The organism is Phocaeicola barnesiae DSM 18169 = JCM 13652 (genome assembly GCF_000374585.1).
Classification (GTDB): Bacteria; Bacteroidota; Bacteroidia; order Bacteroidales; family Bacteroidaceae; genus Phocaeicola; species Phocaeicola barnesiae.
Window position 1 is genome coordinate 173,014 of the sequence record NZ_KB894647.1, and the last position, 57,671, is coordinate 230,684.

The following is a 57,671-nucleotide window of genomic DNA, read 5'->3' on the forward strand; positions in this document are numbered from 1 at the left end:
AAAGTCGGTCATCCGACCATTATCAGTCACCATCAACAAGGTTTTCTTCCCAATTGCAGGAAAGTCGGTCAACGTATGTTCCGATACTGTTGCTTTCATAATCATCCGCCGTTTAAATATCAAAGAAACCTAATCCACAGATTGCATGAAGCATGCGTTCTATATAATCCCACGATGTAGCAGACCAGTTGAATCCTAACCGGAAAAGAACCTGAGTCGTATAACTGTTATCCCGGTTCACATCGCTTGTCTTCTGCCCGTGAGCCATATCCTGATAAGCCAGCAGACTGGAAAGGATCTTGGCCTTGGTCGGGTCGCTCTTGGCCTTTTCCATCACCTCTTCGAATTGTTCCATTTCCACGAAATCGATACCTCCGGTAACAGATTTCAAGACCTCCAACACATCACCCAGAAACTGGGTATGGATATTGAACGGATGGAATACACAACATTCCTTTGGAGTGGAAGCCAGCAACAGAATCGCCTTCGAGACTTCGTTGATAGGAGAAAATTCCACCCTGGAAGTCCGCATCTCGTGAGGACAGCATCCCAGCATGTTGTATACCTTGATACGTCCCATAAACGAGTTAGTCAGGAAGTTTATCTGGAATTCTCCGTCCGTAGAACGTGCTGCCAGATTACCCACACGCATAATCTTGGCAGAAAGCCCTTGGGTAGCTATCGCTTCGAGTATCAGCCTTTCGGCCATGAACTTGGAATAGATGTATTTATTGCCCAAGTATTGTCCCATGTACAGTTTCTGCTCCGTAAACACTTCCTGACTGTCAGGTATACCATTGACACTCAATCCACGGGTACTTGCCGTAGAGATATGGACAAGGCGTGCATTCTTCTTCAGACAGAAATCCACGCAATGCTGGGCACCTCCTATGTTCACATCTTCGATGAAGGTACCTTCTGAGAAATGTTTCACGACAGCGGCACAATTGAATACAGTATCGACAGGAAGCGTTTCGTCGATAGTCTGTGTCACATCTCCCAATACCAGATGGATCCGATTGCCGAACAAAGACGAAAATTCATCGTCATGATAATAGAACAGCAACGTCTTCAAACGACGTTCAGCGGCTTCCAGATTCTTGTCACGCACCAGACAATAAATATGGGCTATATCGGAACCGATGAGTTCTTTCAGGATATGGATACCGAGATAACCAGTTGCACCCGTCAGCAAGACATTGCCCAACGACAGTCTCTCTCCTTTTTTGAATGCTTCCAATGTATTGGATTTCAAGAGGCTGTTGATTATTCCATAATCATAATCGGCAACTTCGTCCTGTCCGTCTGTTTCCTTATCTCCGTTCACCAAACGGGCCAACTGCCGCGGAGTAGGATGAGCGAAGACATCTCCGTAAGTAATACGCAAACCCGCCTTATCCGCTTCAATGATTACCCGGGTAACGACAAGCGATGTACCTCCGGACTCAAAGAAATTATCGGTTGCTCCCACCTTGTCTATTTGCAGGACAGACGCAAAGATGTCGCAGAAAATATGTTCCGTCGGATTGGCCGGAGCTTCATAAGCAGAACTGACAGCCAGCACCGGTTCCGGCAATGCCTTGACATCAGTCTTCCCGCTAGGTGTCATCGGCATCTTATCAACTTGCAGATAGGCTGTCGGAACCATGTATTGGGTCAGACTCTTCGAGATTTCCGCCTTTAAAGCATCCGGAGCAATGGGACGGTCGGCTGTATAATAGGCACACAAGTGTTCCTTGTCGTTCAGTTTCCGGATAAGGATGACAACCTTTTCCAGACCTTCCACTTTCAGCATGACATTCTCAATCTCACCCAGTTCGATACGCAGTCCCCGCAGTTTGATCTGGTTATCTGTTCTTCCAAGAATGACAATATCTCCGTCAGCATTCCATTTGGCATAATCACCAGATTTGTATACACGCTCACCCTGATAGGCAATGAAACGTTCGCGGGTCATATCATCCAGATTATTATAACCCCGTGCTACCCCACGGCCCCCGATATACAATTCACCGACTACTCCTACCGGCAATTCGTTGCCATCCTGGTCTACCACAAACTCTTTGACATTCAGCTGAGGTTTACCTACAGTCACCGAAACGGCATGAGTCAGTTCCTTGTTATTGGAAGCGACCGTCGTCTCTGTCGGACCGTAACAATTGAAAATACGTGCCGAAGTTTTTGCCTTCAGCAGTTCAAGCAACTGACCGGAGAATTTTTCTCCACCTGCACGTGCTATCCGGATATACCGGATAGCCTCTGCGAAATCCCCACTGGTAAGCCAAGTCAGCCAACGTGACGGAGTTCCAGACACCATATCGATACGCTGACCGCTGATGAGCCGAGCCAGTTCTATCGGATTGTTGGCCTGTTCTTCGGTGGCCAGAACCAATGTCTTTCCGTTGAAGAAAGCAGTCCCGATGTCCTGCAGTGCCGCATCGAAAGAAATGGTCGTCACACTCAGAATCCGCTCCGTATCTGCCTGAACAGCATGAGCAAGAACATTGGTCGGATGCGCAGTAAGGTAATTACATATTCCTTCGTGACGAAGCATCACTCCCTTAGGCTTACCGGTAGAACCACTGGTATAGATGATGTAAGCCAAATCATCCGAAGTAATGGAAGGTGCCCACCTTTCTATCGGATGCTTTACCAATCCTTCCACATCGATTACCTTATCTTTTGGCAAACCCTTCGCATGATTGCCGTCGGTAATGATATAAGCGGAACCGGAATCCTCGAGGATATATTTTACACGGTCCGCCGGATATTCAGGATCGCAAGGGATGTAGGAGGCCTCAGCCTTCAAGACTCCGAAAAGAGACAGTATCAACCGGCTGCTTCGAGGCAACAGAAGAGCGACACGATCCCGAGGCAATACTCCTCTGGCCCGCAATCCCGATGCGATACGGTCCGTAAGCTCATCCATTTCTGCATAGGTAAATGTAGCGTCGCAAGCCACCAATGCTTCCCTGTCAGGTGCCACGACAGCATAATGATGAATACATTCGTGGAAAAGTCTGAACGGCGATTCACCGCTACCCGTTGTCCGAACTTTATCCAATGCTGTAGCCTGTTTCCGGCTGACGATGGAAAGCGACCGGATTCGTTCAGACGGCATCTGCATCATCCTCTCGACAACCGCAACAATGCTTTCAGCCAACGCCTCCCCTACGGAACGACTATATAACGCATCGTCATATTCAACCACTACTCCCTGAGACTGGATTTGAATATTGATTTTAAACTTAGGCACATCCAGTTCCAACACTTCCTGGCCGATAGATTGTCCCTTCAAGCTGTATGCCGAAAGCACACCCACCTGATAGGCATACGCAATGGCCGGCTGGAAACCATAATCGGATGCGATACGGGCAAACGGATAATTCTCGTTCTCCAACGTCTCCGTAAAAGTCCGGCTGGCTGTCTGCAGAAAGTCTTCCACGGTAACATCATCGACAGAAAGTCCCAATGCCAACGTATTGACAAACATACCGACAGTCTCACTCACTTTCAGGTTACTTCGTCCACCGCTGACCGTACACAAATAGACATCCCGATTATTGGTATACCTGGAAACGACATACGTCACTGCCGCATAGAACAGATGAGCCGGAGTAATATCATGGCTCCGGCAGAAACGGGCCACTTCCTCGTGATTGACCGGACAACAAGCCTCCCCTATCCTGCTTTCCTTATCGGTTTTCTGAAGGTCTGCAGGAACCTCACTGGCTCCTTCGCATGCCTGGAGCTTTTCGGCAAAGAACTTTTCAGCTTTCCGGAAAGATTCGGTCTGCTCTGCCTGCATCTGGTCGTGGACAAAATCCAGGAAAGTATAGGTCTCCTTACTGACAGTCTGCCCTTCCAATGCCTCACTGACCTGACGGATAAACAAATCCACCGAACCACCGTCGAATATCAGGTGATGGACATCCATCAGCAGATGAACAGCCGAAGGTGTCTCTATCACTTCAAAACGCCAGAGCGGTGCCTTCTGAAGATTAAACGGTCTGACAAACTCCTCCTTATAGAGTGTGAGCTCCTCTTCCGTCATGGCCTTTACCGGCACCTGTATGGCAAGATCTGCATCCAAGTATTGTCTGACTCCCTCGCCCTGTGTTTCAAAACGGATGTTCATGGCAGTATGAGCGTGAATCACCGTTTTGACGGCATCTGCCAGTTGACAGGCATCAGTCCCCGACGGGTAAGTCAGCAGACAGGGTATGTTATAGACCGTAGAGAACGGATTCTTCATACATTCAAAATAAACGCCGGTCTGTGCATACGACAAAGGAGCTGAAGTAACAATTTCCTTTTTTACGGCTTCTTCCTGTCGTCCATCCGCAGAAGCATCATGAAGCATCTTACGGAGGATTTCGTTTTCAATGGATTGCAAGGTTCCATTCTTCACCAGCGACTTGGCATCGACAACCACTCCATAACGCTTGTTTATCTGAACAGCCAATTTGATGGCTGTAATGGAAGTAAGCCCGGCATAACCCAACACGGTAGTAACTCCAAAATTCTCGTGGTTAACGATGGCGGCAATCAACTGATGCAGCTCAGTTTCCAATACATTCATCGGAACATTCCCTTCCGCTACCGATACCGGTTTCTTTTCCGGCTTCGGCAACACCCGTTTGTTCACCTTCTGATTCTGGTTCAACGGAATACTGTCTATCTGCATCGTGACAGCCGGTACCATATAAGGCGGCTTCTCTTCCAGAATAAACCGATTCAGGGCTTCAATATCTATCTATTCATCACTGACGATATAGGCGGCAATGAACTTACCTCCTCCTTCCTCATCAAATGCCTGGACAGTCGCATCCTTGATGCCAGGAAACTCACGGATAATACCTTCCACTTCTTTCAGTTCGATACGGAAACCACGGATTTTCACCTGGCCATCCCGACGCCCTACGAACTGAATATCGCCGGACGGCAAGTAGCGGACGACATCGCCCGAACGATAAATACGTGCATATTTCTCATTGTCCGTAAACGGGTTGGCGATATAGACTTCCTGCGTCTTTTCAGGACGGTTCAGATACCCACGGCTGACCTGGGGACCGGAAATCCATAACTCTCCGGCTGCTCCTACCGGCAACCGGTGTCCATGATTATCCACAATGTACAGTTTCATATTATCCAATGGCTTACCAATCGGAATTTCCTTCAGTTTCTGCGTAATCCGATAGGCTGTGACAAGGATAGTGGTCTCAGTAGGCCCATAGACATTATAGAAGTTATATTCCTGAGGAGGAGCGAGCGAAACCAGTTTCTCACCACCGGTAGACAAATGTCTGAGCGAACGATTCTCGATACTGGTAGCAAACTGGTAACCTACCTGGGTAGTCATGAACGAATGTGTAACCCCATTCTGCTCCAGGTATTCATTCAGCGCCATCAAGTCCAGACGGATTTCTTCAGGAATGATGCAGACCGTCGCTCCACATGTCAAAGCCGGATACATATCCATCATGCTGGCATCGAATCCGAAACTGGCGTATGCTGCCACCTTATCACCGGCATGCAAGCCATAATAGGACTGGTACCAATGACAGAAAGCCACCAGATTGCCGTGCTCCAATTGGCAACCTTTCGGTATTCCGGTAGAGCCACTGGTATAAAGCAGAATGAACAGGCTGGATGGTGACGGCGCAACAGGCTGGACTTCCGCCCGAGGCAAATCCATCAGTTCACCGGTAAACAATGTCTCCCCCTGGAACTCATCGGCCAACGGACGTAGGCCTTCATCTGCAATCAGTAGACTTACACCGGCATCTTTCATCATGAAATTCAGACGTTCCTTCGGATAAGTCGGGTCCAGCGGCTGATACGCACATCCCGCCTTCAGGACTCCCATCGGAATGATACCCATCCATTCGCAACGTGGAATCAGGATTGAAACCACATCTTCAGCTCCTAAACCCATCGACGCGATGCGGGCAGCAATCCGGTCGCTGATTTCATCTATCTGTGAATAAGTAAAGCGTTTATCCTTATAAATCAATGCCACGTTATCGGGAGTCGCTTCCGCCTGTCTGCGGAACAACGAGACGATGGTCTGGGTATCATCGTATTCACAGTCTGTCCGGTTGAAAGAATCCAATACAGTTGTCTGACTTTCAGTAACGATGCTGATGTCACGCAAAAACTCCTGCGACAGGAAACCGTTCACTACTGCCTCATAGCTTTCCATGAACTGACAGACAAGCTCTTGCGAATAGGCCTTGGCGTTGTATTCAGCAACAATCTGACACTTTCCGTTTTCAATGAAGGCCTTCAGGTACAACTGAATGTCCAGCGGACTATCCATCAGCCAAGTTCTTTTCATGGGTTTCCCCATCATCTGCTCATTGTCAAAAAGTTCCCCATGCCAGGCAAACATGTTGTCATATTGAGGGGCGATGTCCTGCATGAAATCTACAAACGAATAGGCTTCGTGTTTCCGACAGCCGCCCATCTGTTCCTGCCCGTTCCGAAGAAGTTCCATGACAGAGGTATCAGAAGTAAATTTCGTAAAGACCGGAACAGACTTGACAAACATACCTATCGTTCGTGCCAGACGCTTGTCCGAACGACCGTTATAGACCGTAGTAAAAAAGGATTCCTGTTCATTGTTGTATTTGGCCAGCAAGAAAGCATACGCCATGGTAAAGAAGTTGCTCTTAAAAATGCCGTGTTCTTTACAGAAAGCATCCACAGCCTCCAGATTAACCGCCAATGTACGTCTGAGTGTCCCTTCTTCCCGTCCCTCTTCTTCCAAATCGGGTGTAAGTCCGGTAAACGTATCGGCACAGTCAAAATTCCGGGCATACCATTGCTTCCCCTCCTCAAATTCAGCCGTAGCACGCAATCCGACTTCCTCTGTAGCCTGTTCGCACAGCGTGATACATTCAGGAGCAATCGGTTCCCCGTTATAAGCCGTTTCTATATCCTGGAGAAAGATGGCCTGCGAAGTCCCGTCATTGACAATGTGGTGAATATCTACAAATAAGTGGAAATATTCGGCATCCTTGAACAGACGTATCCGGAACAAGCGGTCTTTATGAAGGTCGAACGGCTGAATCAGGCCGGAAAGAGCCTGGTCAATGTCCTCAACCGGTTCAACATCCAACGACCACGTTTCTTCGGACAGGCCAACACTCTGCACCGGTTCGTTGTCATCGTTCAATGCAATTCTCGTGAACAAGGCCGGATGTGCCATTACTGTCGCTTCAACTGCCTTACACAGTTTCTGACCGTCCAGGCTACCATCCAAACGAAAAACAAATGCCGTATTATAATAAATTTCACCCACATGGTTCATGCACTCCACATAGATGCCATATTGTGATTTCGATAAAGGTGCTGTCTGTTTCATAATACAAGATTATTAGATAGGATTCATATTATTCCAATGTCAGAATCTGTGAAAAACCTGTCATATCAAAAACAGATTTCACCTCCGGATTCAGATGACGGAGTATAAATTTACCTTTTTTTGAAACAATGGATTTATGTAACATCAACAAGATACGGAGCCCCGCACTGCTGATATATTCCAACCCGGAACAGTCCAACACAAGATTTATCTGGGGAGTGCATGTATATGCCGACAGTGAATCCCCCAATTCTGTGGCAGAAAGTGTATCCAGACGTCCGTCAACCTTAGCGACGGTTTCTTCTCCATTCTGTATAATAGCTACATTCATAGTAATATATTCTTTAATGTCCAATAAAAAGCTGTTTAAATCTTCCTGAAGACCGATTTACCCGATGTCATGAACCTCTTTCAATCCAATGGCTTCTGTCGGACAAACCAAGGTACACAGGCCACAACCCACACACTTTGTCTCTTCTACCTGCGGACGATGGCCGTCCCAACGGATAGCCTGATGTCCTCCGTCCTGACATGACAGATAGCACCTTCCACACCCGATACAGGACTGACGGTCTATCTCACAGACAAGCCGACGATTCCGGTTCAGTTGTTCAGGCAAAACGATATGTGGCAATGCCTTCCCACGGAATTCCTCCACCCGGTTATATCCCTTCTCCTGCATATAGATGGAAAGGCCTTCTTTCAGATGATCGATAATCCGGTATCCATATTCCATGACAGAAGTACAGACCTGTACGGTATCACATCCCAGCAACAGAAAATCCATGGCATCACGCCAGGTTGTAATTCCTCCTATTCCGCACAAGGACACGCCGGCCAAGGGTGGATAAACTGCCAGATCGCGGATGAACCGCAGTGCAATCGGTTTTACAGCCCGTCCTGAATAACCACCTACGGCAGATTTTCCCTCAATATCCGGAAAAGAAGAATAGTTCTCCGGATGAATGCGGGTGATACTCTTGATGGTATTGATGGCAGCTACAGAATCAGCCCCGCTAGTTACGGCAGCCACAGCCAACGGCTCCATGTTCCCCGCATTAGGAGTCATCTTTGCTATAATAGGCAGACCACATCCTTTACGGGTAGCCTGTGTATAAAGTGAAATCAACTCCGGAGACTGTCCGATGTCACTGCCCAACCCTTGCTTGGCCATCTGCGGACAGGAGAAGTTACACTCCACCATATCAGCTCCTGCCTCTTCCGCCATACGCGCGAGAGTGGTCCATTCCTCAGTAGTCTGTCCCATGATGGAAGCAATGATTACCTTCTCAGGATATTTTTCTTTCAACCGACAGAGAATATCGAAATTTTCTTCGGCAGTATAAGGTGAAAGCTGTTCCAGATTCTTGAACCCTTGAAATGAGGATGAACTTCTGGGCGGCAAACAGTCGAAACGGGGGGAAACCTCCCGGGTCTGATAAAAACTGATGGTCTTATAAGCCACCCCAGCCCATCCCTGATCAAAAGCACGGCAACACATTTCATACGAGGAGGCTATAGGTGAGGATGCCAGCAGGAAAGGATTCTCACACCGCACTCCACAGAAATCCACCGACAAGTCAGCCTTTCCGTTCACCTGCTTTTTTGTCTGACCGGACACAGCCCGACAGATGTCCCGTATCTGTATAGCATGGTCTATACGCCCACGGGCACAAGCTTTTTCACATTTCGGATCATTACAGTTCAAGCAAGCAGTACCATCCCCCAACCGTAATCCAGCTCCTGATTCATTGTCTATATGACAGCTGCCGGACGTACGTCAGCCGGACATACCAAATCACAAACGGGACGGAAGCACATAAGACATCTGTCGGCATCCGCCATAACTGTTCTATCCTTTTTCATAAAAGTCTGTGTTTCATAGAAAGCTATGTCACTATCCGATGAATGGACAGCATGCAGCTTTACTGAGGTTATTATTCATTTGCATCTTTCAAATGTAATGATTAATCTTCAGCCTGTCAAAATAATCTAAAAAAAATTATGATTTTATCCATCTTCTGCCTTGCTACGACTGAAAGTCTTACAAATCAGACACAAACAAGGCTTATACATCAACGCATATCGGAAGTTCAACAAAAAAACGGTAAAGCCCTCCGGACAAGATAAGTTTTTCGACTATTTTATATAGCTTTGTACCATAATGAACCTATAAAAAGACCGATTGATATGAGAACACACTATCTGACACTGGCTCTCGCCGCCCCGATAGCTACCCTGCAAGCCGTTGCTGCAACCTCGAACGGGAACCAGCCGACTGCTTCTACAGACAAACCGAACGTCATCCTTATCTATGCCGACGATTTAGGCTACGGCGATTTGGAATGTTACGGAGCCAAGAACGTACAAACACCCCATATAAACCGTTTAGCTCAAGAAGGTATCCGGTTTACCGACGCACATGCTGTCGCAGCTACCAGTACTCCTTCCAGATATTCCCTATTGACCGGAGAATACGCCTGGAGAAAACCGGGAACCGATGTAGCCGCCGGAAATGCCGGAATGATTATCAGTCCGGGACAATTCACCCTGGCCGATATGTTCAAGAGTGTAGGATATGCCACAGGAGCTATCGGAAAATGGCATCTCGGACTGGGAGAAAAAACCGGAGAACAGGACTGGAATGCCCCTCTCTCATCTACACCCGCCGACTTAGGTTTCGACTATCATTACATCATGGCTGCTACCGCCGACCGCGTGCCCTGTGTCTTCATCGAAGATTCTCAAATAGCCAATTATGACCCTTCGGCCCCTATCGAAGTATCTTACAGACAGAATTTCCCGGGAGAACCTACCGGAAAGGACAATCCCGAACTGCTTTACAACCTGAAGCCGAGCCACGGGCACGACATGTCCATCGTAAACGGTATCAGTCGGATAGGCTATATGAAAGGAGGAGGAAAAGCATTATGGAAAGATGAAAATATCGCCGATTCCATCACCACACATGCCATACAGTTCATTGAAAGCCACAAAGACGAACCTTTCTTCCTCTATTTCGCCACGAACGATGTCCATGTCCCCCGTTTTCCGCACGACCGCTTCCGTGGGAAGAACCCCATGGGTCTGCGCGGAGATGCCATCGCACAGTTTGACTGGTCAGTAGGAGAACTGCTGAACACGCTTGACCGTTTAGGACTGACTGAAAACACGCTGGTGATATTATCCAGCGACAACGGTCCGGTAGTAGACGACGGTTATGCAGACGAAGCGGAAGAACGGTTGAACGGGCATCGTCCGTCCGGTCCGTGGCGTGGTAACAAGTACAGCGCTTTCGAAGGAGGAACTGCCGTACCAGCCATCGTTCGTTGGCCAGCCCGAATCCAACCAGGAAAAGAATCCGGAGCACTCATTTCGCAGATAGACTGGATGGCGTCGTTAGGAAAACTGATAGGCGCCCGACTTCCGAAAGAATCAGCTCCCGACAGTTGGAACCGCTTAAGCACCTTATTAGGAGATGATGAGACAAATCGTCCCTGGGTCATGGAATATTCTTCCAACCATGTCTTATCTGTCAGATCCGGAAAGTGGAAATACATCGACCCGAGTGATGGTCCTGCCATGATTCCGTGGGGACCTAAAATAGAAACCGGTAACCTGAGTACGCCTCAACTGTACTTATTGGATGAGAATGTATACGAACAGGAAAATGTAGCTGAAAAATATCCTGCCAAGGTATTCGAGCTGCAAAAGATAGCACGCAGGGTACGTACCAGTTCCATCTACCATGAAAACAAATAATAGATTCTTCTGTGCAGACAGCCCATCTAACAGGCAACAGTAATGATGTGCGTCTGCAAGTTATAGGTATATTTTCAGCCATCCATCAGCTTGGAATTGTTTATTGCTGTGTACCTAATCAGTTATAGAATTTCCTATCAGTGTATTACTATACAGTCTATTCAATACCACCTCATACATTGAAACAATACATACTGACAACGCATAGACATTCGATGTAACAGATATGGAGCATGAACAGTGAGAGTGTGTTGGAGGTAAAGGAATAACCACAATGATTTCAGCCAAATGTCTAGAAAAAAGAACTCACGATGTTTAATATTTGAAAACAGAGAACAGAAAACAGAATAACTTTTATCCCCGTGACAATACCAGCTCGGGTAACAAGACGGCAATTTCAGGTTCCTCCTTCGGAGCATTTTGGGGTTTCCAAGCCACAACAAAACATACAGAAGCAGACCTCACTTCGTACCCTTTCTTTCTCCATTCCGACATTGTTGCCTGCATGTTTGCCGATAATTTGGCTACCGGTTTGCCATCCGATGCATTGTAGAGTGTAAAATTCCTATACTTCAGGCAGTCTCCGCTTCTCAGTGCCAGTACTTCCCGTTTGAGGTCTTTGAAATATCCTAAAAAGACGTCCTTATGCGAGAGTTGCAGCATGATCTCTTCGGGCATATTATAATGTTGTGGGTCAATGAGGTACCGGTCGGCAGGCAGCTGACTAAAGCAATCGCCGTCGGTGTGGATAAACAATCTGTTCCGGGCACGGGTCATGCCAACGTAATACCGCCGCATTAACTGGTCGTCTTTCTGAAAATTATCAGCTATCAGCATATAGACATCGTCAAACTCACGTCCTTTTGCCTTATGAATAGTTGATACGACAACGTCTGTTCCCGACATATCACAAAAGTCTTCGACCGATGATTCAAACACAAATTCCTTGAAATCACTGACATATTTTGCTTGATTGGTCTGCTCAAACAGTTCCACGCACCGCTTCACGTATGTCAGGCTTTGGCTTCTTTCGTAAGTTGTAAAAGTGGCGCGCTTGGCTTCATTCCAAATCTCTTGGGAGATGAGGGGGGTCTTTACCTGTTTGTCGATGTACTTCAGGAAGTACCTTATTTCGGCCATGTTCCAGAAGCGGAAGCCATCCATTGTCTGTATCAGTTTGCTGCTGATACCCTGTTTCCGCAAGAGGGCTACCAGAATGACGGCTTCTTCGTTTGTTTGGGTCAGCACACATGAGGTACCGTTTCCGCGGTGACTGATCAGGTTTTCGACGAGTGGCTGATACATATAGGCCGAGTAGTGATGTGTCACTTCCACCCCTCCGTCTTCTTCTCGCATGGAGAGGATGGGGGTAGTTTTGATTCTTTTTCGGATGAATTTGGCAAATTCGTTGGCAAAACGAACCGGATGGCGTGCGCTTCGGTAGTTCTCGGTCATTTCGATAAACCGACTGCCGCTTTCCTTGGTCAGGCGATACATGTATTCCGAGTCTGAACAGCGGAATTCGTAGATGTTCTGGTCGTCGTCGCCCACTGCGATGACGCGCATTTCTTCGTTGTTGGTCATCAGGGCACGCACCAGTGCATATTCTTCGTCGCTCATGTCCTGTGCCTCATCTATCACCAGCACTGTTTTCCCGATTCGGTTGGGTTCCACTTCGCCCTGTTCTATCATTTCGGCAGCTTTGGCTACTACGTTTTTGGCTTCTTCCAGATTGCCTATCCGTCCCAACAGGTCGAAACAATAGGAATGGAAGGTCTTTATTTCGATAAAGTGGGCGGCATTGCCAATCAGTTCCGTCAGCCGTTGCTTGAATTCCGTTGCCGCTGCCCTTGAGAATGTCAGCATCAGCAGTTGTTCGTGCTTGACATATTCAAGCAACAGCAGCGAGGCCAGCTTGTGGACCAGTACCCGTGTTTTTCCGCTTCCGGGGCCTGCCGCCACTACGATACAGCGCGAATCTTTGTCGGAGATGATTTCCTTCTGTCGTTGAGACAACTGACCGAACAGTTGCAGGTATTTGCCGGGGGTCAGGTTTCGTTGTATCTCGCGGGCCCTGTCTCCTTTGAAGTATTTAGTGATGAACTTTTTGTAGTCCATCTGGAAATAGTCCTGCACATATTGCAGGGCAGCGTTGTAGTCTTTCACCATCAGATTGGCATATTCACCTACAATGTGCACTTGCTGTATCTTCTGTTTGTAGAATTCGTTCAGCATCCGATAGTCATCCTGCTTGTATCTTGACTTGTTGTCTTTGAGCCTTTTGATGTCCATGGCATTGTAGAGCACCAAAAAACTGCCTTCGAGCTTGAGCGCGCCGATTTTCGACAGGTAGAGCAAGGCTTCTTCCACGTCTTCCAGTTGTAGTTCGTCCAGTCCGCTGAAGAGGGGCTGCGGGTTGGCTTTGATGTTGTTCAGCAGTTCCACCACCGAGAACTGGATGGCCTGCTGTTCGTCCGAAGCCTCTTTTCCGGCTTCGGCAGCCAGGCGGTATAGCCATTCGATAGCGAACCGGCTGATTTCCAATCGCCTTTCGAAATACTTCATAAGAGTTTCCCTATCGACCCGCAGGCTGATTTCCAAGTTGTGTGTCACATCCTCCTTCTTACAGATATAACCTTTAATAGTGAGGAAATAGAGCAGAGTCCGGATATCTTTCTCTTTGGATGTGCCGATTCCAGCATTGATAGCATTTTCATTCAGCTGTTTGCACGATATCTGCCAGGTGGTATCGGGGATATTGTTCAGTATATACCTTTCTAACTTTGCAAAACGTTCGAGCAGCTGTCCTGATCTCCGTTCTGAACTGCCGGTGTCGATCAGATAAGCCGAAATATCTTTGCTGTCCGCCAGTATGCCTTCCTGTCGCATCCGTTCTACCACCGACAGCACTTCACCTTTGCTCAGTCCCAGTATGTCGGCCAGATAGTCAATGCGTGATTCTGCTTCCGAATCCTGTGCCTTGGCAATATGTTTCTGCGAAATCAGCGATTTGATAATTTTGACCGCTTTCTCTATTTCGTCGCTGCCGAACAGCACCGAAGCCGAGATGCGCTGCCTGGCTTCGTCCATATTGTTGACCGTAATGCCGGTGGCGTAAACATGGGGCACATTATTTCCTCTAACTAAGTATCCGCTTTGCTCCAAAGTTGCCAGAGCTGTCCGCACCCGGGTTTCGATGTCCGATACCGAATCGTCCCATCCCGCCTTGCGGGCAATCTCCAACGCCGAGCAGCACACCCTCATGCGCTGGCGGGTAAGGTCTTTCACAGCTTTCCATACCTGTTGTATTTCACTGATGCTCAGTTTGGTCTGATTCAGCAGAATGAAGTGCTTGTCCAGATCGTTGTCGCTATACAGCACGTAGCAGCGTGCGTTGAGGTGAGGGTCGCGACCGGCACGTCCTGCCTCCTGTACGTAATTTTCCAGCGAGTCCGAGATGTCGTAGTGCACCACCAGACCTACGTCTTTCTTATCCACTCCCATGCCGAAAGCCGAAGTCGCTACAATGATGCGTACCTGGTCATTCATGAAGGCATCCTGATTGGCCACTTTCTCGTCGGCATCCATCTTGCCGTTGAAAGGCAGGGCCTGATAGCCGTCGCGGGTCAGCCTGACTGCCAGTTCGCGGGTGCGCTTGGTGCGCGATACATAGACGATGGTCGGACACAGGTTCTCGGCCACCAGACTTCTCAGTTTGGAGTATTTGTCCTCGTTCGTGTCGGCATGTATCACGGAGTAGCGCAGGTTCTTTCTCGATGCCGTCGAGGCAAACAGTTGCAAGTCCAGATCCAGTGTCTGCTTGAAGTAGTCGCAGATGTCCTGCACTACCTTTTGATTGGCTGTAGCCGTGAAGCAGGACACGGGGATGGCCGTCTTGCAGCCTTTCTTTTCCTGATAGTTGCGGATGAACTTGCCGATATACAGATAGTCTACCCTGAAATCCTGTCCCCACGACGAGAAGCAGTGAGCTTCGTCTATCACGAACCTGACAACGTGGCGTGCCAACAGAATCTTCTCGATAGTTTTCGAACGCAACATTTCGGGAGCGATGTACAGCAGCGACACTTCGCCTTCCAGCACCCGCTGGATGCACAGTGACCTTGTGATGGGATCCAGCAGACCGTTAATGGTTACGGCTTCAGTAATACCCCGTTCATCGAGGTTGTCCACCTGGTCCTTCATCAGCGATTGAAGTGGCGAGATGACAACAGTCAACCCATGCACAGTACGGCCTTCCATCAAAGCAGGTAGCTGAAAAGTGAGTGACTTGCCTCCCCCGGTAGGAAAAATAGCCAGTAGCGATTTACCTCTGACTGCCGCATCGACAGCCTGCTCCTGTAACGATTCGCCCTCGTAAATACGGAACTGGTCGTATCCGAAGAAACTTTTCAGGTTGCGGAATATGTCCAACTGGCTGTTGCAGTACGTACAGCCCTCGTTACAGCGGGTATGCCGCAACAGGCGAATGACGTATTCCACCAGCGGATAATGGTAGAGCACCCACGGCGGAGTGATCGAGCGGTGGTCAGTGGTGTCGACCAGTGCCAGGGCGTATGCCAGTTCACATGGACATTTATCTATCAGGGTGTTCAGGTCGGCATGTCCGCAGATTTTTCCTTCGTACAAGTTTCGTATTGCTTCAGCCGTGTCCTTTTCCGTTGGTCGGGCCCCGACCATGTGCAGAAAACCCTCAAACTCCTTTTGGCCTTTCAGTAGCGATGCATAGATTTGTCACTTTTCTTCCAGCAACAGATTCCATTCCGCAATCTCGTCCTGTAGCAAGTTTTGTGCCTTCAGACAGTCGTTTACCGGATTATTCATCTGGTCGCTCACCAATTTGTCATCCTTCACCAACCTATGGTAAGGACGTTCGGGAAACAGCAGTGGCGACATATAGAGAGTATCTACCAGTAAACGACGATCGGTGGTGCCGGCAAACAGATATTGGGCATCGTGGTGAATGATATTGTGTCCGCAGATATAGTCGGTATCGCGCAGGAAGTCGAACAGCTCCTTATTCGATGCCTTGTGGAATACAGCACCGTCGTACCGTAGCGCTCCGATGTCATGAATCTTCCGGTCTGTCATTCCAACCTCCACATCAACAATGGCGTAACGCAAGGATTCATAAGGTGGCAACGCAATCTCCTTGCCGGTGACCTTGTTTATGTCTCCGGCATTCTTCCATCCCATAAGTCTGCTCCATATTGACATAGTTCTTCTTATAAAGAGTTAAGGAACCAGTATGCATATCACAAAACTACGTAAAAAATATGTAGGCAACGACATTTTCGATGGTTTATTTTTCCATAACCAGAATGTGATGACGTGAAACTGATATATAATGTTACTGAGTCAAGAACATACAGACCACATAAACCGTCCATTTCAAGAAGGCGCCCGGATTCCGAAAGAATCAGCCCCCGACAGTTGGAATCGCTTAAGCACTTTATTAGGTGATGACGAGACAGACCGTCCCTGGGTTATGGAGTACTCTTCCAACCATGTCTTATCCGTCAGATCTGGAAAGTGGAAATACATTGACCCGAGTGATGGCCCAGCCATGATTCCGTGGGGACTTAAAATAAACATTCCCCGTGAACATGAGGAAAGCTAAAAATCCTCAAGACGATTCAGTCATCATTTTGAGGTGTTGTAAAAAGTCCGAGAATAATATCTAAATCATCCGGATTCCCGGCAGTCTCCTTTAAAACACCAACAAATATTCTTCCTTCCTGCTAAATAAGATTTCATCACTGAATAGTATCTATTTATAACCAGATAGTTATTTTATCAAGTAGAATAATCTACACCATTCATAAAGAAATCAATAATAAGCTGCAACATATTTATATAAAAAAAGCGAAAATTCTTTTTTTATATAAAAAATATTCTCTTACTTTGTCATATAAAATAATCTATTACTAATATAATAAAATATCTTTTCATGTAACACAGATGAATCGTGTCAATAGGAAACCCAATTAGCACGATCTTTTTTACCATCAGTTTAAGTTAAATTAAAAAATAAATAGGGAGAATGCATATATGAAGAAATGTCTCTTTTGGGTATTTTTATTACTATTTGCGGCAGAAAGCCATGCACAGAAAAGTCTGGAAGATATTGGCGGCTTTACTATGGGAGTAAAGACTAACGCATTGTATTGGGGGACTGTTACCCCCAATATTGGAGCAGAGTTACGGTTGGCAAAAAAATGGACACTTGATGTCGAAGCCGGCCTGAATCCTTTTGACGGTAAGAGGGAGGACGGAAGCTATGGAAAATCAATCAAACATTTCCGCCTGCATCCGGAAATCCGTTACTGGTTCTGTGAAAGCTTTTACAAACACTTCATCGGATTACATGTTCCTTATCTGATTTATAACATATCAGATATCAAGTTGTTAGGAACAGAAAACGAACGCCATCAAGGCTGGGGAACAGGTGTCGGTCTAAGCTACGGATATGCTTGGCTGTTATCCAAACATTGGGGATTGGAAGCCACAATCGGTGCCGGTTATCTTTACCTCAATTCCGAAAAATATCCTTGTACGAATTGTGGGAACAAGATTGAAACCGTGAAGAAACACTATTTTGGTATCACACAGGCTGCCATCAATTTAATCTATCAATTTTAAAAAGGAAGGAGGAAACAGATGATGAAAAAAATGTTTTTCACAGTTGTATTGGGGAGCTTCTTCTTCCTATCGTCAGCAATGGCGCAGAAGAATGAAGAGAATCAGATTCATGTCCGTCAACAGTTAGTGGAGCGTGTAGACTCTTCACTGGTTATCAGCATGGTTCTCGACTTGAGCGGAGTTGAAGTCGCTTCGGGGAACAGTATGGTCTGTACACCGATTATCGAACGGGAAGATAGTGTAGTGGCATTGCCACAACTGTTCATCAACGGACGTAGCCGCCATATCTTATATGAAAGGACAGGACGTAACCCTCAGGAAGACGGCGAATTTGAATTGCGCCGCCGCAACGGTACAGAACAGACTTTCGACTATCACGCCCGTATTCCTTTCCGCAAATGGATGGAAAAATCGGAAGTTTCATTAGTAACCGATGTCTGTGGTTGCGGATGGGAAGCGCTACAGAATGAAAAGTCACCGCTTTTCCCGATCAACATGGCCCAACCGATAGTACTGAAACCTTTACTGGCCTATGTAGTGCCACAGGCAGAAGATGTAAAGAAACGGTCCATTGAAGGAAGCGCCTTTTTGGATTTCCCGGTGAACAAGATTACCATTTATCCGGAATATCGTAAAAATCCTTCCGAACTGCAGAAGATACGCGAAACCATCGATGTGGTACGCAACGACAAGTATGCTACCATCACCGAAGTTTCCATCAAAGGTTACGCCTCACCCGAAGGCTCGTACAGCAACAATACTTATCTGGCAGAAAACCGTGCCAAAGCACTGCTGAACTACGTGCGCAACCTGTATGATTTCAAGGATGCCCGTTTCACGGTCGACTTCGAACCGGAAGACTGGGCAGGACTGGAACGCATGGTAAAAGAATCAAACCTGGAGGGAAAAGACGAAATTCTGGCTATCATCCATGCTGATACTCCAAAAGATTGGGACCAGCGTGAATGGAAGCTGAAGAATGTCAACGGTGGAGCAGACTACCGCATTATCCTGCGTGACATCTATCCGGCACTGCGTCATTCCGACTATGCAGTAAAATACACTATCCGCAACTTTACAGTACAGGAAGCTAAAGAACTGATCTACACAGATCCTAAACAATTGAGTCTGAATGAAATGTTCCAGGTAGCACAGACTTATGAACCAGGAAGCGAAAAATACAATGAAATATTCGAGATTGCTGTCCGCATGTATCCTAACGATCCTGTTTCTAACCTGAATGCCGCCATAACGGCTATTGATTCCAGACGATTTGACGACGCCCGACGCTATTTGGCTAAAGCTGCCGATGTACCCGAAAAGAAACTGGCGGAAGCAGCTCTGCTGATGCTGGAAGGAAAGCTGGATGAAGCAGAATCAATCCTTACACAGCTGAAAGGCACCTCTATAGCAGCTCAGGCCGAAGAAAACCTGAAGCAAATTACCGCCAAACGCAATGAATAACCGAACTACAAGAAACAGACATGCGCATGAAATTATTCTATAAATATTATATTTTAGGATGCATCGTTGCCTTGTGCGCTGCATGTAATGACAGAATGGATGTAAACGGTGAAGATACGGAAACCGGTACCCCCGTTTACATGACATTCTCAGTCAATATGAACGCAGGCGGATTATCCTCACGCAGTGTAACGGATGACCCGGATGATGACGGCTATGTCACCTCCGACGATGGCAAGGAAATTGGCAAAGACAGAGAAAACAACATTGCTGAAGTACTGCTGCTCTTTGCCGATAATGAAGGAAATTTTATACATGCCGGTACCGCTCCCGTTACCCGGATTGAATCGAATAAATATGGACTGAATTTCGAAGCTGGACAACTGGAGAACTATAAGCAGAAAGGCGACGTACAGGTCTATGCTTTCTGTAACCCTGACGAGGAACTGAAAGTTGCTGCCACACAATGGACAGTGGGCAGCTCACTCACATCTTTACTGGACAAGGCCTATACCTTGTCGGACGATGAAAGTGAAAACAGTCAGGCATGGACCGACAACCACTTCTTTATGTCGAACGCCATACCTCACACAGCCTATTTTCCAGGAACTATTTCCGGTTTCAGCAAGTACACTCCCTGGGACTTGGGCACGATACGTGTAGAACGCTCGGTAGCTCGTTTTGATTACAGAGCTAAAATGACTGACAACATCTACCGGGTGTATGATAAGACAGACGGCTCGGAAACGTACAGCAAGAATCCGGGTGTATCTGTACAACTCACCGGCATCGCTCTGGTAAATATGAGTAAAAGCTTTTATTACTGGAGAAGAACATCGAATGCAGCCGACGGTTATTCTAATCCGGTTATCAGCGGTACGGAAACCGTATCCAATTATGTAGTCGATACGGATGCCTTGCAGAAAGCGAGATACGCATCCGGCGGATGGGCCGACAAGACAGCTTATTTTTTCTATAACCTGGAGTCGCCTGCCGACCGTAATTTCACCAGTCTGAGCGAGCTAGCCGAAACAGAAGAGGATGAAGACGAATCGTGGAATGAGGACCAGCAGCACAATGGGTATCACATCTGGAGATATGCTACAGAAAATACTGTGCCTAAGATGGACAAACAGCAGCCAGCCCTGCTTACCGGCATTCTGCTCAGGGCTGTTATCATCCCCGAAAAGGGAAACAAGCTGGAAAGCGTAATGAATGAAAAGAAAACCATTTATGTATTCGACAATGTACTGTATGGCGATTGGGAGGCCGTAAAGGAAGCTGCCTTGAAAGGCGACAACCCTAGTCTGAAAGAAGCGTACGAAGCTGTAAACGATGGAATTACCTATCAGGAAGCAGGGTTTACGGCTTTCATGCCGAACGCTTCCGACGGCAAGTATTACTCGCGCTACTGTTATTGGAACAGGCACAACGATGATAAAGACGACAGCAAAATCGGCCCTATGGAGTTTGCTGTAGTACGTAACAACGTCTACAAGCTACAGGTAGATGCTCTTTATAGTTTCGGTGACCCGGAAAATCCAGACCCGGAAAATCCAGACCCGGAAAATCCAGACCCGGAAAATCCGGACCCAGATCCAGACCCTGATCCAGATCCAGACCCTGATCCTGATCCAGATCCTGATCCAGATCCAGATCCTGATCCAGATCCAGGCCCTGATCCGGACCCAGGCCCTGATCCGGACCCTGATTCAAATCCAGATCTGAAACTGACTGTTAAAGTCCTTCCATGGGTAACACGTGAATTTACAATAACTTTTGATTAAATAATGAGAGCTATGAAATATATAGAAAATAAGAAACTGTCTTATCTGATACTTCTCCTACTGTGTCCCTGGATGATGTTCACTTCGTGCGAATATATCCACGAAGACCTGATGCCTTGCGAACGCGGAGTATCCTTACGTTTTGTATACGATTACAACATGGAATATGCCAACGCTTTCCCAAGCAAGGTGGACTGCGTGACACTTTACATCTACAACGGAGAAGGCAACTATGTAGGTACACGGGTGGAAACCACCGATGTGCTCAGCGATGAGAATTACCGGATGCGGATTGATCTGGAACCCGGCAGCTATCACCTGGTGGCATACGGCGGACTGGCCTGCGAGCAGCATTCGTTTGCGGTAACAGACGAACCGGCCGATGCGACTGACCAGCTTTCCAGCCTGTCTGTCCTGATGCAGCATGATAACCTGACATCCGACAAGCTCCTGCACGATTTCTTCTTCGGTTCACTGGATGTAACGGTAGAAGAAGACAAGTATAAGGACGAAACGGTCTACATGATGAAGAATACCAACAACATCCGCATCATCCTGCAGCAGATGAACGGACAGCCGGTATCCGACGAAGATTTCACCTTCCGGATTGTTAACGATGACAATACCTTGTTTGCCAATGACAATTCTTTGATTGAGAACGGAAACATTACTTATATGCCTTGGGCTCAGGGCCAACGCACGGTGGGTGAAGGGGAGGAAGGCAGCGGACAGGTAACAGTAGCCTACGCCGAATTCTCCACGTCCCGCCTGACGGTAGGCAACCGCCCGCGGCTGATCATTACCAACAAGGAAACAGCTGAGGAAGTGGTGAATATTCCGCTAAACGACTATCTCCTGTTGCTGAAGAGCGACCGTTATGCCGAAATGAGCGACCAGGAATACCTGGACCGTGAAAACGAATGGTCGATGATTTTCTTCCTGGATGAAGATCACTTGTGGATAAATGCGCAGATTATCATTAACGACTGGGTTGTACGACTGAATAACATTACGATGCCATGAAAAAGATAGTAAGAATACTCATACTATGTCTCGGCTGTATTATTGCATGCGGGCTGCTGCCCGCATGCTCTTCGGCTATAGAAGAACCCGAAAGCGGTGGCAGAAGCGACGGTTCTACCGTTACGCTGACCATCCAGGCTGCTGTGCCCGATGGAACACGTGCTGACGGCAGCGAGGTTCCGGATCGGGAAAAAATTGACCAGTTAAGGATTATAGTGGTAGACCAGACCACCCACAAGGTAGAGCATAACCTGTTGCACGGATTTTCCTATCCCGAAGATGAATACAACATTGAGGTAGAAAAGAACAGTACCAAGGATGTTTACTTCTTGGCAAATGCGGAAATCTGGTGTTCGGACTTTCCAAAAGTAGGCGAAATTTATAATCCGGACGAAGACGAAAGTGAAGGAAATGAAGGTGATGATGGTATCATTGAAGCAAGAACTACCACTATGCCATCCCTTTTCAATCAAGAAATAACGGATCTACCGGAAAACCTACCCTATACTTCCAAATACGAAATAAAAGTGGCAGATAAAAATGTGGCAGCTACCTGCTACATTGCCATTGCTGCTGTTAAATTCTCGTTTACGTTTACAAATGGTACGGGGAATGATATTGTGGTCTCTGACTTTAAAATCTCGAGTATTGCCGACCATTCTTACCTGTTTCCACATAATAAGGACTGGGATGAATGGGTAGAAAATGTAACGGGAGATGGTGCAAAGGAATATTTCACAAACTATGAAATACCGTCTATAACTGAGCATAAAGAATATATTGTTCCTATTCCGTCATCAGGAAACGAGGGAGAGTCAGAAGCAGGTACAGGAACATCAACATCGTCTTTTACTGTACTTGCAGAAGAAGGTAATAATACATATACCATTCCAGATTTTTATTGTCATGAAAGTAAACATATACTGCCATTCCCTGATGCGAAAGACCAGCAGTATTTTATTCAGTTTAAAATAGGAGAGGAAGAATATGTAGCTGAAATACAGGGTTTGAAATCCTTGATACGTAGTACTCATGTGATTGTAAACATTAAGATAAATAAGTTGAGTGAAGACGAAACACATGATATTGTTGTATGGGGAAAAATTATTGGATGGAAAGATTTGGAACCGGTAGAAGGTGGATTAGAAGAAGTTGAACCTTAGATTTTTAGAATAAAAGATGAAATGATATGAAACGATTAAAATATATCATGCTATATGCCGGTCTGCTGGCTATAACAGCCTGTAGCTCGGAGGAATTTTCATCAGATGAAACGGATAGGGATGCCGAAGTTTGCCTGGCTGTATCGGTAAGTGGTTCGGAGGCTGCAAGTCGTGCTGGAGAATCCTATATAAAGACTGCTTTTGCAAGTGAAGACCAGATTCGTCTTGTAAATACTAAGTTTTTTGGTGAACCGACTTTTGATGATAATACTATTTACTCTTATAAGGAGAAAGGAACAGAATGGGATGAATTTACACCTCTCAACGAAAATAGTGTTACCTGGAATGATTTCTCACCAACTTCCTTTGTTTATATGTTTGAGGCCATTTACTACCCCGGGAACAATCCTTTTGATTATGTACCGACAGTTCAGAATAGTGAAGAAAATTTTAAAAAAGCTGATTTGTTGTTGGCACATCACCGCATGTCTTTGGACGAAAGGTTTAAGGAGATCTATTTGACATTCCATCATGCCTTTGCCATGATCCGGGTGGAAGCGATTGTTCCGATTGGTACCGGAGGTTTACCACAAAATGCGATTCAGTCTGCTTCGCTTAAGAATGTTCAGACTGAATATAAGATTGATTATACTTCAACCATTCAGAATGACGCTTTACGTACGGTGACTGGTCAAGGCTCTCTAACAGATGTAACTATGTGGTTACAAAGTAAGTCGGTAAATTCAAGTGATAAGACTCAGACTTATATTTTCTTGGGAATTATACCTGTGCCTCAGCAACAGATTGTAGGAACGGACTTTGTTCATTTTAAAGTCAAGGTTAATAATACGGAAAAGACCTATTGTTTTGTTCCTGATAAATCTATAAGTCTTCGTCAGGCTCATGTCACAATACTGAGATTGAAGTTAGGGACAAATGGAGATCTTCCTTTATTATTAGATGCTGAAATAAAGCCTTGGACAGAGGCCTCGGCAGGAATGATTTTGGATGAAGAAGATTCATCAACAGATAACGGTCAGACGGGCGAGGGAAATCAACCGGGTGACCAGGAAGGAGGTGCTTGATCATGAAAAAAAGACAAATAATTATAATGGTTGCCATGGGAGCAATGATGGCAGCTTGTTCAGATAACGGGCTGAATGAACAGACCGGATGGATGGAAAACGAAGCATTGCAACTTACGGCTTCCATCAGTGAAACAATACAGACAAGAGCGAACGAACCTGCTTCGGGCACTTATTATTTTTCATACGTAAAGAACGGTGCTGGTAATTCGACTTATAGTACGGTAGGAGTTGTATTTAATGATGGAGATGCAGCTCCCAATCTGACATGGGGAGGCATTAATAAAAGCAGCTCACTTTTTGTGTTGGATAATGTAAATGTTACTGATCAAGAAAAACTGACAGTCACATTACCGGAAACTTTTGTTGCCGGTGCAGCTCCTGCAAATCCCGGTGAGGGAAATGACCTTTTATGGGATACCGTAAAAGTAGCAAATGTAATTTCAGCTCCACTAAGCCCTGTGCATTTTGTGCTTGAACACCGGATGTCTATGCTGACATTTGATATCAGTTCCAGAAATTCTGAAATAGACGGACTGTTGAAAAGCGGAAAAGTTTCGGTTCAATTATCAAATGTCGTTGTAAAGCCGACAACATTTAACCGCTCGAATGGAACGGTATCTATTAGTGATGACAAAAATAATACATGTAAATTAGGCGGTGCGTATGTCTCATCGGATACAGAGGTGCCGGGTGGTTACATAACGGACAACTGGATTTTCCCTCCACAAAAGTTTGGTAGTGAAAGACCGGTATTGTCCATTACCTTAGAACGGACAATCGACGATGTTACAACAACAAAGAAGACATTTAAAGGTGTCTTGCCAGAATCTATGCTTTACGGAGGTGAATATCGATCGTTAGAATTTATTTCCGGTTGCCATCTGACGGTGACTGTCGTATTGGGTAATTGGGATAACCTTGAAGTTTATTTCAGACCGGTATTGGTGGAGAAATGGGATGAGTTGGATTTAAAGGATCTTAATGTCAATCAGATAGGTGTCTATACAGCTAATGAATTGGAAGAACTGGTTGGTGCTTATAACGATAATCCGGGGAAGACTAATTTGACGTTGTGGAAGTATGGAATATTCTCTGATAGTAAATGGACATTCTACCTATGGAAAAATCTGACGATTAATGATGCTTCTAAAATATTTGATAATACAACAAATCCAACAAAATTAAATTTTACAACAAAAGCCGGCTACACATTTACATTTCAATCCAACAGACATACCATCACTTATGACAACAAAGAATATAATATAAATCAGAAAGGTACATTAACAGAAAAAACAAATCCATAAAAGACTATGAAAGCAATCATACAAAACAGCATATTAGCCTGCCTGGCCTTCTGTTTAGGCACAGCCTGTACGGAAGAAGCGGGTGTGGAAACAGCTATCAATGGTAAGGGCTATCTGGAAGTGTACGCTACCATTGAAGAAGCTTCTACGGTTCAATCAAGGGCTGATAATAACACACAAAATACTGATAAATTCGGTGTAGGGATGGATAATTATTTTTCTTATTTATCCGGTTCGAACACATTTGTAAATGGATGTCAAATAGGACTTTTTTCTGCGAATGGAACAGATGGAAACTATGATGAAAGCAGATTGGTGAATGTTCCTCTTACATACACACTCCCTAATGGAGAAACATATGGGAGTTTTGTAAATGAAGATATTGAAATTTCCAGCATGACCAATTTAGGACATACTTTTGCATATTATCCATATTCTGCAATAAATGATGCTTTTTCTCAGACTGGTAATCCTTTGACATACGATATCGACCTTTATGTAGATGATAGTAACAATCCTTACAACGATGGCAATAAGAATAAAGTCATCGATCTTTTGAAAGCAAGCAATAACGGTACTATCAGTGGTTGGAGAATCAATTATACATTTTCTCATGCCTGCTCCATGCTGACGATTGAACGTGGAATAGGATTTAATGGAAAAAATTGGACAGATGGAGATAATGAAGTATTGGTCAAGCTGAAGAATGGGCTGCAGGGGTATATTACGCGTACAACGGGTAACTTTACTTTTGATGTTGAAGAGGATGATAGTGCACCGGTAATCTTTCCGGCCAACTATTACACATATACCAATGACGAGAATGAAGTAATAAAAATACATTCTGTTATTTTACCTCCAAAAGCCAAAGTGGAGTATATAAAAATAATGGATGATTTCGGTACATGGCAATATGTTCGTCCGGAAGGTAATATCTTGCAGTCATTGGAAGCAGGTAACCGATATCCGGTTACCGTAAAACTGGATGGCCCCTCTCCAACAATATATCCGCATGAGATTACATCGTGGAATGATAAAACGATTTCGATTGAGAATAAGAATGCCGGAATTTATGACTTGGATGATTTGAAGGGATGGATTGAGGCTTATAATAATAATGGTAGTAATTTGACAGACTATGGGACTGTTGGTGACGAAACCCCATGGATTTTCCATCTTTATGCTGATATTGATTGTAGTGAACTTACGGAAGAATATCAATATTTTGTCCAGACATTTACAGATCGTTTGGAAGGACACGGACATACACTAAGTAATATTAAATTGACCAGATTAATAAATAGTACATCAAATAATATTGGTTTTATTGGTGATTTGGCTGATGGCGGTAGCATAAACAATCTGAAGATAGATGGTATTTCCATCAGTGGAGGAACGGGTGCCAATGATTGTACCGGTACTATAGCTGGTACTATTACAAATGGAAGTATTACAGAGTGTAAAATAACAGGCATCGAAATCTATAGTGAAAATGGAACTGTCGGTTCACTTGCAGGAAAAGCTATTGCAGGAGAAGTTGATAAATGTCTTTTGGAAGGAAATCTGCGGTTAGGAAAAGATGCCTCTATAGCAGACGGTCAAAAATTGTTTGGAGAGATGGAAACAGGTTTTTCTTTAAAAGAAAAAAACACAAGTGGTGTCTATGTATTCAAGGCTGTAGTAGATAACGCAGAAACCGGAGAAAATTCAGACTCTACAGACGATGATAGCGGAACTAATAACGGAGACGGTACAACAGGAGGAAACTGATATGAAAAAGTATATAACGTTTATAAGTTGTTTTATCGTTCTGTGCGGCTTGTTGGGTTGTACGGATGAACGATGGCTGGAAAACGGTGGTACTGCCGAAAATGCCGGTGGGCTTCCGATAGAATTTGTAATGGATTTTGCACCGATAACTCCATCTTCAAGGGCTGATGCACAAATTGGAGAAAAGACAGAATTTGTCAATGGTGACATTATTCAGGTAGTGGCTAATTTTTATAAGGAAAACAAGAATGACCCGTCTGTTCCGGAGTTAATGGAAGATAAGTCCGTTTGTTGTATTCTTACTTATCAGAATACTGGTGATGGAATGGGTAAATGGGTGAATAATTCTGGAATTCCGTTGTATTGGCCATGGGATGCGGATAATGCCAGCTTTTCTGCTTTTTATTATCCCGGTTTTAACGGAGTGCTGGATATCGAAAATAATAAGACATTACCAGTCTTGTTGGACTCGCTGGATGTGACTACAGATCCGTTGATGACAAAGGAAGTGGAAGTATCTTACGGTAATGCTGTTCATTTGACTTTCAATCATAAGTGTACACGTTTGGTCTTGACGGATTTGGATGTTGTAACAGGCGGAGCAAGTTATTCTAAGCTATGGTTGGAAAATACAGGAATAAAAACTGAAGAACAGAAAAATGCTTTTCAACTGGAGTTGAAAGAAGATAATAGTGAAACTTCCCCAAATGGAAAGTATTTATTTGATTTTCAATTTGTAAAGAAAGAAGACAGTAACAATAGAGTTTTGATAGGAGGAGAAACAATTGATATTACCGATGATTCCAAGGCTCTTGTCTTATTCCTTCCTCCGGGCGATTATAGCAAAGTTTCTTTGACCCGTCGCTTTGGCAGACCATTGTTTAGCTGGGAAAATGTGGAAAAATTGAAAGATTTAAAAGAGGGTTTTTCTTATACAGTATCCTTGGAGGACTTGTTGGGAAATATAATTATAGATGATGACGAAGAGTGGTGGACAGATGAGGAATATATTCCTACAGAGGATGATAAGGAGTTTAATTTGCAGGATTTCTTGAATTGTATTGGAGATGGAAATTCATATTCATATAGAAGGGATGGTGAAGAAATTGTTGTATTACAAGAGGTAGATAATAATTATTTGCTATTGATGGAGAATATTGATTTCAAAAATTATAATTTTGAATCAGTAGATGTAGAGGGCACTACTACTTTAGATGGGAATGGTCACTTCTTTAAAAATGTGAGAAAAAATGTATTTGGAACGGTCAATGGCCATATATTGAATTTAGGAATAACTGATTCTAATGCAGATGAAGTTAGTTTACAAAGTGGTGCATACCAATTTGGTATTCTTGCGCGAGAAAGTAGAGGGAATGTGGATGGTATTAGATTGAACAATATAAGTATCAATGTTACTGAGTTAAAAGGAAAAGGACCTTTTGTTGTTGGATCTTTAGTTGGTAATAATCTTACAAGTCCCATGACAAATGTTGAAATGAATAATATTAAAGTAGAGGTTAATGCTTCAGTTGATGGCGAAGTATTGATGATGGGTGGTTTGGTAGGTCAAAATGGTGATGGAGCTTCGCTTGAAAATGTAAGTATGTTTGGCGATGATAAAATAAGTGTAACTAATAACGCTGAATTAAAAAATGGTAATGTATATACTGGTGGATTGGTTGGCGTTTCAGCAAGCAGCATTATAAATTGTAAGGTACGTGTTGATGTTGATGCCGGTGAAGCTACAGGTCTTTATGTATATACTGGAGGGTTGGTAGGGTCAATGCGTAATCCTAACGATACTCCAATTATATTCCGTGATTCTCATAATGAAGGAGAAATACGTGGTGGTATATGTAATGGTATTATTGATCCTAATAATTCTGGAACTGTTGCTTCTACTGGTCACTCTGCTACAGGTGGTTTGATAGGCTATTCTCTAAATTCGGATATATATAATTGCATGGTTAGCGGAAAAGTTTCATCTGAAATAGAAGAAAGTACAATTATAGGTGGTGTATATCCTGAATATTATACTATTGGTGGTATTGCTGGCGCTGTTAGGAAAGTGGAAGGAAAAGATAGTCCATTTATGGAAAAGAATTCTGTTTATGCTGAATTAAATATCTCTACAGTTGCGAATACGAATAACGTTTTCGTTGGCTGGCTGGCTGGAGTTGCCCCTAAAATATTATCTGATGATGATACATATCATAATGTATGTTTTGTTAATACAGATTTTGATAAGATTGGTAGAGAAGATGATTCTTCTCCTACCGGTAATGAAGATTCTGGATTATAATATAGTTATATAATTGTAAATCACAATAATATGAAGAATATTATATTATATGTCGAAATACTTGCCTGCATCGCTCTTTTGACGGCTTGCAGCAAAGAGGAACTTTCAAGCGGCAGTGTTGATGCCATAGCCGGTGAAGTTCAATTTTATGGTGCCATTAAGAAACAAAGCGACATACTGGCAACCACACGTGCTACGGATGAATACATTACTCTGAATGAAACCGGACAGGATTTCGGGACTTTTTATATTTGGATGAAAGTCGGGTCAGATAATTCTTTTAAATCTTTCTTTCAACCGTATAAAGAAGCTCCTGGAGAACAAGGGAATCTGGTGATTGATTCAGAAAAGCAAACGGATGAGACTGAACGTCTGAATTGGTGCGATGAAACATCGTATCATACTTTCTATGCCTGGACACAACCATCAGTGAAAACTGGGGAAAATGATGAGATTACCGGAGGTGTAAAAATGAATAAAACATTCCAATATGGAGAGCAGTCAAGTGCTGACCTTTCTGGGACTGTCATTTACGGTACAAATAAAGAAACGGATCTTGAAAAGTTTATTATTACTCAAAAAGGTCCGATTTCTTACGACGAATGGGGGCAGGATGTTGCTTTGTATTTTGAACGTCCTATTGCTAAAATAACGTTGGAAGGTATCACATACATTAAATCGGACGGAACCTTCAATGAAAATATAAAAGAGGCAACGATTCAATTCCCGAATATGTACAGTCAGGCAACTTTTACACCACTTGTGGACGGAATTCAGAATGTGTTGACTGGTGTTCCTGCTACTAAGTGGATTACGTGGAACTGGGATAAGGAAGATGATGATAGTAAGTCCTTGTATGTACATCCGTTTGTTTTAGGTTTAAGTAGTTCAGACGATAAAGTTGATATTCAAAATGATGAAGGTTTTTTCATTGTGACAGTAAATGTTGCGGACCCTGGAAGTCCAGAGGTTAATCATAGCTATGTCGGTACTTTGAATTCCTTGAAATTGTCGTCATCTTCTACTTCTACAGAAAGGCAAAAATTAAATGCCGGGCAATGTATGCGTCTTTACTTGATTGTTAGAGACGGTGCAGGTGTTGGTGGAGGATATAAAATAGTAGATTGGAATGAGAAGGGGGAACAGACACTCCCACAATACCGCATCCCGGGTGTATATAATGAGGAAGATGCCAAGAGGTTATTGGAAGCATTAACTAATAATACATTTCCGAAGGGTGTAGAGGATTTGTTAGTTGATAACGAAATCAACCTCTTCACTCATGTAGACTGGAGTAAAGTAACTACAGCCATTAATATTCCTGATGATTACACCTTAAAAGGAAACGGTTATAACGTAACGCTGGGAGAAAACGGATCAATAACTGGTCAACAGAAGAATATCTATATTAATGGAGAATACGTCGAAGACTCAACGAGTAGCAATACAGGTGGAGAAGACTCGCAACCATAAACCATCATCCTTACCAACAGCTCGATACACAACTGCCGCTAACGGCAGCTGATATAAACCCATACTTACAAATAACGTAAAAAATTACGGCCTTCGTCTTTGATGCTTATACAAAGACGAAGGCCGTTTTTTGAAAGCAAAAAACGACCAGATGTTTCAGGAAAAACAACCGTTTGTTTTATACAAAACATCCGCATGTTTGAAATAAAATGCGAGTTCGTTTTCAAAACGACTGCATAAAGACAAAAAAGTCCCGTAAATCAAGCATTTACGGAACTTCCATGCGGAGAGACAGGGATTCGAACCCCGGGTGCCTCGCAGCACAACGGTTTTCAAGACCGCCGCAATCGACCACTCTGCCACCTCTCCAATCCTGAATATCATTCAGAACTTGATTAATCTTTTAAAAGCGGAGAGACAGGGATTCGAACCCCGGGTACCTCGCAGTACAACGGTTTTCAAGACCGCCGCAATCGACCACTCTGCCACCTCTCCAAAGCTTCGCTACTCTTTACCGAAGCGCTTTCTTTCAAAAGCGATGCAAAGGTACGACTAATTTTTAAAAACGCAAATTTTCGAGATGATTTTTTGAAAAGAAACTGAATTTTCTTTTCACCCCCGTCATTGTGTTAGTCTGGGGAAATGCATGAAGAAAAATCCGAAACACTTTTATATCAAACAGATAAACTATTTAAAAAGTTTTCAGCCCTAAAATAGGAACTTATCGGTCAAATAGATTAACTTTGCACGTCCTTACATGGAATTATTCTAAAATCATAAAACATAAACCAAAAACAATGACCCAAAAACATTTCATCAGTTGGCTTGTTATGGCCTTGTTGTGTCTGCCGGTATTCGCGCAGATTCAGGAACCGGTAAAGTTCAAAACCGAGCTGAAGACCCTTTCGGCCAATGAAGCCGAGATTATCTTCTCGGGAGCCGTCGAAAACGGATGGCACATCTATTCTACTGACTTACCAGAAGGTGGCCCTATCTCGGCAACATTCAATATCGATAAGATAGAAGGTGCCGAAGTAGTAGGAAAGTTGATGCCTCGCGGAAAGGAAATCGAAAAAATGGACCCTATCTTCGAAATGAAAGTCCGCTATTTCGAAAAGCAAGCTACATTCGTACAGAAAATCAAACTGACTGGAGGTGACTATAAAATAGTAGGCTATCTGGAATACGGTGCATGCAACGATGAAAACTGCCTGCCTCCTACCAGCGTAGACTTCGCGTTTACCGGAAAAGCTGCCGGCAACGCATCGGCTGCCGCTGAAACAGCTACTACAGAAACCGCAGCTACAGAAGCTGCTGCCGACACTACCCAAGCTGTACCGGCTGCTGCCGTTGTTACCGGCACTGCCGACTATTGGGCACCGGTCATCACCGAATTGGGAAGTTACGGCGAAAACATCAACAACGAATCGCATACCTGGATATACATCTTCTTCACCGGTATGCTGGGTGGACTGCTGGCCCTGTTCACACCGTGTGTCTGGCCGATTATCCCGATGACTGTAAGCTTCTTCCTGAAACGTACCAAAGATAAAAAGAAAGGAATCCGTGATGCTTTCACCTACGGAGCTTCCATTGTGGTGATTTATGTTGGTCTGGGATTAATTATCACCGGTATATGGGGAGCCAACGCATTGAATTCCCTTTCTACGAATGCGATTTTCAACATCTTCTTCTGCCTGATGCTGGTGGTATTCGCGGCTTCGTTCTTCGGAGCTTTCGAAATTACCCTGCCATCCCGTTGGAGTAACGCTATCGACAGCAAGGCTGAACAGACTACCGGTCTGCTGAGCATCTTCCTGATGGCCTTCACCCTTTCATTGGTATCATTCTCATGTACAGGTCCTATCATCGGCTTCCTGTTGGTGGAAGTATCGTCTACAGGTAGCTACCTGGCACCGGCCATCGGAATGTTGGGCTTCGCTATTGCATTGGCGTTACCGTTCACCCTCTTTGCGCTTTTCCCGTCCTGGCTGAAATCCATGCCGAAATCCGGAGGATGGATGAATGTCATCAAGGTAACCCTGGGCTTCCTGGAACTCGCCTTTGCGTTGAAGTTCCTGTCAGTAGCCGACTTGGCTTACGGCTGGCGTATCCTGGACCGCGAAACCTTCCTGGCCCTGTGGATTGTCATCTTTGCGCTGTTGGGTATGTACCTGCTCGGAAAAATCAAGTTCCCGCACGATGACGATGACAACAAGGTAAGTGTTACCCGATTCTTCCTGGCCATGTTCTCTCTGGCATTTGCTGTCTACATGATTCCGGGACTTTGGGGAGCACCGTTGAAGGCAGTCAGCGCTTTTGCACCGCCGATGCAGACCCAGGACTTCAACCTTTACAAGAACGAAGTACATGCCAAATTCAATGATTTCGACGCCGGTATGGAATATGCCCGTCAGAACGGTAAACCGGTAATGATTGACTTTACAGGTTACGGTTGTGTGAACTGCCGGAAAATGGAACTTTCCGTATGGACCGACCCAAAAGTCAGCCAACTGCTGAACGATGACTATGTACTGATTACATTGTATGTAGACGAAAAGACCAAGCTGCCGGAACCTATCCGCATCACGGAAAACGGTCAGGAACGTACCCTGCGTACCATAGGAGACAAGTGGAGCTACCTGCAACGTACCAAGTTCGGTGCCAATGCCCAGCCGTTCTACGTACTGATAGACAACGAAGGCAAGCCGCTGAACAAATCATATTCCTACGACGAAGATATCCAGAAATACATCGATTTCCTGGAAACCGGATTGAAGAACTATAAGAAATAAGAAGGAAATATATGCTTGAAAAATCAGAAAGAGAGCAGATAATTGCCCTGATTCACCAGGAAGTGGTTCCGGCCATCGGTTGTACGGAACCTATCGCCGTGGCTTTGTGCGTAGCCAAAGCCAGCGAAATCCTGAAAAACAGATATCCGCAGCGCATCACGGCACAGTTGAGCGCAAACATCTTGAAGAATGCCATGGGAGTAGGTATTCCGGGGACAGACATGATAGGTCTTCCTATCGCCATTGCTTTGGGAGCCCTCATCGGCAAATCGGAATACGGACTGGAAGTACTGAAAGACTGTACCCCTGAAGCCGTAGAAGAAGGAAAGCAGCTGATTGACGAGCAGGCTATCCAGATTTCATTGAAAGAAGGAATCGAAGAGAAACTGTACATCGAAGTATGCTGTGAAGCGGACGGCAACAAGGCTACCGCCATCATCAGCGGCGGACATACCCATTTCGTCTACGAAAGCCTGAACGATGAAGTCTTGCTGAACATCCAAAGCGGAGCAGGCCATGAAGGAGGCGAAACGGAAATGGAACTGAACCTGAGAAAGGTATTCGAGTTTGCCACAACGACACCGATAGAGGAACTACGTTTCATTCTGGAAGCCAAACGCCTCAACAAATCCGCAGCCGAACGTTCACTGGCCGGTAATTACGGTCACGAACTGGGTAAGACACTCCGCGAAAGCCGCAGCGAAAAGCATCTCATGGGCGATAATACGTTCACTCACATCCTGTCATATACGTCGGCTGCCTGCGATGCCCGTATGGCCGGGGCCATGATTCCGGTCATGAGTAACTCAGGAAGCGGTAACCAGGGAATAGCCGCTACCTTACCGGTGGTAGTATATGCCGAAGACAACCAGAAGACAGAGGAAGAACTGATACGTGCCCTTACCCTGAGTCACCTGACGGTTATCTACATCAAACAGAGCCTGGGTCGCCTTTCTGCCTTGTGCGGATGCGTGGTAGCCGCTACCGGAAGCAGTTGTGGTATCACTTACCTGATGGGAGGAGGATACGAACAGGTAGCTTATGCCGTAAAGAACATGATAGCCAATCTGACCGGTATCATTTGTGACGGCGCCAAACCGAGCTGTGCCCTGAAACTGACCAGTGGTGTCTCTACCGCTGTGCTTTCGGCTATCCTGGCCATGGAACAGAAATGTGTCACTGCCGTAGAGGGTATCATCGAAGACGATGTAGATTTAAGTATCCGGAACCTGACCCGTATCGGTTCGGAAGGAATGAACGAGACCGACAAGATGGTACTGGACATCATGACTCACAAGCATTGCTACTAAACGTACTCATTGATAGCATTTAATAAGGTTCTCTTCCTAAAAGTTTTTAATTTACGGGAAGAGAGCCTTATTTTTTTGTATTTTTGCCGACCGAACATGAAAACGACAACGAACCATATCCAACAGCTGGTGAGCGAAGGTGAACACGTACACCAGGATTTCAAGTTTGCCATTACCGATGCCCGGAAAATAGCGAAAAGTTTGTCGGCCTTTGCCAACACCGAAGGTGGAAGACTGCTTATCGGGGTGAAGGATAACGGTAAAATAGCCGGCATCCGATCGGAAGAAGAACTTTACATGATTGAAGCGGCTGCCACGATGTATTGTAAACCTGCCGTGGCCTTGGATAACCAATTATATAAGGTGGAAGGCAAGGATGTACTGGAAGTCTACGTTCCCGAAAGTCAAGAAAAGCCCGTCTACGCCCTCGATGAAGAGAACCGGCCGAAAGCCTATGTACGCATCAAGGACGAAACGATTCTGGCTACTCCGGTACATCTGGATGTCTGGCGGCATAACCGCAGGGAAGTCATGGTGACCTATACCGAAAAGGAACAGCACGTGCTGAACCTGCTGGCCCAATACGGTGAACTGACCTTGAACAAATGTGTCAAGCTTTCAAAGATGCCCCGCAGGCAGGTTATCGCCCTGTTAGCGGATTTTATCCGTTTTGACCTGGTGGAACAAGTATTCAGAGAACACATCTTTTATTTCAAACTAAAACCCGAACAATAAATTCCATGGAGCTATTTTCACAAATCATCAACGAAACAAACGATATTTTATGGACCTACATCCTGATAGTCATGTTATTGGGATGTGCTATCTGGTTCAGTATCCGAACCCGGTTCGTACAGTTCCGGATGTTGGGCGAAATGATTCGCCTGTTAGGCGATTCTACAGCCAAAATCAACGGACACGAAAAGCATATCTCTTCGTTCCAAGCCTTTACCATCTCGTTGGCAAGCCGTGTAGGTACCGGAAACCTGGCAGGAGTGGCCACCGCCATTACGGTTGGAGGACCGGGAGCTATTTTCTGGATGTGGATTATTGCCCTGTTAGGTTCCAGTAGTGCTTTCGTAGAATCCTCTCTGGCACAGCTTTTTAAAATCAGAGGAAAACATTCGTACATCGGCGGACCCGCCTATTACATGGAGCGTGGATTGAAGAAACGCTGGATGGGCATACTTTTCGCTGTCCTGATAACCATCACCTTCGGTTTCGCCTTCAATTCGGTACAAAGCAATACCATGAGTGCCGCCCTCGAAAGTGCCTTTGCCGTGAAACCCTGGCTGTCAGGAACCATCATCTCGGTACTTACATTGATTATCATCTTCGGAGGCGTGCAGCGGATAGCCACCATCAGCAGCATCATTGTTCCCATCATGGCTGTAGGCTACATCCTGTTGGCATTGTTTGTCGTACTCAGCAACATCGACCGGATTCCGACTGTCATCGAACAGATTATCGGCAGCGCTTTCGGATGGCACCAGGCCATCGGAGGAGGAATCGGAGCCGCCTTGATGCAAGGTATCAAACGCGGGCTGTTCAGCAACGAAGCCGGTATGGGTTCTGCCCCGAATGCGGCAGCTACCGCCCATGTCACCCATCCTGCCAAACAAGGATTCATCCAGGCATTGGGAGTATTTACGGATACACTGCTCATCTGTTCCTGCACAGCCTTCATCATCCTTTTCAGCGAGGAGCACATCGGAAACGGTCTCGATGGCATCCAGCTTACCCAAGCTGCCCTGACCAACGAAGTAGGCAGCATCGGCGGTATCTATGTAGCCATTGCCACCTTGTTCTTTGCCTACAGCAGCATCTTGGGAAACTATTATTACGGCGAAGCCAATATCCGCTTCTTCACAGCCCGCCGGTGGCCGGTCCAGCTTTACCGTATCCTGGTAGGCGGCATGGTGATGTTCGGCTCACTGGCCAGTCTGAACCTGGTATGGAGTCTGGCCGATGTCACCATGGCTTTGATGTCCATCTGTAACCTGATAGCGATTGTCCTGTTGGGAAAATACGCGTTCCGTCTGCTGGACGACTACCTCGAGCAGAAACGGAAAGGCATCAAAAGTCCTGTCTTTCATAAAGAACGGATGAAAGATATTGAGCAGGATTTAGAATGTTGGTAACTATTTTTCTTATCTTTGCAGACCAGAAAACAATAAAAAGACATAAGTATGAGTATATTTTCAAAGTTATTCGGCAAAAAGAATGCTGAAGAGGCCGAAGGAACGGTACGTGTAGGCGGCATGGAAGATTTCATGACCCTCATCCGTGTATACTACCAGGCAGTGATGGCTGCACAATTGGGTATCAGTAACATCAATTTCCTGCCGGACATGGCCGTATTCAAACGTACCCTGAAGATTCCGACACAGAACAACAAACTGGGTATCGCCGAGAAATCACGCTGCAAGAAGATGGTAATGGAAATCTATGGCATCAATGAAAGTTTCTTCAAGGAAATTGATGCTTCCATCAAGAAAAACTGCAAGAATGTCAACGACATCAAGAACTACCTGTTCATGTTCCAAGGCTTCAGCCAAGACCTGATGATGCTTATCGGCAATCTGATGCAGTGGAAGTTCCGTCTGCCGGCCATGATGACAAAGTTATTGCGCAACATGACAGAAAAGACCGTACACGATATCCTGACCAAGACCGACTGGAAAGACGACGGTGTACGTAAAACCTGTGCCAATATCCGTCAATATCAGCATGCGCTGGGTTACTCGGAAGACTGGATCAAGGAATATGTCTATAACATCGTCCTGTTGGCCAAGAAAGAGCCGAAACCCAAGGCTTAAGCTATTCTCTTTTGACCTTATTCTCCTCACGAAGATGCAGCAGAGACTTCTGTCACCACATGTTCGTGAGGTTTTTTATCACCTGTTTCTATCATGACTGAACAGACTACCTTCATACCCACAGAAAATCATCCTTTAGAACCCTTCCTCCCCGCAAACGCGGTACTGCTGATGCTGGGCAGTTTCCCTCCGCAACAGAAACGCTGGAGCATGGATTTCTTCTACCCCAACCTGCAGAACGATATGTGGCGCATTTTCGGACTGATTTTCTTTAATGACAAAGAACATTTCCTTTTACCGGACCGGAAAGCATTCAACAAGGAACAAATCATCGATTTCCTGAAAAAGAAAGGAATCGCACTCTATGATACGGCTTCTGCCGTAAGAAGATTACAGGACAACGCCTCCGATAAATTTCTGGAAATTGTTGAACCTACCGACCTTTCGTTGCTGCTGAAACAGCTTCCGCACTGCCGGGCCATTGTCACTACAGGTCAGAAAGCGACCGATACACTACGCAGCCAACTGGAAGTGTCCGAGCCTCCGGTAGGTGGGAAAAGCCCTTTCAACTTCGAGGACCGTTCCCTGAACCTGTACCGGATGCCTTCCTCCAGCCGCGCATACCCGCTGAAGCTCGAAAAAAAGGCAGAGGTTTATCGTCTTATGTTCAATGACTTAGGGATAATACAAGCATCTACTGTTAAAATAATCCCTCAAAAGGCTTGCAGATTCAAAAAATAGCATTACCTTTGCAACCGCAAACACGGGAATAGCTCAGTTGGTAGAGCATCGGTCTCCAAAACCGAGTGTCGGGAGTTCGAGCCTCTCTTCCCGTGCCGTGATAGAAAGCTGTAACTGAACAAGTTGCAGCTTTTGTCCGTTTATGGGTCGGACAAATCAGGGGCATTCATTGTTCCTTGAACTGTTCCAACAAAAAAAACCGATTGGCAGAATAGATGAATTCTACTTCTGTCAACCGGCATCTTATCCTATACCCCCAATAAACAAAAAGATTACAAACTCTTGCTCCACTCAGCTATATCCTGAAGCACTTCCAGTGAACAGGTTTCTTCAATTTTGTAATAACCCATAGCCGAATCATGTTCGCAATGCTGAAACAGATGATTCAGTCCGGGATATTCCTTGATAAGGTTTTTCTTATTTCGGTTCTTGCGGCCGGTCAGGTTTCGCGGCTTCCCCAGGTTTCAAATCCAATGGGAACGACCTACCGAACTGGTTGAAAGTTCCTTTTATCGTTCCATCCGTCAGTTTACCTGTATAAGCCATTAATAGAGCTAACACTTCCAGACTGACAGAATCGGTTGACAGATATTTCAGATTCACCGGTATTCCCAAGGCTCCTTGTGCCGGAACATCCATTTTAGCCGTACTGTTTCCGTTCTCTTGATAATTGAAATGAAATACGATTTCCAATTCCTGATTTCCGGCATTCAATATACCTTTCCAGGTCCCATTCATTTCCTGTGCATACGATATTGGCACCATCAGGACAGCCAACATCAGTGAAATAATTTTCTTCATAAGTAATATCCAATTGAACATTTACAAATGTAAGAATTTTCCAGAGACACCAAACACATCAACGAGAATTGTTTTCTTTTCGAAAAGTATTGGACAAGAAACTTATTAAACAAATCATCTGACCATCAACAGTCTGAAAGAATCAGTCAAAGCTAATCTCAGAAACCCTTCCATTAACACAGAATGAAAGACATACTGAAACCATGATTGAATAAAAACTTGAAAAGCCGCCCTACCCACCCGGGTAAGACGGCTCCAAGCATAATCATAAACTATTAAAACTACCTATTCAAGCAGATTCATTACATGGCAGACAATTCGATGACGTGACTCTGAGTGGTAGCATAACCGAATACGTTCAGTCCTACTTTCATCAGATAATCACCGGAAAATACCTTACCGTTTGCTTCCAGCGTAGAAGCGACACCCGGCATCAGATTAATTTCTTCCACCTTGTACATCTTGTGAGGATCCAGTCCCTGCAACTTCACAGCCATCAGTTTTTCCTGGAAACGTGGGTAGATATCATACGCAAACAGCACTGCTTTGCTCAAGTCCTTAGTAACATAGTTCACAGCCATGTGGTTGCTGGTGTACGGAGAAACCAGACGATACTGATCACCATCCATTACAGCAGGCTGAAGGCGTTTCCAGTTGGCAACAGCAGTCTGACAGTAAGTCAATTCGTCGGAAGACATATCTTTCAGACCGATGTCGAAACCTAACTTACACATGGAAGCCATATCTGTACGGAATTTCACGGAAGTATTCTTGTTCCAGCTGGTAACATGAGCACACATAGCCTTGGCCGGGAAGAACTGAGAGAATCCCCACTGGATATAAGCACGTTCTACCGGATCGGTATTGTCGCTGCACCAGAATTCTGTGAAGTATTTCAGCGCTTCATAATCGCAACGGGCACCACCACCTGAACAAAGCATCATCGGAACATTCGGATAATTTTCCTTCACGCGTTTCATTACATTATACACACCACGTACATGATCGATATACAGATTGCCCTGTTTTTCCTTCAGATACGGAGAGTAGATATTGGTAATCGGGCTGTTGCAGTCCCACTTGAAGAATGCGATGTCCGGATTTTCCTTCATCAGTTTTTCTACCACACCGTATACATAATCCTGTACTTCCGGATTGCTCAAATCGAGTACCAGCTGGTTACGGTAATAATAACGGTCTCTATTTTCATCGTGGATAGCCCAGTCCGGATGTTTCTCGAACAGTTCACTTTTCGGATTCACCATTTCAGGTTCAATCCAGATACCGAATTTTACACCAGCTTCCTTAGCTGCGTCTACCAATGCAGGAACACCGCCCGGCAATTTACTGTGAGTTACTTCCCAGTCACCCAGTCCGGCCTTATCATCCTTACGCGGATACTTGTTGGCAAACCAACCGTCGTCCAACAGGAACATATCGACTCCCAGATGTTTTGCTTCCTTCATCAGTTCGGCCAGTTTCTCCTGATCAAAATCAAAACCGGTATTCTCCCAGTTATTCAACAATGTCAACCGGCTGCCCTTTCCATCTTTCAGGCTATAATTGCGTGCCCAATCATGCAAGTTACGGCTGCCCTGCGAAGCACCATCATAGCTCAATGTAAAAATGAATTCCGGTGTCGTGAAAACCTCGTCTTTTTTCAATTCATAATTGGAAGCATATGGATTGATAGCCGGAATTACGCGAAGATTTCCTACATTATCTACCTCGAAAGTAAAACGGAAGTTACCCGTCCAGCCTAATGTTCCCATCAGGACCTCCCCTTGATTTTCTGCCACAGGTTGTCCCAACCCTACTTCAAAGAACGGATGTGTGTGCATGGCAGCACGGCTTCCCAGTTTTGTATCAATAATTTTCTTACCAAACTGCAACTGCTGGCTACTCATCTGAGCTTCCTTGGCCCAGTCACTACTGAATTCTGTCAGATAATAAGAAGTACTGTTAAAATAAAGCATAGTAGAAGCGTATGTACTTAATATTACCGGACTCGCCTCCTGATGCTTGATTTCACTCCAGGTCTTGATGACATTTTCCTTCGGATAAGCCACATAATGCAGACTTACTTCTACCGGGTATTTGTCATCACGCAGATTGATGGTGGTTTGTGTTCCTCCATCCACGGCAGCCGTACTGGAAGAAACATAATATAAATAAGTGGAATTGTTTCCGTCATTGTGTGTAACGGCAATAGCAGGTTCGAAGAACTCTTCATTACCGGAACCACTATACACTTCCCAGCCACGCTGGCTGACACTGGCATCCGTTCCGGCATAAATATCCCAATCGAAATTCTGGATATCGCCATCGTTCAACAGTTTCTTACCCAAATACGTCTGATAAAGACGCCCATTGTCACCTACTTGAAGAATCAGGTCCGTCTGTTCTGTAGAGATACGGAACACCTTCTTTTCGGCTGCACCTACTTGCAGTGCGGACAACAGTAAGGCTGCCGATACAATCAATTGTTTCATGGTAATTAAAGATTTTCAGTATTGTAAAAATATGGTTATAGATTATTCAAGAATATAAAGGACCGATTTCCAAAGTATCCGGATTTATATTTACAAATATAATATCAGGCATCATTTTCCAGTTGCATCAGTAGACATAAAGTAGAGCCTATATATTAATCAAATCGTATAATCAACTAATAATCAGATGCTATTGGCCACTACATAGATAAGATAGAGTAGAAACCAACTTTCTATTTATTTCGAACAATATCCCGCAAGAATTGTATAATCAATAAATATTCGTTATTTTTGCTACCTGCCATACAGAACAATAAAAACCAAACCCATGAAGAACCTGCTTTATCTCCTCATTCTGATCCTTCCGGTTCAAACAGTTAATGCTACAGAAAACCTTCAACAGCTGTACCGCAGATTGGAGCAAGCTCTCAACAGCAGAGGCGCTATTGACCGCCAGAAAGAAGCACGGATTGACAGCATACAGAATCTTATCACCCCTGACATGTCTACCCAGAAACGCTTCGACCATTATCAGACCCTTTACCAGGAATACCTGACCTATAGGGCCGACTCCGCCCTTTTCTACATCGACATGGCAGAAGATATGGCGTTACGTAACAAATCCATCCTACAGCAGAATCAGTGCGGCATCGACCGTGCAAATCTGCTGGCAACGACCGGCTATTTCTCACAGGCTCTTTCACAATTACAGTCCATTCATAAAGAAGACCTGGACAGTACCTTGATAGTAGACTACTACAAAGCCTACGAATGGGTCTATAGCGTTTGGAAAGAGTATACAGACGATGAATATTTCGCCCCCCAATACCGGAAAAAGGAAATCCTTTACAACGATTCCTTACTACAAGTACTGCCATCCGGAAGCAATGAATATTATTATTGGCTGGGAGAATACAAGGCACGTACAGGAGACCAGACCGGGGCCCAAAAGGCATACGAGAAAGCACTTCAAGGTCTTCCGGTCAACAGCCGTCTGTATGCGCAGATTACTTGTGGCCTTGCATTCGCCCACAATCAACAAGGACGCCTGGAGGAATATGAACGCTACCTGATACTGTCTGCCATTTCCGACAATGTAGGCTCACTGAAAGAGAACCTGGCACTCCAGGAACTGGCCCTCCACATCTTCCGGCAGAAACCCGAATGGATAGAACGGGCCAACCGCTATCTGCAGTATTCCATGGAAGATGCTACTTTCTACAATAACCGACTACGCATGCTGGAAATCGCCCGGAAATTTCCGGCTATCGTCAATGCCTACCAACAGGAAACCGTCAAAGAAAGAGAGCACCTGACCGCCGCCGTCATATTCATCAGTGCCCTCACCCTGCTGCTGATTGTTTCACTGATAGTTATCCGCCGACAATTAAAGAAAGTCAGCCATGCCCAGCAGGCTCTTAGTGAGCTCAACCAGCAACTGACCAACCTCAACGACGAACTTCTCAAGACCAACCATATACGCGAGGAATATGTCAGTCTGTTTCTGGACCTGTGCGCTTCGTATATAGACAAGCTTAACCGCTATCAGGAACTGGTAAAACGGAAAGTCAAGGCCAAACAGGCAGACGACTTGCTGAAACAGAACAGTACCCGAATGTCCGAGGCCGATACCAAACGTTTCTTCGTGAATTTCGATACGGCCTTCCTGACACTTTATCCGACCTTCATTACTGAATTCAACGCGCTGCTTCGCCCGGGTGAAGAAATCTATCCACAGAAGGGAGACATTCTCAATACAGAATTGCGTATCTTTGCATTGGTACGTATGGGAATCAGAGACAGCGCACGCATAGCCACGCTGATGTTCTATTCCCCTCAAACCATCTACAACTACCGTACTTCTGTGCGAAACCGTGCTAAAAACCGCGAAGAGTTCGAAGAGCAAATCAAGCAGTTGTGTCAGACCGTACAATAATCTGACGGAACCTCTTCTGTTGTTAGATATTATTGGATATGAATCAGTTTGTGCGTCTGAAGACTCAGACGCCACTGTGGGTGTTTCAGAATATAAGCTACCACCTCGGCCGTATTCTGGCAGGAACAAGGCTGCAGGAAATAATGGGAAGCCGGCAAGGACAAATACGCAGAAACGTCCTGCCCTACATAAACCACCTTCACTTCATCCATCCGTTTCAACCGGACGGGAGCGTTCTCCTTCGGCGAACAAGTCACCCAGTCAATACCGGAAGGCAATTCCCGGGTACCGTTGGTCTCGATACAGACATATTTTCCGATGCGGTGCAACGCATCCACCAATGCCTCATCTACCCACAACCCAGGCTCCCCGCCTGTCAGAATCACCGTACGGCAAGGATATTTCTGCACTGCGGCCAGAATCTCTTCATCGGACATCTCCACCCCGGTTTCATGACGGGTATCGCAAAATCCACAACGGAGGTTACACCCCGAAAAACGAACGAATACAGCCGGTGCACCCGTATGGAAGCCTTCTCCCTGAAGGCTATAGAATATCTCATTAATCTTTCTCATAAACCACCGTATTTCCTGCCGACTCCTGTACTTCTACCTTGAAACAATGGGGAACACGATCGCATATCCAACGGGCGATATTCTCTGCCGTCGGGTTACAAGGAAGGACATCATTCAGATTCTGATGGTCAAGTTGCCCCATCACCACTTCCTTGATATGGGTAAAATCCACGACCATTCCATCTGCATTCAACTCCTCCGAACGGCAATACACCGTAATAATCCAGTTGTGACCATGCAAATTCTCGCATTTACTCCGATAAGAAAGATTCAACCGATGAGATGCCGACACCTCCATGCGTTTGATAACCGTATACATAAACTCACTTGTTTTAAATATTAGTATTGAATTTGCACTTCATGTCACCTCAGTGCCCGGCAAAAATACAAAGAAATCGTGAAACCAAGAAAGACAAGACTCCCAAGAGAAAAAAATAACTGCAATTCTGAATAAAAATGCGAAATTATCACGCAAATATTTTTGTGTTTCTTACCAATCCACTATATTTGTATACAATTTTGGTGTACTGATGACGGAAGAAGACAAAAGGCTAATAAATACTTTCGAAGGAAAACTGAGACATCTGATGTTCCTGTACGATGAACTGAAAAAAGAAAACGTCTCCCTTCGCCAGCTTCTTTCCCAGAAGGAAGCAGAACTGGCACGTCTGGAAAACAGCCGGAAAGAATTGGAAGAACAATACACCAACCTGAAAATGGCTCGCATAATCAGTATCAATGACAGTGAACTCAGAGATACCAAGCAACGGTTGGCGAGACTTGTGCGTGAAGTCGACAAATGTATCGCTTTGCTGAATGAATGATTTGAAAATTAACCGGTAAAGGATTCCATATGGACGACAAGATGAAGATTCACCTACTGATTGACAACGATCGGTATCCGCTTACTATCCGCAGGGAGGAAGAAGTGCTGTACCGCGAAGCTGCCCGTCAGATTGACTATAAGCTGAACAAATACCGCAGGATGTATCCTGAATTCACTACGGCAAGACATTGGGCAATGGCAGCCTTGGAACTGGCCTTTGAAAATGTTTCCTTGAAAGACCGTAATGATACACAGCCATACCTGGACAAGCTGAAACAGCTGGAAAAGGACATTGATGACTGCATCAGGAAAGACTTTGAATAACGTTCAGGTTATTACCAAAGAAATATCGCGCACAAGCTGAAGCCGGATTTCGGTCCGACTGAAGGTTTGTGCGCTTTTTTATTATATGTTTAATTAAAGAAAAATGAGTATAGGTATAACAATTGTCGTAGCCGTAGTGACCTTCCTGGTGGGAGGTGCTCTCTCATATATCTTTTTCAAGCATGGCTTGAGAACGAAATATGACAACATCCTGAAAGAGGCTGAAAACGAAGCCGAAGTGATAAAGAAAAACAAGTTGCTGGAGGTAAAGGAAAAATTCCTGAACAAGAAAGCCGACCTGGAAAAAGAAGTAGCTATACGCAACCAGAAGATTCAGCAGGCAGAAAACAAGCTAAAACAGCGCGAAATGGTGCTGAACCAGAAAAACGAGGAACTGCAGCGCAAACGGAACGAAACAGATGCCATCAAGGAAAACCTGGATGCACAACTGGTCATCATCGAGAAAAAGAAAGAAGAACTGGACGTCCTGCAGTCTAAGGAACGGGAAAAGCTGGAAGCCATATCCGGACTTTCTGCCGAAGAAGCGAAAGAACGCCTGGTAGAATCCCTGAAGGAAGAAGCCAAGACACAGGCTCAATCATACATCAACGACATCATGGACGATGCCAAACTGACCGCAAATCGCGAGGCAAAGCGCATCGTTATCCAGTCTATCCAACGGGTAGCTACCGAAACAGCCATCGAAAACTCTGTTACCGTATTCCACATTGAATCCGATGAAATCAAAGGACGTATCATCGGCCGCGAAGGACGTAACATCCGTGCGCTGGAAGCCGCTACCGGTGTAGAAATCGTAGTAGACGATACTCCGGAAGCAATCGTACTTTCTGCCTTCGACCCGGTTCGCCGCGAAATTGCCCGTCTGGCCCTGCATCAACTGGTAACTGACGGACGTATCCATCCGGCACGCATCGAAGAAGTGGTAGCTAAGGTACGCAAACATGTAGAAGATGAAATCATCGAAACCGGTAAACGTACCACCATCGACTTAGGTATCCACGGTCTGCATCCGGAATTGATCCGAATCATCGGTAAGATGAAGTACCGTTCTTCTTACGGACAGAACCTGTTACAGCATGCCCGCGAAACAGCCAACCTCTGTGCAGTAATGGCTTCAGAACTGGGACTGAATCCGAAAAAAGCCAAACGTGCCGGTCTGTTGCACGATATCGGTAAAGTGCCTGATGAAGAACCGGAATTGCCACACGCACTGTTGGGTATGAAACTGGCAGAGAAATACAAGGAAAAACCGGATATCTGCAACGCTATCGGTGCACACCACGACGAAATCGAAATGACCAGCCTGCTGGCACCTATCGTTCAGGTCTGCGATGCCATCTCAGGCGCACGTCCGGGTGCACGCCGCGAAATTGTAGAAGCCTACATCAAACGTCTGAATGATCTGGAACAATTAGCCATGTCTTATCCGGGCGTTACCAAGACATACGCCATCCAGGCAGGCCGTGAGCTCCGTGTCATTGTAGGAGCCGACAAGATTGACGACAAACAGACGGAAAGCCTTTCTACCGAAATCGCCAAGAAGATTCAGGACGAAATGACTTATCCGGGACAGGTCAAGATTACGGTTATCCGTGAAACCCGTGCGGTCAGCTTCGCCAAATAACACAAAAAGTTGATATATACTTGCAGCGGACGGTTCTGTTTGTGAAACAGTTCCGTCCGCTGCTTTTGTTTTATAGATTTCGATAATCAGACACTACATGGAAATGCGGGCACTACTTATCCTCCTGCCCTACTGCAACTTATTTCTCACGGTCCAGATACGGTTTCAACACCTTCTCCGCACACCGGTATCCTTCCTCATACAAGGCAGTCAGTTTCTTGATATCCTTTTCAATCCGGTTCACCGTAACCTTGTTTTCAGGACGAATGGCCAGAATCTTCCCTTCTGCCTCCAATTTCTCCACCATTTCCAACTGCTGGTTGTACACCTCACAGCGCCGGCTCAACAACAGACGCAGACGTGGATAACGCCGGTAAATGAAGCGAGGTACCCGTATATCCCGTTCCGTCTTACGGAAACCTTTATTCCGGGTCAGGACTACAACATTGTATTCGTACCCCTGTTCCATGGCACGAAGTACCGGAATCGAATCAACAATTCCTCCATCCAGCATCGGACGACCGTCTATATACGTTATCGGACACACATACGGAAGACTGCTCGAAGCCTTCGCAATCTGTACAAGCCGCTCCTTATCCGCATGTTCCTCCAGGTAGCAGGCACGTCCGGTCACACAATTGGTAGTAACCATTTCAAATCGCATAGGATTCCGGAAACAGGTTTCATAATCAAAAGGAAGAATTTCCTCCGGGAATATCTCATACAACAGACGTTGGTCAAGAATGCTATGCTGATACCACAAATGCTTCAAGCCGATATAGTGATACTTCGCCATCAAATCGATATTGCTGTATTTCGCGCGGCCACGCTGTCGGGACAGAAAGGAAAGTCCGTTACACGCCCCCGCAGAGACACCGATTCCATACGGGAATTCGATACCCTGATCCATCATATAATCCAAAACGCCACAGGTAAAGACACCACGCATACCTCCACCTTCCAGCACAAGTCCCATTTTCCGGAAATTTACCATCATAATTGTTCAGTTTTTGCATGAATAAACAAGTCCATCTGCGATATAATGTCGCAAATATACATTTTTCCGTTGACAAGCCTATTTTTTATCTAAAATTATTACTATTTTTGCATCATTGTTGACATAACAAGGACTATTAATTAAGATTTTATGTTTGATTCCATCATCTACCAGAAACGCCGTCAGGCTTTACGGGAAAAGATACAGAGCGGTATCATCCTCCTTTTAGGTAACAACGAAGCTCCTGCCAATTACCCCGATAACACATACAAGTATCGTCAGGACAGTTCTTTCATCTATTTCTTCGGTCAGTCTCACCCCGGATATGCGGGAATCATTGACGCCGACAACGGAGAAGATTATTTCTTCGGCGATGATGTAGATATGGATGACATTATCTGGATGGGACCTCAACCCAGCATCAAAGAACTGGCAGCCCAAGTAGGGGTTAGCAAAAGCTTCCCTACCGACAAGCTGAAAGATTTCATCGGAAAAGCCATCTCTCAGCGCCGGAAAATCCATTTTCTTCCTCCCTATCGTCACGATACGATGATGCAGTTGGAAGACCTGACCGGCATCCGTGCTTCCATGACCCGAAGTCATGCTTCTGTAGAATTGATTAAAGCCATCGTTTCCCTGCGTTCCGTTAAGGAAGCCTGTGAAATCGCTGAAATCGACAAGGCATGCAACGTAGGTTACGAAATGCATACAGCAGCGATGCGTCTGTGCAAACCGGGAGTATCTGAGCAATACATCGCCGGTATTCTGGAAGGAATCGCCGCTTCATACGGCAGAATGGTTTCCTTTGCCACGATTCTGACCCAACACGGAGAAACGCTGCACAACCACGACCACAGTCAACTCTTACAGGAAGGACGGCTGATGCTGACAGATGCCGGTGCCGAACTGATGAGTTATTATTGCTCTGACCACACCCGTACTGTTCCGGTAGGAGGAAAATTCACCAGCCGTCAGCGGGACGTTTACAACATCGTTTTAGCCTGTCATGACAAAGCGCTGGAACTGGCAAAACCGGGCATCACCTACAAGTCTGTCCACCTTGAAGTCTGCAAAGTACTGGCACAAGGCCTGAAAGACCTGAACCTGATGAAAGGAGACATCGACGATGCCGTTGCCGCCGGAGCACATGCACTCTTCCTGCCTCACGGTCTGGGACACATGATGGGTCTGGATGTACACGACATGGAGAATCTGGGTCAGAACTATGTAGGTTTCGACGATGAGGTGCAGCCGTCTACCCAATTCGGTCTCTCAGCCTTGCGCATGGGACGCCGCCTGCAGGAAGGCTTTGTCATTACCGACGAACCGGGATGCTACTTCATTCCTGCCTTGATAGACAAATGGCGGGCCGAAAAGCAGCATACGGACTTCCTGAACTTCGACGAAATAGAGAAATTCAAAGACTTCGGAGGTATCCGTCTGGAAGATGATATCCTGATTACACCGGAAGGTTCCAGATTCACCGGCGAAAAACGGATTCCGATAACCGTCGAAGAAGTAGAAGCCATCATGAACGAATAATTCAAATCAATCATAACCCTAAAAACTAAAAACAACCCATGAACAAATTCATTGCACTTGCAGCCTTGGGACTCTGTTTTACCAGCGTCTATGCGAAAGGTCCGAAGAAAGACAAAGCCGAAGAAGGTTTCGTATTCACTACTGTCAAGGAAAACCCGATTACTTCCATCAAGAACCAGAACCGTTCCAGCACATGCTGGTCATTCTCTTCCATCGGTTTCCTGGAATCAGAACTGCTCCGTCAGGGAAAAGGTGAATTCGACCTGTCTGAGATGTTTGTTGTACACAAGACCATGCAGGACCGTGCAACCAATTATGTACGTTATCACGGAGACGCTTCTTTCTCTCCGGGCGGAAGCTTTGCCGATGCCGTATACTGTTACGAAAACTACGGAATGGTTCCGCAGGAAGCTATGCCGGGTATCGCATACGGCGACTCACTGCCTAACCACAATGAACTGGATGCTGTAGCAGGTGCGTATGTAGAAGCTATCGGTAAAGGTAAACAAAGCAAACTGAGTCCGGTATGGAAGAACGGCGTAAGTGCTATCTACGATACATACCTGGGAGCATGTCCACAGGAATTCACTTACAAAGGTAAGACTTACACTCCGAAGACATTTGCCAACGAAGTTTTGGGACTGAACATGAAAGATTATGTTTCTCTGACTTCATTCACACATCATCCGTTCTATACACAGTTCAATGTAGAAGTTCAAGATAACTGGCGCAATGCTTTGTCATACAACCTTCCGATTGACGAGTTGATGGCCGTTATGGACAACGCCGTCAAGAACGGATATACCTTTGCCTGGGGAGCCGATGTCAGCGAACAAGGATTTACCCGCGACGGTGTAGCTGTATGCCCGGATGTAGAAAAAGGTGCGGAACTGACCGGTTCGGATATGGCTCACTGGTTGGGTCTGAGCCAGGCTGACAAACGCAAGGAATTGACCAGCAAACCACTGCCTGAAATCACCGTTACCCAGGAAATGCGTCAGGAAGCCTTCGACAACTGGGAAACAACCGATGACCATGGTATGCTGATTTACGGTATCGCCAAGGACCAGAACGGAAAAGAATACTTCATGGTAAAGAATTCATGGGGTGAGAGCGGTAAATACAAAGGCATCTGGTATGCTTCTAAAGCTTTCGCAGCCTATAAGACCATCAACATCCTGGTTCACAAAGATGCCATCCCGGCAGACATCGCCAAAAAGTTAGGTTTATAATTCGTTAAAATAGACTGATTATAAATAATTAATCGGCTCGTTCTACAAAATTAATGTGGAACAAGCCGATTTTTTCTTTCTTTTTTGTTACCTTTACACGTGAATAGCATCTGACGACATCCCTATTTTCAGACCCTATGTCTGCCGTTATTTCTGCCGTCACTGAACAGACTGTTATTCAGAGATAAGAAGAAAGAAAAAAAACATATATAATGAATTACAAATGGAACTATCAACCTCCCACTCTCGAACAAAGGGAAGCTGCCCGGGCTTTATCCAGAGAAATCGGTATCAGCCCCATCCTGTGTCACCTCCTACGGGAACGTGGCATTACATCGGCAGCCGAAGCCAAACGCTTTTTCCGCCCTCAACTGAGTGAGTTGCATGACCCGTTCCTTATGAAAGACATGGATATAGCCGTAGAGCGGCTGAATCTGGCCATGGGCAGAAAGGAACGTATCATGGTATATGGAGACTATGATGTAGACGGAACAACAGCCGTCGCATTGGTTTTCAAATTCCTTCAACAGTTCTATTCGAACATCGACTACTACATTCCCGACCGTTACAACGAAGGGTATGGCGTATCGAAGAAGGGAGTAGATTATGCGTATGAGACCGGTGTGAAACTGATCATCGTACTGGACTGCGGCATCAAAGCCGTAGAAGAGATTGCGTATGCCAAAGAGAAAGGCATCGACTTCATTATCTGTGACCATCACGTTCCGGACGAGGTACTTCCGGCAGCCGCCGCTATCCTGAATCCGAAACGGGACGATTCGACGTATCCGTATAACCACCTGTCGGGTTGTGGAGTAGGTTTCAAATTCATGCAGGCGTTCGCACAGAGCAACGGCATCGAGTTTCACCAGCTGACTCCCCTGCTCGACCTGGTTGCTGTCAGCATTGCGTCGGACATTGTACCGATTATGGGCGAAAACCGTATCCTGGCATACCACGGCCTGCGACAGTTGAACACCAATCCGAGCGTAGGTCTGAAAGCCATCATCGATGTATGCGGACTGTCTGAACGGGAAATCACCATGAGTGACATCGTATTCAAGATAGGTCCCCGTATCAACGCATCGGGACGCATCCAGAACGGCAAGGAAGCGGTCGACCTGCTGATAGAAAAGGATTTCAAATCGGCGTTGGAGAAAAGTAACCGGATTAACCGCTACAACGAGACCCGTAAGGACCTGGACAAGAGCATGACCGAAGAGGCCAACAAGATAGTAGACAACCTGGAAAACCTCTCCGAACGGCGTTCCATTGTCATCTATAACGAAGCCTGGCACAAAGGAGTCATCGGAATCGTCGCTTCCAGACTGACTGAAATCTATTACCGTCCGGCTGTAGTACTGACCCGTACCGACAATCTGGCTACAGGTTCTGCACGTTCTGTTTCGGGATTCGATGTCTACAAGGCCATCGAGCATTGCCGGGATTTGCTGGAGAACTTCGGTGGGCACACGTATGCTGCCGGACTCTCAATGAACGTAGAGAATGTTCCTGAATTTACCCGCCGGTTCGAGGAATATGTAACCGAACACATTCTGCCGGAGCAGACCAACGCTACCATCGACATCGATGCACAGCTGGATTTCAGAGACATCACACCGAAGTTCTTCTTCGACCTGAAAAAGTTCAACCCGTTCGGTCCGGACAACCACAAGCCGATTTTCGCTACCCTGAATGTATACGATTACGGCACAAGCAAGGTGGTAGGCCGCGAACAGGAACACATCAAACTGGAACTGGTAGACAATAAATCGAACAACGTAATGAACGGTATCGCCTTCGGACAGAGTTCGCAGGCACGGTATATCAAGACCAAGCAATCGTTCAACATCTGCTATACCATCGAAGAAAACACCCACAAGCGGGGAGACATCCAGCTTCAGATAGAAGACATCAAACCAAGCCGACATTAATCCATGACGGATTACCGAGAGATACTGAAACAGTACTGGGGATACGATAGCTTCCGGGGAATCCAGGAAGCTATCATTACCAGTATCGGTGACGGACGTGACACCCTGGGACTGATGCCTACGGGTGGAGGAAAGTCCATCACCTTTCAGGTTCCGGCACTTGCCCAACCGGGACTTTGCCTGGTCATCACTCCCCTCATCGCCCTGATGAAAGACCAGGTACGCAACCTCCGCGACCGGGGCATCAAGGCAGTGGCCATCTACTCGGGAATGACCCGCGAAGAAATCCTCATCGCATTGGAGAACTGCATCTTCGGCGACTACAAATTCCTTTACATTTCCCCCGAACGTCTGGACACGGAGATTTTCCGCATCAAGCTGCGGAGCATGAAAGTCAGTATGATTACCGTGGACGAATCGCATTGTATCTCACAATGGGGATATGATTTCCGTCCGTCGTACCTGAAGATAGCGGAAGTACGCAAACTGTTGCCGGGCATTCCTGTCTTGGCGCTGACCGCTACCGCTACGCCCGAAGTAGTGAAAGACATCCAGGCCCGACTGGCTTTCCGCGAAGAAAATGTTTTCCGGATGAGTTTCGAACGGAAGAACCTGGCCTACATTGTCCGGCGTACCGAAAACAAGGCCGAAGAGCTGCTGCACATCCTGAACCGGGTAGCAGGTTCGGCCATTGTCTACACTCGTAATAGGAAAAAGACCAAAGAAGTGGCCCAGTGGCTGAACCAACAGGAGATTACCGCCACTTTCTACCACGCCGGGCTGAGCAACGAGACCAAGGATGCCCGACAGAAAAGTTGGCTGAGCGGAGAGCACCGGGTCATGGTTGCCACCAATGCTTTCGGCATGGGTATCGACAAACCGGATGTCCGCCTGGTGGTACACATCGACTTTCCGGATTCTCCCGAAGCCTATTTCCAGGAAGCAGGCCGTGCCGGACGGGATGGAGAAAAAGCCTACGCCGTCCTGCTTTTTGCCAAGAGCGACCCGACCATACTGCGGAAACGGATTTCAGACACCTTCCCGGAGAAAGACTATATCCGGAAAGTCTACGAGGACATCAACTTCTATTACCAGATGGCTATGGGCGACGGACTGGGATGTACGTACGCTTTCAACATCGACGAGTTCTGCCACAACTTCAAGCATTTTCCCATCCAGGTGGATAGTGCCTTGAAAATCCTGACCCGTGCCGGATACCTGGAATATACTGACGAACAGGACAACGGTTCCCGGCTGATTTTCACGCTGAGGCGTGATGAACTGTACCGCATCCAGGAAAACAACCCCGATACGGAGAAACTGCTGCGTACCATCCTGCGTTCGTATACGGGTGTTTTTACCGACTATGCCTATATCAACGAAGATTCATTGGCCAGCCGTACCGGACTGACCCGACAACAGGTGTACGAAACCCTGGTCTTCCTGACCCGCCGTCGCATCCTGCATTACATCCCCGGGAAAAAGACCCCCTACATCATCTATACCCGCGAACGGCAGGAAACCGACCGTATCCATTTGAGCAATGAAGTATACGAGGACCGGAAGAAAAGTTACATTCAGCGCATCGAAGCCATGCTTTCGTATGCCGAAACCGACGACAAATGCCGGAGCCGCATGCTTCTCCATTATTTCGGAGAAAAAAACGAGCACAACTGCGGGCATTGCGACGTATGCCTGCAAAAACACGATTCCGGAGTCAAACGGAATGAGTTCGATGAAATCGCCCGAAAAATAGAAGAGCTGCTGCAGGAAAATTCCATAAGCGTTCCCACTCTGTGCGAACAACTGGAAACAAGCTGGGAAAAGAAACACATCCAACAAGTTCTCCACTACCTGCTGTCGGAAGAAAAAATGGAACTGACAGACGGACGGCTCCGATGGAACCCAAAATGACGTTCCGGTATCACATATCCCAATACTTGTCGCAACAGGCCAGATAATCCATCTCGGGACGGGTACCGAATACCAGTGCATAGAACGAAGTCCCCTGCCGTTTGGCACGCTGTATTTCTTTCAACAATTCTTCCGAGGCAGGAGGCATCTCAAAGTCGGAAATCATCACCACATCCGCCTGCTTCCAACCGTTGGTACGCAGCAGTTGCAAAGCCTCCGTCATGGCCGGAAGAATATCCGTCCCCCCGTCGAAACGTTGCTGAAGGAAATCCACCAGCCGGGGCATATCCGTACGGAGATTCTGAATCAGCATACAGGCTATCTCTTCGGCAAAATTGATGACATAGCATTTCCGGTGAGTCTTTTCAGTCAGCCGGGCAACGGCCAACAGAGCCGATTTGGCCAGCCGCTCCCGATCCCCTTGCATGGAACCCGACGTATCGATGCAGACAATGTAGGGTCCCTGTCCACTGCTTGGAGTCCGGTTCCGAGACGGTACCGACGCATCTTCCTGCGAACGGCAGTCGAACTGCTGCAACCGTTTCTCGGCATAACGCTGCACAAACAACGGATACAAGGCCTCATCCGCTAGGTAACAGTACTCCGTGGGAAGCAGACTGTTCAGGTTATCACCCAAAGTTACTCCCTGGATGTCACTTTGTACGGCATGATGTACCAACTGGTCGGTCTGTATACCAGCCTGTGGGTCAAAACGTCTTTTCTCCCCCCGGTACTTCTTCCCCAACAGACTGACCAGTTCCTGTATCTTGGGATGACGCTCCATCAGCTGTTCGTACGGTTGTACTATCCGGTAGAGTTGCGGATGATTCAGCAACAGCCACCGGACACGGGAGCCGCTGAGTGCCGCTTCCGTCTTTTCGCCCAACGATGTATCCAATACAATAAAATCACTGCACAGGGCATCGATATGCTGATACTGATAATCAAACTCTTTTCTTGTGAGCAGTTCGTGCCACTTATCCAGAAAGAATTCCTGCAGCTGCCTCCGCTCCGGACTGTCGGCAGGCAATGCTTCCATCCGTTCGATGTAATAAGTAATATCCAGTTCCGATAAAGTGTACCGCTTGCGGAAAGCCGTCTTCATCTGTTTCAGAAAAGCCAGAAAGTAAACCGGTGACACGGACTCCTGCTCGAAGAACACTTCCCATTCCGGAGTATAACGTGAATAGAATTCCTGCAAGGAAGGCACTGTCCGGCGGTAATAATCCCAGATTTCCTGTTCCAGTTCCCGGGGTAATACCGTCCGGTTCTGCAACGCCTCGTCCATCCGGGCAAAACTCTTAGCGCGAAGCCGTTCCCAATAGATTGTCTTCAGTTCTTTCAGACGGATATTCCTGGTTCTCTTTCCGGTATGCATGATTCAACTCCTCCCATTCGTTCCGATAACGGGTTACATCGGCCAACTGATAATCCAACATCTTCAGCAAAGCCTTCTTTTCTTTATCATCCAGAAACAAATGTTCCCGGCAATAGGCAGCCTCTGTATCTGCCCATTCCTTACAACTGCCTTCCACCCTATCCAGCAGTGTACCGATTTGTCGGAAACGGGCTGCAATATCTTCTTCGGGATGCACCTCGATGGGAGGCAGAGGAACACAATCGGGCGTACACAGCAGCGGATATTCATACTGGTTGATAAAGACCGAACGCCTTCCCCGCTTCACGGTATAGATTTTATTCTGCGGAACCTTGTTCCGCATAGATAAATCATATTTTTTCAGGATGAAACAATCTGTCTTATACTTGTCCTTATGCAGATAAAACAGTTTTCCGGTATCATCCAACTGCTGGTAATCCGAAGCGAACATCAGCAACCGGCCGGCCATACGCACCCGCTCTACCTGGTAATAATAGTTGTCCACCAGCTGCAGTCCCGGATCATGGCTCTCGCGTACCGTAGCCTGCGAATCCAGTTCCCTACGCAAGATCTTCAGTTCCCGGTCTACCTCCGTCAGATTCAGCAGGTAGCCCGAAGCACTCTGACGGACAGCGTTCTGTACCAGTTCGGTTACCGTATCTATCTGTGTCACCTCATCCCACAGACAATGAGCAAGCAGCAACAAATCAGACAAGTGTACTTCCTCTGCACCATTCAGAAAAGCAGCTGTACGCAGCAGCTTGACCAACTTCTTCCATCGACGGTCGGATACATACAAGGGTCTGTCCGTCCCTTCATCTTGCCGCAACTGTAAATTGTATTCTTCTATCTTTTCCTTCACGCCATGAATGACCTCCAACACAACATACGGTACGCGTACCTCTGCCAACTGCTGTTGCCAACCGACATATTCCACATCGGATACAGCCAGTTTCTCATCGACAACAGGGTCCGATTCATCCGTAGCCAGAATCATCCGGTCAAAATCGGCCGGTTCAGAAATACCCGTCACCAGCAGACGTATCAGGAAACGGTCCCACAAAGCTTCCAGTCCCTGCCCCAGTGCCGGCAGCTCGTTCGAAGCCGCTATCAGTCCTTTCATCGGAACCTTCACCGAGAACTGGCCGTTTCGGTAAATCTTTTCATTGATGACCGTCAACAGTGCATTCTGGATAGCGGGACCGGCTTTCCAGATTTCGTCCAGAAAGACCACAGTAGCCG

The 57,671-nt window shown here is 46.0% G+C and carries 37 protein-coding genes, 3 tRNA genes and 2 pseudogenes (2 of these 42 only partly in view); 27 read left to right on the forward strand and 15 right to left on the reverse strand.

The annotated features are described in order from the left end of the window. The 5 genes in view from C510_RS17820 to preA are tightly spaced (at most 57 nt apart) and all read right to left on the reverse strand, a layout consistent with a single transcriptional unit that may run on beyond the window. Window positions 1-99 carry the 5' portion of a hypothetical protein gene (locus tag C510_RS17820; protein WP_261976287.1) on the reverse strand. It extends 36 nt beyond the left edge of the window, so the window shows 99 of its 135 coding nt (coding positions 1-99); its start codon is at window positions 97-99; its stop codon lies beyond the left edge, outside the window. A gap of 13 nt (window positions 100-112) precedes the next feature. Further along, window positions 113-4,705 (reverse strand): non-ribosomal peptide synthetase, encoded by a 4,593-nt coding sequence (locus C510_RS0106875; protein ID WP_018710606.1) that lies wholly within the window; start codon window positions 4,703-4,705, stop codon window positions 113-115. Window positions 4,706-4,756: 51 nt separating this feature from the next. Further along, window positions 4,757-7,369 carry a non-ribosomal peptide synthetase gene (locus tag C510_RS0106880; RefSeq protein ID WP_018710607.1) on the reverse strand — a complete coding sequence of 871 codons (2,613 nt, stop codon included), beginning with the start codon at window positions 7,367-7,369 and terminating at the stop codon, window positions 4,757-4,759. Window positions 7,370-7,397: 28 nt separating this feature from the next. Next, window positions 7,398-7,700 carry an STAS domain-containing protein gene (locus C510_RS0106885; RefSeq protein WP_022339579.1) on the reverse strand — a complete coding sequence of 101 codons (303 nt, stop codon included), beginning with the start codon at window positions 7,698-7,700 and terminating at the stop codon, window positions 7,398-7,400. 57 nt (window positions 7,701-7,757) lie between these two features. Next, window positions 7,758-9,077: an NAD-dependent dihydropyrimidine dehydrogenase subunit PreA gene (gene preA, locus C510_RS0106890; protein ID WP_244870457.1), complete on the reverse strand. Its 1,320-nt coding sequence runs from the start codon at window positions 9,075-9,077 to the stop codon at window positions 7,758-7,760. A 482-nt stretch (window positions 9,078-9,559) separates the two neighbouring features. Here preA and C510_RS0106895 point away from each other — a divergent pair, with 482 nt between their 5' ends. After that, window positions 9,560-11,131 (forward strand): sulfatase family protein, encoded by a 1,572-nt coding sequence (locus tag C510_RS0106895; RefSeq protein WP_018710610.1) that lies wholly within the window; start codon window positions 9,560-9,562, stop codon window positions 11,129-11,131. A 354-nt stretch (window positions 11,132-11,485) separates the two neighbouring features. On the opposite strand, the pseudogene C510_RS16245 reads toward C510_RS0106895, so the two are convergent. Then, window positions 11,486-16,366, reverse strand: a pseudogene (locus C510_RS16245) (RecQ family ATP-dependent DNA helicase). A gap of 184 nt (window positions 16,367-16,550) precedes the next feature. Here C510_RS16245 and C510_RS17055 point away from each other — a divergent pair. The 11 genes and pseudogenes from C510_RS17055 to C510_RS0106955 form a co-directional block, all read left to right on the forward strand. Continuing rightward, window positions 16,551-16,739, forward strand: a pseudogene (locus C510_RS17055) (arylsulfatase); the annotation flags it as partial. A gap of 461 nt (window positions 16,740-17,200) precedes the next feature. Beyond that, window positions 17,201-17,791 carry a DUF3575 domain-containing protein gene (locus tag C510_RS0106910; protein WP_018710614.1) on the forward strand — a complete coding sequence of 197 codons (591 nt, stop codon included), beginning with the start codon at window positions 17,201-17,203 and terminating at the stop codon, window positions 17,789-17,791. Window positions 17,792-17,869: 78 nt separating this feature from the next. Next, window positions 17,870-19,255, forward strand: a complete 1,386-nt coding sequence (locus C510_RS0106915) for a DUF3868 domain-containing protein (protein ID WP_425311417.1) — start codon at window positions 17,870-17,872, stop codon at window positions 19,253-19,255. Between the two features lie 26 nt (window positions 19,256-19,281). Continuing rightward, the gene (locus tag C510_RS0106920; RefSeq protein WP_169336141.1) at window positions 19,282-21,042 is read left to right on the forward strand and encodes an Mfa1 family fimbria major subunit; all 1,761 of its coding nucleotides are present in this window, start codon (window positions 19,282-19,284) and stop codon (window positions 21,040-21,042) included. A gap of 12 nt (window positions 21,043-21,054) precedes the next feature. Continuing rightward, entirely contained in the window at window positions 21,055-22,065 is a 1,011-nt protein-coding gene (locus C510_RS0106925; protein ID WP_018710617.1) for a FimB/Mfa2 family fimbrial subunit, read from the forward strand. After that, the gene (locus C510_RS0106930) at window positions 22,062-23,228 is read left to right on the forward strand and encodes a hypothetical protein (RefSeq protein WP_018710618.1); all 1,167 of its coding nucleotides are present in this window, start codon (window positions 22,062-22,064) and stop codon (window positions 23,226-23,228) included. The genes C510_RS0106925 and C510_RS0106930 overlap by 4 nt, the downstream gene beginning before the upstream one ends. Before the next feature lie 26 nt (window positions 23,229-23,254). Beyond that, entirely contained in the window at window positions 23,255-24,313 is a 1,059-nt protein-coding gene (locus tag C510_RS0106935; protein WP_018710619.1) for a fimbrillin family protein, read from the forward strand. A 2-nt stretch (window positions 24,314-24,315) separates the two neighbouring features. Next, on the forward strand, window positions 24,316-25,623 hold the full coding sequence (locus tag C510_RS0106940; protein WP_025892718.1) for a fimbrillin family protein: 1,308 nt from the start codon (window positions 24,316-24,318) through the stop codon (window positions 25,621-25,623). A gap of 6 nt (window positions 25,624-25,629) precedes the next feature. Continuing rightward, a complete protein-coding gene (locus C510_RS0106945; RefSeq protein ID WP_018710621.1) occupies window positions 25,630-27,393 on the forward strand; it encodes a fimbrillin family protein in 1,764 nt (587 codons plus the stop codon). Window position 27,394: 1 nt separating this feature from the next. Beyond that, on the forward strand, window positions 27,395-29,695 hold the full coding sequence (locus C510_RS0106950) for a GLUG motif-containing protein (protein WP_162160990.1): 2,301 nt from the start codon (window positions 27,395-27,397) through the stop codon (window positions 29,693-29,695). Between the two features lie 30 nt (window positions 29,696-29,725). Next, window positions 29,726-31,168, forward strand: a complete 1,443-nt coding sequence (locus tag C510_RS0106955) for a hypothetical protein (protein ID WP_018710623.1) — start codon at window positions 29,726-29,728, stop codon at window positions 31,166-31,168. 284 nt (window positions 31,169-31,452) lie between these two features. On the opposite strand, the gene C510_RS0106960 is transcribed toward C510_RS0106955, so the two are convergent. Then, a tRNA-Ser gene (locus C510_RS0106960) sits at window positions 31,453-31,537 on the reverse strand. A 41-nt stretch (window positions 31,538-31,578) separates the two neighbouring features. Next, window positions 31,579-31,663: transfer RNA gene (locus C510_RS0106965), tRNA-Ser, on the reverse strand. A 302-nt stretch (window positions 31,664-31,965) separates the two neighbouring features. Here C510_RS0106965 and C510_RS0106970 point away from each other — a divergent pair. The 7 genes from C510_RS0106970 to C510_RS0107000 all read left to right on the forward strand — a co-directional run bounded on the left by C510_RS0106970 (window position 31,966) and on the right by C510_RS0107000 (window position 38,928). Continuing rightward, on the forward strand, window positions 31,966-33,963 hold the full coding sequence (locus C510_RS0106970; RefSeq protein WP_018710624.1) for a protein-disulfide reductase DsbD family protein: 1,998 nt from the start codon (window positions 31,966-31,968) through the stop codon (window positions 33,961-33,963). An 11-nt stretch (window positions 33,964-33,974) separates the two neighbouring features. Further along, window positions 33,975-35,273, forward strand: a complete 1,299-nt coding sequence (locus C510_RS0106975; protein WP_018710625.1) for an L-cysteine desulfidase family protein — start codon at window positions 33,975-33,977, stop codon at window positions 35,271-35,273. Between the two features lie 96 nt (window positions 35,274-35,369). Continuing rightward, complete coding sequence (locus tag C510_RS0106980) at window positions 35,370-36,008, forward strand: AlbA family DNA-binding domain-containing protein (protein ID WP_018710626.1); 639 nt, start codon at window positions 35,370-35,372, stop codon at window positions 36,006-36,008. A gap of 5 nt (window positions 36,009-36,013) precedes the next feature. Continuing rightward, window positions 36,014-37,414, forward strand: coding sequence for an alanine/glycine:cation symporter family protein (locus C510_RS0106985; protein WP_018710627.1), 1,401 nt, complete (start codon window positions 36,014-36,016; stop codon window positions 37,412-37,414). Window positions 37,415-37,462: 48 nt separating this feature from the next. Next, window positions 37,463-38,092, forward strand: coding sequence for a hypothetical protein (locus C510_RS0106990; protein ID WP_018710628.1), 630 nt, complete (start codon window positions 37,463-37,465; stop codon window positions 38,090-38,092). Window positions 38,093-38,185: 93 nt separating this feature from the next. Beyond that, window positions 38,186-38,833 (forward strand): uracil-DNA glycosylase family protein, encoded by a 648-nt coding sequence (locus tag C510_RS16250; protein ID WP_025892722.1) that lies wholly within the window; start codon window positions 38,186-38,188, stop codon window positions 38,831-38,833. 22 nt (window positions 38,834-38,855) lie between these two features. Then, a tRNA-Trp gene (locus C510_RS0107000) sits at window positions 38,856-38,928 on the forward strand. A 322-nt stretch (window positions 38,929-39,250) separates the two neighbouring features. Here the strand turns inward: C510_RS0107000 and C510_RS0107005 are convergent. Together C510_RS0107005 and C510_RS0107010 are read right to left on the reverse strand one after the other, a co-directional pair. Then, complete coding sequence (locus tag C510_RS0107005) at window positions 39,251-39,634, reverse strand: hypothetical protein (RefSeq protein ID WP_025892723.1); 384 nt, start codon at window positions 39,632-39,634, stop codon at window positions 39,251-39,253. Window positions 39,635-39,936: 302 nt separating this feature from the next. Further along, window positions 39,937-42,126 (reverse strand): alpha-galactosidase, encoded by a 2,190-nt coding sequence (locus C510_RS0107010; protein ID WP_018710631.1) that lies wholly within the window; start codon window positions 42,124-42,126, stop codon window positions 39,937-39,939. Between the two features lie 328 nt (window positions 42,127-42,454). On the opposite strand from C510_RS0107010, the gene C510_RS0107015 reads away from it, so the two are divergent. Beyond that, window positions 42,455-44,062, forward strand: a complete 1,608-nt coding sequence (locus C510_RS0107015; RefSeq protein ID WP_018710632.1) for a DUF6377 domain-containing protein — start codon at window positions 42,455-42,457, stop codon at window positions 44,060-44,062. 29 nt (window positions 44,063-44,091) lie between these two features. Here C510_RS0107015 and C510_RS0107020 read toward each other — a convergent pair whose 3' ends face one another. Next, a complete protein-coding gene (locus C510_RS0107020; RefSeq protein WP_018710633.1) occupies window positions 44,092-44,637 on the reverse strand; it encodes a 7-carboxy-7-deazaguanine synthase QueE in 546 nt (181 codons plus the stop codon). After that, window positions 44,624-44,956, reverse strand: coding sequence for a 6-carboxytetrahydropterin synthase QueD (queD, locus tag C510_RS0107025; RefSeq protein WP_018710634.1), 333 nt, complete (start codon window positions 44,954-44,956; stop codon window positions 44,624-44,626). The genes C510_RS0107020 and queD overlap by 14 nt, the downstream gene beginning before the upstream one ends. A gap of 211 nt (window positions 44,957-45,167) precedes the next feature. Between queD and C510_RS0107030 the strand changes: the two genes are divergently transcribed. The 3 genes from C510_RS0107030 to rny all read left to right on the forward strand — a co-directional run bounded on the left by C510_RS0107030 (window position 45,168) and on the right by rny (window position 47,432). Then, window positions 45,168-45,461: a hypothetical protein gene (locus tag C510_RS0107030; protein WP_025892726.1), complete on the forward strand. Its 294-nt coding sequence runs from the start codon at window positions 45,168-45,170 to the stop codon at window positions 45,459-45,461. Between the two features lie 29 nt (window positions 45,462-45,490). Beyond that, window positions 45,491-45,787 carry a cell division protein ZapA gene (locus tag C510_RS0107035; protein ID WP_018710636.1) on the forward strand — a complete coding sequence of 99 codons (297 nt, stop codon included), beginning with the start codon at window positions 45,491-45,493 and terminating at the stop codon, window positions 45,785-45,787. Window positions 45,788-45,896: 109 nt separating this feature from the next. Next, entirely contained in the window at window positions 45,897-47,432 is a 1,536-nt protein-coding gene (rny, locus tag C510_RS0107040) for a ribonuclease Y (protein WP_025892727.1), read from the forward strand. Between the two features lie 139 nt (window positions 47,433-47,571). On the opposite strand, the gene C510_RS0107045 is transcribed toward rny, so the two are convergent. Then, on the reverse strand, window positions 47,572-48,429 hold the full coding sequence (locus tag C510_RS0107045; protein WP_018710638.1) for a patatin-like phospholipase family protein: 858 nt from the start codon (window positions 48,427-48,429) through the stop codon (window positions 47,572-47,574). Between the two features lie 150 nt (window positions 48,430-48,579). Here C510_RS0107045 and C510_RS0107050 point away from each other — a divergent pair, with 150 nt between their 5' ends. The 4 genes from C510_RS0107050 to C510_RS0107065 all read left to right on the forward strand — a co-directional run bounded on the left by C510_RS0107050 (window position 48,580) and on the right by C510_RS0107065 (window position 55,051). Beyond that, a complete protein-coding gene (locus C510_RS0107050; protein WP_018710639.1) occupies window positions 48,580-49,971 on the forward strand; it encodes an aminopeptidase P family protein in 1,392 nt (463 codons plus the stop codon). A 38-nt stretch (window positions 49,972-50,009) separates the two neighbouring features. Then, complete coding sequence (locus C510_RS0107055; protein WP_018710640.1) at window positions 50,010-51,203, forward strand: C1 family peptidase; 1,194 nt, start codon at window positions 50,010-50,012, stop codon at window positions 51,201-51,203. Between the two features lie 212 nt (window positions 51,204-51,415). Next, entirely contained in the window at window positions 51,416-53,137 is a 1,722-nt protein-coding gene (recJ, locus tag C510_RS0107060; RefSeq protein ID WP_018710641.1) for a single-stranded-DNA-specific exonuclease RecJ, read from the forward strand. Between the two features lie 3 nt (window positions 53,138-53,140). After that, window positions 53,141-55,051 (forward strand): RecQ family ATP-dependent DNA helicase, encoded by a 1,911-nt coding sequence (locus C510_RS0107065; RefSeq protein ID WP_018710642.1) that lies wholly within the window; start codon window positions 53,141-53,143, stop codon window positions 55,049-55,051. Window positions 55,052-55,061: 10 nt separating this feature from the next. On the opposite strand, the gene C510_RS0107070 is transcribed toward C510_RS0107065, so the two are convergent. Further along, the gene (locus C510_RS0107070; RefSeq protein ID WP_018710643.1) at window positions 55,062-56,429 is read right to left on the reverse strand and encodes a VWA domain-containing protein; all 1,368 of its coding nucleotides are present in this window, start codon (window positions 56,427-56,429) and stop codon (window positions 55,062-55,064) included. Continuing rightward, window positions 56,353-57,671 carry the 3' portion of an AAA family ATPase gene (locus C510_RS0107075; protein WP_018710644.1) on the reverse strand. Its footprint extends 310 nt past the window's final position, so the window shows 1,319 of its 1,629 coding nt (coding positions 311-1,629); the start codon falls outside the window, past its right edge; the stop codon is at window positions 56,353-56,355. Before C510_RS0107075 ends, C510_RS0107070 begins: the two co-directional genes overlap by 77 nt.

Coding starts and splice junctions, on each gene's coding strand:
- C510_RS0106875 (WP_018710606.1), bottom strand. CDS start 4,705: ATGGTACCGGCTGTCACGATGCAGATAGACAGTATTCCGTTGAACCAG.
- C510_RS0106880 (WP_018710607.1), bottom strand. CDS start 7,369: ATGAAACAGACAGCACCTTTATCGAAATCACAATATGGCATCTATGTG.
- C510_RS0106885 (WP_022339579.1), bottom strand. CDS start 7,700: ATGAATGTAGCTATTATACAGAATGGAGAAGAAACCGTCGCTAAGGTT.
- C510_RS0106895 (WP_018710610.1), top strand. CDS start 9,560: ATGAGAACACACTATCTGACACTGGCTCTCGCCGCCCCGATAGCTACC.
- C510_RS0106910 (WP_018710614.1), top strand. CDS start 17,201: ATGAAGAAATGTCTCTTTTGGGTATTTTTATTACTATTTGCGGCAGAA.
- C510_RS0106915 (WP_425311417.1), top strand. CDS start 17,870: ATGGCGCAGAAGAATGAAGAGAATCAGATTCATGTCCGTCAACAGTTA.
- C510_RS0106920 (WP_169336141.1), top strand. CDS start 19,282: ATGAAATTATTCTATAAATATTATATTTTAGGATGCATCGTTGCCTTG.
- C510_RS0106925 (WP_018710617.1), top strand. CDS start 21,055: ATGAAATATATAGAAAATAAGAAACTGTCTTATCTGATACTTCTCCTA.
- C510_RS0106930 (WP_018710618.1), top strand. CDS start 22,062: ATGAAAAAGATAGTAAGAATACTCATACTATGTCTCGGCTGTATTATT.
- C510_RS0106935 (WP_018710619.1), top strand. CDS start 23,255: ATGAAACGATTAAAATATATCATGCTATATGCCGGTCTGCTGGCTATA.
- C510_RS0106940 (WP_025892718.1), top strand. CDS start 24,316: ATGAAAAAAAGACAAATAATTATAATGGTTGCCATGGGAGCAATGATG.
- C510_RS0106945 (WP_018710621.1), top strand. CDS start 25,630: ATGAAAGCAATCATACAAAACAGCATATTAGCCTGCCTGGCCTTCTGT.
- C510_RS0106950 (WP_162160990.1), top strand. CDS start 27,395: ATGAAAAAGTATATAACGTTTATAAGTTGTTTTATCGTTCTGTGCGGC.
- C510_RS0106955 (WP_018710623.1), top strand. CDS start 29,726: ATGAAGAATATTATATTATATGTCGAAATACTTGCCTGCATCGCTCTT.
- C510_RS0106970 (WP_018710624.1), top strand. CDS start 31,966: ATGACCCAAAAACATTTCATCAGTTGGCTTGTTATGGCCTTGTTGTGT.
- C510_RS0106975 (WP_018710625.1), top strand. CDS start 33,975: ATGCTTGAAAAATCAGAAAGAGAGCAGATAATTGCCCTGATTCACCAG.
- C510_RS0106980 (WP_018710626.1), top strand. CDS start 35,370: ATGAAAACGACAACGAACCATATCCAACAGCTGGTGAGCGAAGGTGAA.
- C510_RS0106985 (WP_018710627.1), top strand. CDS start 36,014: ATGGAGCTATTTTCACAAATCATCAACGAAACAAACGATATTTTATGG.
- C510_RS0106990 (WP_018710628.1), top strand. CDS start 37,463: ATGAGTATATTTTCAAAGTTATTCGGCAAAAAGAATGCTGAAGAGGCC.
- C510_RS16250 (WP_025892722.1), top strand. CDS start 38,186: ATGACTGAACAGACTACCTTCATACCCACAGAAAATCATCCTTTAGAA.
- C510_RS0107005 (WP_025892723.1), bottom strand. CDS start 39,634: ATGAAGAAAATTATTTCACTGATGTTGGCTGTCCTGATGGTGCCAATA.
- C510_RS0107010 (WP_018710631.1), bottom strand. CDS start 42,126: ATGAAACAATTGATTGTATCGGCAGCCTTACTGTTGTCCGCACTGCAA.
- C510_RS0107015 (WP_018710632.1), top strand. CDS start 42,455: ATGAAGAACCTGCTTTATCTCCTCATTCTGATCCTTCCGGTTCAAACA.
- C510_RS0107020 (WP_018710633.1), bottom strand. CDS start 44,637: ATGAGAAAGATTAATGAGATATTCTATAGCCTTCAGGGAGAAGGCTTC.
- queD (WP_018710634.1), bottom strand. CDS start 44,956: ATGTATACGGTTATCAAACGCATGGAGGTGTCGGCATCTCATCGGTTG.
- C510_RS0107030 (WP_025892726.1), top strand. CDS start 45,168: ATGACGGAAGAAGACAAAAGGCTAATAAATACTTTCGAAGGAAAACTG.
- C510_RS0107035 (WP_018710636.1), top strand. CDS start 45,491: ATGGACGACAAGATGAAGATTCACCTACTGATTGACAACGATCGGTAT.
- C510_RS0107045 (WP_018710638.1), bottom strand. CDS start 48,429: ATGATGGTAAATTTCCGGAAAATGGGACTTGTGCTGGAAGGTGGAGGT.
- C510_RS0107050 (WP_018710639.1), top strand. CDS start 48,580: ATGTTTGATTCCATCATCTACCAGAAACGCCGTCAGGCTTTACGGGAA.
- C510_RS0107055 (WP_018710640.1), top strand. CDS start 50,010: ATGAACAAATTCATTGCACTTGCAGCCTTGGGACTCTGTTTTACCAGC.
- recJ (WP_018710641.1), top strand. CDS start 51,416: ATGAATTACAAATGGAACTATCAACCTCCCACTCTCGAACAAAGGGAA.
- C510_RS0107065 (WP_018710642.1), top strand. CDS start 53,141: ATGACGGATTACCGAGAGATACTGAAACAGTACTGGGGATACGATAGC.
- C510_RS0107070 (WP_018710643.1), bottom strand. CDS start 56,429: ATGCATACCGGAAAGAGAACCAGGAATATCCGTCTGAAAGAACTGAAG.